Origin of the sequence: Pseudanabaena cinerea FACHB-1277 (assembly GCF_014696345.1) — a bacterium.
In the GTDB taxonomy this organism is placed as follows: Bacteria; Cyanobacteriota; Cyanobacteriia; order Pseudanabaenales; family Pseudanabaenaceae; genus Pseudanabaena; species Pseudanabaena cinerea.
On sequence record NZ_JACJPY010000017.1, the window covers coordinates 1 to 57,671 of the forward strand.

Sequence of the window (57,671 nt, forward strand, 5' to 3'; positions counted from 1 at the left end):
GGGTGATTTGTTGTAATACCAGCAAATGTAGCTATGTCAATGGCATAGCCCTTCATTTGTAATTACAGGCGGTAATTAGCATTGTTAATGCGTTCGCGTACCATTGACTCGTCAGGGCGCTTCAAGGTGAAGCTATCCGCATTAGCGGTGATCAGTTCCTTTTGAGCTTCGGTAAGCCCAGGGATCGCTAAAACATCATCTAGAGACTGATAGGGGGCATTGTCAATGATGATTCGCCCCAGGGTGGGGTACATACCACGCACCCTGCGGAAGGTATTGATATTAGAATTATTCAGGTCGATCTTGCTAAGGTCTTGGGTATAAAAATTAGTGGGTGGCAACTCTTCGGCAAATGCAGCGCTAGTGCCGAAAGAACCTAAAAAGCTAGTTGCCCAAATTGACGCGATCGCCACTAATAAAACAGAAAAGCGTATCAGTGCTTTCATGCCTAAAATCTCTCAATTTAAAAAATAATTTATTCACTTTCGAGATTACCAGAAAATTGCAAACCCCTAGCCCTTTGGCTCTATAAATCCCTTTTCTAAATTCATCGAATTGAAGTTATATAAATTTTTGTTGCTAATTGTTAAGGATTTGTTACATATTTTGTGAGGTATAAATACCGATCCAATGCTGATGGGAGTCGATTCAATGCTTGATGCTGTCATGATCCCAGAGTTAAAAACCCTAATATTATCTAAGATTTAGCGATCGCTGTCACCATTGGAGGCATCAATACATTTTTAAGTAACTATAAATAACCCATGCTTTGCAGGAGAGCGTAGGTACAATGACTGTCTAGAAATAGGGCGGGTAATTACAACGGTTAATTTTCAAATATGTTAAGTCTCGAAAACTTTCCTTGGCTCACGTTTATCATCGCCTTCCCCATAGTTATGGCCCTTGCGGTTGCCTTTGTCCCCGACAAGGGTGATGGCAAAACCATCCGTTGGTTTGCGCTGGTGGTGGGACTGATCGACTTTGCAGCGATCGTCTATGCCTTTTGTACAAAGTATGACTACAGCAACCCCAGTTTGCAACTAGTCGAAAGATACGAGTGGGTTCCCCAATTGGGGCTGAACTGGTCTGTGGGTGTAGATGGACTCTCGATGCCCTTGGTTTTGCTGACAGGATTTATCACCACGCTTGCTGTCTTGGCATCTTGGCCCGTCACCCTCAAGCCCCGTTTATTTTATTTCCTGCTGCTGTCGATGTATGGCGCACAGATCGCCGTCTTCGCGGTGCAGGATATGCTGCTGTTTTTCTTGACATGGGAGTTAGAGCTAATTCCTGTATATCTACTCCTATCGATTTGGGGCGGCTACAAGCGTCTCTATGCAGCCACTAAATTTATTCTTTACACAGCGATCGGCTCTTTGTTTATCCTGGTGGCAGGGCTAGCGATGGCTTTTTATGGCGATACCATCTCCTTTGATATGCAAACCCTCGCCAACAAAAACTACCCTCTCACCTTCCAATTACTCGCCTACGGTGCATTCCTGATTTCCTACGGGGTCAAGCTGCCAATCTTCCCCCTGCACACATGGCTACCCGATGCTCACGGTGAGGCAACCGCCCCTGTGCATATGCTCCTTGCAGGTATCTTGTTAAAAATGGGGGGCTATGCCCTGATGCGGATGAATGCGGGGATGCTCCCAGAGGCACACGCCTACTTTGCACCGATCCTCGTGATCTTAGGTATCGTCAATATCATCTATGCGGCGCTAACTTCCTTTGCCCAACGCAGTCTCAAACGTAAGATTGCTTATTCTTCCATCTCCCATATGGGCTTTGTGCTGATTGGGCTGGCTTCGTTTACAGACCTTGGCACAAGCGGCGCTATGCTGCAAATGATCTCCCACGGTTTGATCGGCGCAAGTCTATTCTTCCTCGTAGGTGCAACCTACGATCGCACCCATACTCTAATCCTCGATGAGATGGGCGGCGTAGGTCAAAAAATGCCCAAGATCTTTGCAATGTTTACTACCTGCTCCCTCGCATCTCTGGCATTACCAGGCATGAGTGGCTTTGTGGCGGAAGTGATGATCTTTGTCGGTTTTGCCACCAGTGATGCCTATAGCGGCACATTTAAGTTAATTGCGCTGTTATTGATGGCGGTCGGCGTAATTTTAACACCGATCTATTTGCTGTCGATGTTGCGGGAAATCTTCTATGGTGAAGAGAATAAGGAACTTACTTCCCATCAAGAGCTAATTGATGCGGAACCCCGTGAGGTCTTTATTATTGCTTGCCTTTTGATTCCCATCATCGGCATTGGGTTTTATCCTAAGGTCGTTACACAAATCTATGACAGCACCACCACCAAGTTGGCTGCCACATTGCGAGCGGCAGTGCCAGCACTAGCTGAAAAACGGCAGGACAATCGCTTAGCCAGTATGCAGCTTAAATCTGCTCCTAAGCTCTAACAAAAAAGCGGCGCATCGCGCCGCTTTTTTGTTTAGATATCAGCCACCACCAACGATAGTGACTATTTCGAGGCGATCGCCAGCTTTGATAACAGTTTCTTGCCAAAGTTGACGATGCAAAATCTCTCCGTTATGTTCCACCGCCACAAGGCGCGGATTCATATTTAAAAATTCTAATAATTCCACCATATTGCGATCGGGGTGGCATTGGCGCTCTTCACCATTTATTTGCAAGGCGATCATAGGCTGGCGATCGCTGTCATTGTTAGCTGTAAGCATCATGTTTTGCGGGGAAGATTGCGAACAAAGGTTGGGATTTCCTTCAATCCCAAAAGCAAGTATTGACACTTTGCATCAATACTCGCTTTTTTGTTAAGGTTAAGCATCATAAACGATATCTATAACTTCCAACTCCTGTTTTGTACCGACAAAAGGATTGTCTTCGGTTAAAAACAGCATACAGTGACATTCCTTGCGTTCCCGCATTGGTACACAAGGACAGTTCCAATAGGTATCTTTGACCTCTGCTTCTTTGTCTTCGTAATAACGGCAGGGACAGAGAGGAGAGCCTAACTCTTCCTTGTGCTTTGCCAAGCCCTCAATCACGGCATTAGTGACACTAGGATCGACACAGAAAAATGTTCCTGTGTTCTTGGCATATTTCTCTGAAAATTTTCGCATCGCTTCAAAGCTCTTTGAAGAAGCTTTATTTTTACCGCGATCTGATTCTGGGGTTGGGGACATGATCTTAAAATATCTTGCAAACTACTAATACTACCTATATCACGAAACCGTTACAAGCCTTGACAAGGGCTTCAGATCCGTCAGATGAGAAATAACATAGTCATTTTCTAATCTGGTCGATCGCATCATCAACCGCGAAAAAGCTATATTATTACTACTTGTGTTGGTGATATGGGAAATAATGTGATATCGAGGGCTAATTTCTTTGTTGGATTAACAGTTGCATTAGTGGCTATTGCGACTGGGGCGATCGCGGCTGAAACGATGATCGCTAATAATGCTAGTGCCAACAAGTTAGGAACCTCTAGAAGTCTGCCTTCTTTGCAAACAAGGGCGCGTCCACCATTACAACCTGAAACCCTGCACTTGGGAATGTTGGAAACGCAGTTTTTTGCCTATGCTCAAGACAATAACTGGGCGGCGATCACCACGGTGCGCCGCGAGCATTATGCCATGCACAGATTACAACCAGGGGGCGAAGGGCTGTATGCCCTGCCTGATCGCCAATTGATCTATGTCAGGGGATTTGTGGCGGATATTTATTTTGAACGCGATCGCCTTGTGGGGATTCGATTATTTCCCGATAATCGCGATCGCCCGATTACCGCAAAGAATGTTTTGGTTTTGGTCAGGGCTTGGTTTCCCGATGATGTTGTCAGCGTGATCTATCAGGTTGCGCCCACTGACCCGCGCCAAATCGTCATCGAGACTTTAATTGGCAATATTCCCCCCGTATTTAAGCAAGACCTTGGCAAGGTGGCACTGCCCTTTTGTCGGGCGATCGTTTTCCCTGCCCCTGTTTCGATAAATACCCTTTCGACCTGTAATATAGATTCTTAAGTAAGCCCATGAATGCGCTCCATTGGGACGTATCCATGGGCTACATTCATCGCATCTCCATCATTTCCATGCAAAAAAGAGTTTTATCGGGCGTACAACCAACTGGCAATCTGCATATCGGCAACTATTTGGGAGCGATTCGTAACTGGGTAGAGACGCAAGCGGATTATGAAAGTTTCTTTTGTGTTGTCGACCTCCATGCCATTACTGTCCCCCATGACCCTAAAACCTTAGCGGTGAATACCCGTGATATCGCGGCACTGTATATCGCCTGTGGCATTGACCCGCAAATATCGACCATTTTTGTGCAGTCCCATGTGTCAGCCCATGCTGAGCTAACATGGCTACTTAATTGCATTACGCCGCTAAACTGGCTAGAAAGAATGATCCAGTTTAAGGAGAAGGCAATCAAACAGGGGGAAAATGTGGGCGTGGGTTTGCTGGACTATCCTGTGCTGATGGCGGCGGATATTTTGCTATATCAAGCGGATCTTGTGCCTGTGGGTGAGGATCAAAAGCAACATTTGGAATTAACAAGGGATATTGCGGGCAGATTTAATGATCAATTTGCGGCGGTGTTGAAAGTACCTGAGCCATTGATTCGCAAGGAGGGGGCGCGGGTGATGAGCCTCACCGATGGCACGAAAAAAATGTCTAAGTCCGATCCCACGGAAATGAGTCGCATTCATCTGTTGGATAGTGCCGATGAAATTACTAAAAAAATTAAAAAATGTAAAACTGACGCGATCCGAGAGTTAGCCTTTGATCAAAGCGATCGCCCCGAAGCTCATAATTTATTGGGGCTATACGCAATTTTTGCTAATAAAACTAAGGCAGAGGTGGAGGCTGAGACGGCGACATGGCGGGGTTGGGGCGACTTTAAAACGGTGCTGACTGAGGCGGCGATCGCGCATTTAGAGCCGATTCAAACTAAATATCGCGAAGTGGTGCAGGAATCTGGCTATCTGGATCAAGTTTTGCGGGACGGTCGAGAAAAGGCATCTGAGACAGCTTTTAAAACTCTCGATGCGGTCAAAGAGGCAATGGGCTATTTGACCAAAATTTAAGAAGTTGCTTTAAAAGTTGTCTAGATCCCCCCAGCCCCCCTTATTGAAGGGGGGAGAATTTTCTTCATCCCCCTTCACAAGGGGGATTGAGGGGGATCATTAGCGCTTTTATTTTAGCCTTGCCACATCCACAGAGGCATTCCGCTAGTTTCCATCTCAAATTGAAAACGGGCGATCGCATTGTCGCTGCCCCCTGGTAAAAATTTAGCGGCAAAGGACTTGGGTGGCTTGATGGTAAATACTTTCGTATTTTTAGGATCGAGTCCTGCTAGTTCTGCTGCCCATTTTCGTGCATCTTCTTCCGTACCAAGGCGATCGACTAGCCCCAAGGCCAATGCCTGCTCGCCTGTAAATACGCGCCCATCGGCAAAGGAGCGCACCGTGGCGGGACTAAGCTTGCGCCCTTCTGCGACTGTATTCACAAATTGATCATAGCTAGTATCGATCAGGGATTGCAAAATCACGCGCTCTTCAGGGGTAATTTCGCGATCGAAGGCAAGAATATCTTTATAAGCCCCCGACTTAATCACCTTAAAGGAAACCCCAATTTTATCCAGCAGTTTCTCAATATTGTTGCCTCGCAAAATTACGCCGATGCTGCCTGTAATTGTGCCTGGGTTAGAGACGATGTAATCTGCGCCCACACCGATATACACGCCACCACTGGCGGAAATATTGCCAAAACTAGCAACCACTTTTACCTTTTCGCGCAGGCGTTTGAGGGCATCGTAGATTTCTTGGGAATCGCCCACGGTTCCACCAGGGCTATCGATTCGCAATAACAAGGCAGGAAATTTCTGTTCTTCTACGAATTCTAATGCCTCCAAAACTCTGGTTCTGGTGCTAGAGCCGATCGCGCCCGTGATTTCAATGCGGGCAATTTTTTTACGAAATTTACGTTTAAGAAAGCCTAGCATTAGGTTATTAATTATTTATGTTGAGTTTGTTAACGAATCTTTACTATAGCGCTTTGAGCTTAACCCCAAAGCCAAAAAAAATTACAAGTGGGGCTTTGGGACAATTGCAATTTTTTTTGCCTCTGATCCCGATCGCGATCGGCGAATAAAAAGCGGTATCCTGAATAAAGCTAAACATTTCGCAATATATCTAAATCCTCAATGCACGAGATGGACTTACGAAACAGCCTTCAGACAGGGGGCGATCGCCGCAGACTCAAGACCATAATGGCACTTGCCATAGTCTATGGCTTTACCTTTGGGATGCATCTAGTCCCTTGGGGGCAATGGCTGCTACTGGGGCTTTTTAGCATTCAAGCCCTACGCCTCATCTTTGCGCCACCTCTACCCCCCCTTGGCATTTCGCAATCATTACCTGCCTCGTCTGCCAAGCCTCTAGAATCAGAGACCTTGCCATTTTTTTCGCTCATAGCATCCGCTAAAAACGAAGAAGCGGTTATTGCTAATCTCGTCCAAAATCTCTGTCAACTAGACTATCCTAGCGATCGCTTTGAGGTCTGGATCGTTGATGACAATAGCAGCGATCGCACTGCCGATGTGTTGGAATTACTCAAGACAAAATTTCCGCAGTTAAAAACCCTGCGGCGGGGTGCTGGTGCTCAGGGGGGCAAATCGGGGGCGCTAAACCAAGTGCTGCCCAGGACTCAGGGTGACATTATTGGCGTGTTTGATGCCGATGCCCAAGTAACCCATGATGTGCTGCGATCGCTAGTACCTGTATTTCAGCAGCCTAAAATTGGGGCGGTACAACTACGCAAGGCGATCGCCAATGCCAATGAAAATGCTTGGACAGCAGGGCAGTCGGCGGAGATGGCACTAGATTTATGCTTGCAGGATTTACGGATCAGGGTGGGCGGCACGGGCGAACTGCGGGGCAACGGGCAGTTTGTGAAGCGTCAAGCCCTCGATAGTTGCGGCGGCTGGAATGAACAAACCATTACCGATGATCTAGACTTAACAATTCGCTTGCATCTCCATCAATGGGATATCGCCTGTTTGTACAACCCTGCGGTACAGGAAGAGGGAGTCGTCACTCTCAAGCAACTATGGCATCAGCGCAATCGCTGGGCTGAGGGTGGCTTTCAGCGCTACCTTGATTACACAATCCCTCTGCTGAGCAATCGCATGGGCTTCTTAAAGAGCTTTGATGCCTTTCTATTTGTGATTAATCAATATCTGCTTACCATTGCCTTTATTCCTGATACCCTAGCCGCGATCGCCTTCCATCACGCGCCCCTATTGCCACCGATCGCCATTTTCTCCCTCTCCCTCACTTCCGTGACGATGGCATTTGGCTTGCGGCGTTCCTATCAAATGCCTTGGCGATCGGCGATTTGGCGAACCATACCTGGCATGATCTATATGCTGCATTGGATTCCTGTGATTGCTTGCGTCACCTTGCGGATGTGCGTAGTGCCGAAACGCCTCAAGTGGGTTAAGACCCAACATCAAGGCGCAGGTAAGACCAGTATTTTAGAAGATTTAGAAGATATTGAATTGCAGGAAATTGGCGGGTGAAGAGAATTGCGAAGTGATTCCCTTTCATCAGACTTATAACTTCATGTTACGCAGAACGCAGATGATGAATCTCTGGCTGCTAGCCAAGCAGGGCAACCACGGGGGGATTACCTCTGCCTGAATAATTCATGTTTTGTAGGGGCTGTGGATGGTGCGTGCCAGTCCGAAACCTTAGCTATCTCAGGTATTCCATCTGCGTAAGGCGAGTAATTAAACTAAAAAAGATAAAAAACTATGTATGACTGGATTGTAATTGGTGGTGGTATTACAGGAATATCCCTAAGCTATGAATTACAAAAAGCGGGACTATCCACATTATTAATCGAACAGCATTCTCAATTGCAGGGGGCTAGCAGTTTGGGTTATGGCGGCATTCCCTATTGGTCTGGCACAACCGCACTGACGCGGCAGCTTGGCGAAGAAGGAATTGCAAGACAGCGAGAATTGTCTGATGAGTTGGGTATGGATACAGAGTTTCGCGATATTGACCTGTTGCTGACCCTTGAACCCGATGCCGATCCAGATTTGGTCATGGCGAACTATGCAAATTGCGCGGTCGCCCCTCAATTGCTCAATCCCCAAGAAGCGGTCGAATGTGAACCATTGTTAAATATTGATGGCATTGGCGGCGCACTAAAGTTTAAGCATAGTCATATCAATCTAAATTGCTTTGTGGCAGCCCATAGTCAAAATTTCCAAAGATTGGGGGGCAAGATTGCCTATGCTAAAGTGCAGCAATTTTTAAAGGACGGCGATCGCATTAAAGGGGTTGAGACATCGGTGGGAACATACAAGAGCGATCACGTAGTTGTTTGTGCTGGGGGAATGTCCCGCGCCCTGCTCAAAGATTCAGGAATTAAAGTCAAAGTCTACTTTACCCATGCCGAAGCCATTGATACGGAACCCGTGGATCTGCAATTGCGAGCGATGGTCATGCCTGCCAATAGCACCCGTAACCAATTAGAGGAAGCCACCAATGATGTTGATAGTGATGAAGTTTGGGAGCAGGCAGGGATCGAACTGGTTAAGCCTGCTGTGGATGCAGGAGCGATTCAATATTGCGATCGACGCATTCGTTTTGGACAACTTAGCCGCGTTTTAACCGATTTTGATGCAGTCATTGATCCGCACCAGAGTGAGGCGGCAATTCGCAGCGCGGTGGCAAAAGTATTGCCACAAATTGCGGATCTAAAAGGTAAATGGCGCAACTGTTTAGTTGCCTTTAGCCGTGATAGGTTGCCCCTAGTTGGTGGGATGCAGGATTATCCAAATCTACACCTGTTTACAGGTTTTACTAGCCCCACAGTGTTTGTGCCTGCTCTATCTAAACGTTTTGCTGCCAATGCAACTGGCGATCGCGACCCGATTTTGCCTTTACTATCTCCCAACCGTTTCAAATTCCCTGACTAGTAGTCTGCCAAAAGAAATTTGCGGGATTATTGAATTGCAACTTCGGTAGTAGGTTGAAGTATAGGAAGTCAGTCTTCTCGAAGTAGTTCCCAATCGGATGGCAAAATCCCTTTTGACCAATGGTTTAACGCCCTGAGAGATATTCGCACACAAGCAAGAATGGCTGCTAATTCAATTAGGCTCTAAAAGATGACTAACGATCAATGGATGCACAAAGTTGCATACCCCAACCCAGATGCCCTCCATAGTATTGCCATGGATTTCGCAACAACCATCTTGATCGTCATTATGGGCATACTCACTCTGGGAGTAGCAAACTGTTTGGCGCTCACACCCAGAATCAGGGATGCGATTGTAAGCATCCGATTCATCGGTATAGACTGTGGTATTTGGCAAGGTCGTTGACTCTACCTGTGGTTGAATCGTGGATTGTTGTGTATTGTCACAGACTTTCGGGCGAATCTGACCACTGTTACGCCCAACCGTGCCGACAATCGGTGGACGATCATTTGCCATTGTGTGTCTGTCTTGACGTTGATTGCTGCGCTGTCTTGGTGGGTCTGTCATCGGGTCATGTTTTGTCCCCTTTTCGCCTGCGTGAGGCTTTGAAGCTAGAGATACAAAAAATAACCCGATAAGAAAGGAATCTTGGATTTCAATCCCTGAAAGGGTTTTAGAGGCTTTGAAGCCAATGTCGGAGAATCGGGTAAAGCATCCCAGTCTTCGTTTCAATCCCTGAAAGGGTTTTAGAGGCTTTGAAGCCTATCCGTCTAATATCCGTCTAATATCCGTCTATCAGGTTTCAATCCCTGAAAGGGTTTTAGAGGCTTTGAAGCATTACCCAAATTTCTTAAAGCGTGCATGGTCTATTGTCGATGTTTCAATCCCTGAAAGGGTTTTAGAGGCTTTGAAGCCTTGCGTATCCGATACGTTCAATTATCGGCGGGGGGGATTGAAGTTTCAATCCCTGAAAGGGTTTTAGAGGCTTTGAAGCTCCTCTTTTTGCACCAATTAAGTACAGAGATATACTGTTTCAATCCCTGAAAGGGTTTTAGAGGCTTTGAAGCTTGCCTTACCGATGGCTTATCGTGGGCGCACACGCAGTTTCAATCCCTGAAAGGGTTTTAGAGGCTTTGAAGCCTGACATTCTAGATACCATATGGGGGCTGTACGCTCCGTTTCAATCCCTGAAAGGGTTTTAGAGGCTTTGAAGCTCCCAATTCCAGAAGGGAGATAATTAATATTCATTAAAAGTTTCAATCCCTGAAAGGGTTTTAGAGGCTTTGAAGCGCGACATTGACGCGACAGGAGAACATGAAAAGCGCGTTTCAATCCCTGAAAGGGTTTTAGAGGCTTTGAAGCCTCTGTAGCTACATTTTGGCTGTCACACACCTTTTGTAGTTTCAATCCCTGAAAGGGTTTTAGAGGCTTTGAAGCTTTTTACTGCAATCAAGATCAAGCGGCGGCGCGATTGGGGGTTTCAATCCCTGAAAGGGTTTTAGAGGCTTTGAAGCAGTAGCCCCTACGATAGTTGCAAAAAAATGGGATGGAGCGTGTTTCAATCCCTGAAAGGGTTTTAGAGGCTTTGAAGCCAAAATAGAGCGTGATGCATCGTTGGAGAAACTTGGTTTCAATCCCTGAAAGGGTTTTAGAGGCTTTGAAGCCTTGAGGCAAGCATTAAAAGCACCACCCAAGGGTCGACCGTTTCAATCCCTGAAAGGGTTTTAGAGGCTTTGAGGCTGCAAGCAGTAGGGTTTGATAGCGTTGGCGCTCCCGTTTCAATCCCTGAAAGGGTTTTAGAGGCTTTGAAGCCATCCAAGCTAGAGAGCCAATAGCAGCTATTGGGTTTCAATCCCTGAAAGGGTTTTAGAGGCTTTGAAGCGGGAAGTGTACATCTATCACCATGCTTTGATGTAGTTTCAATCCCTGAAAGGGTTTTAGAGGCTTTGAAGCTTTATCACGCCGCAATGGTGATTTAGGAGAGAGTCGTTTCAATCCCTGAAAGGGTTTTAGAGGCTTTGAAGCAAGGATTCCTGTAGGGTGTCCCCTATCAATGCTGATGTTTCAATCCCTGAAAGGGTTTTAGAGGCTTTGAAGCCACAAGAGCCAGTGGCAAGGATTACAGAATTCCAAGTTTCAATCCCTGAAAGGGTTTTAGAGGCTTTGAAGCTTAATGTAGCGCCGCCCACTGCCTTTCGCGGTGCGGTTTCAATCCCTGAAAGGGTTTTAGAGGCTTTGAAGCATCGGCGGCGATCATGCAATCTCAGGATTGAGTCAGTTTCAATCCCTGAAAGGGTTTTAGAGGCTTTGAAGCGTCTCACTGGCTACGGTCAAAGCGGCGCTATTCGTGTTTCAATCCCTGAAAGGGTTTTAGAGGCTTTGAAGCTTCTCTGCTTTAGCAGTCGATTGTATTCTGCCAAGTGTTTCAATCCCTGAAAGGGTTTTAGAGGCTTTGAAGCTTTATCCGTAAATATTTAATATTTAAAAACCTATTGTTTCAATCCCTGAAAGGGTTTTAGAGGCTTTGAAGCCAGACAGGTAGCTTACGATAATGGATACATCTCGTGTTTCAATCCCTGAAAGGGTTTTAGAGGCTTTGAAGCGGCGCGATCTTAGTTTTTTGCAGCAGGTAGCCGCGCGTTTCAATCCCTGAAAGGGTTTTAGAGGCTTTGAAGCGCACAAATTAGTTCTTGTTCAGTCATTTAGTGATCCGTTTCAATCCCTGAAAGGGTTTTAGAGGCTTTGAAGCGATTTTTAGGGAGCCGTCAGCGCGTGGTACATCGTGGTTTCAATCCCTGAAAGGGTTTTAGAGGCTTTGAAGCTCCATGATGACGCAACCTTACCCGCTTCGGCACTGGCGTTTCAATCCCTGAAAGGGTTTTAGAGGCTTTGAAGCGCAATTTCGGCAATTAGCACAAGTAATGCAGCCCTGTTTCAATCCCTGAAAGGGTTTTAGAGGCTTTGAAGCAACTATTGATTAAGCGCTTAAATAGTAAATGTAAGGGTTTCAATCCCTGAAAGGGTTTTAGAGGCTTTGAAGCATTGTAAGGGAATTCTCTCTCACGATACTCTTAATGGAAGTTTCAATCCCTGAAAGGGTTTTAGAGGCTTTGAAGCTAATGGTGTATTCGTACGCGGTTTTGATAGCCTTGGTTTCAATCCCTGAAAGGGTTTTAGAGGCTTTGAAGCGTTAGTGATTCTATATGCTAGATAGCCTGTTTGCAGTTTCAATCCCTGAAAGGGTTTTAGAGGCTTTGAAGCTTTCGCCGCTTGTCGATTTGCAATTTGTGCAGTTTGTTTCTAGTTTCAATCCCTGAAAGGGTTTTAGAGGCTTTGAAGCATAAATGTTTGTAGTTAAATTTGACGATCGCACTGAAAGTTTCAATCCCTGAAAGGGTTTTAGAGGCTTTGAAGCATCAACGAGTCTAGTGGTGGAGGAGCCTCCATGAGGTTTCAATCCCTGAAAGGGTTTTAGAGGCTTTGAAGCTTGGATCGTACTATCGTGTTGCCCGCCAATCAACACGTTTCAATCCCTGAAAGGGTTTTAGAGGCTTTGAAGCATCAATGGGCAGTGGTGGGTATTAGAGATCGTGGAGTTTCAATCCCTGAAAGGGTTTTAGAGGCTTTGAAGCTGGTGCTGAGCTTGGTTAAGATCAATCAATTTTTCAGTTTCAATCCCTGAAAGGGTTTTAGAGGCTTTGAAGCCCATCGTATCGCCCGAATATTCAACAAAGCCAATCTTCCGAGTTTCAATCCCTGAAAGGGTTTTAGAGGCTTTGAAGCATACGCCGACCTCCGCGCCCAGCTAGAGGCATTGATGTTTCAATCCCTGAAAGGGTTTTAGAGGCTTTGAAGCTTCGCCGAGAGGTGGGAAGGGTGTAAAAATCCATTTCGTTTCAATCCCTGAAAGGGTTTTAGAGGCTTTGAAGCAAGGATGCGATCGCGGAGAAGGGGATCGCTATCCCTGTTTCAATCCCTGAAAGGGTTTTAGAGGCTTTGAAGCGGTAAGCGCATTATCTCCCTGTACCCTGATGAGGCGTTTCAATCCCTGAAAGGGTTTTAGAGGCTTTGAAGCCGATAACAGAGGCAAATGCGCCCAATTGATTGCTTGTTTCAATCCCTGAAAGGGTTTTAGAGGCTTTGAAGCAGAATCATTGGCGATGGATACCATTTGGCAGTGCTGTTTCAATCCCTGAAAGGGTTTTAGAGGCTTTGAAGCGAATACCTTGTATATCAACGTGGCGGCTTAAAAAGTGTTTCAATCCCTGAAAGGGTTTTAGAGGCTTTGAAGCCAGCACAACTGCCAACGGGTGCTAGACAAGTCACACTAGTTGGTTTCAATCCCTGAAAGGGTTTTAGAGGCTTTGAAGCGATAATCGCGTCAAAGGTGGTCGGTATTACCGTAGTTTCAATCCCTGAAAGGGTTTTAGAGGCTTTGAAGCAGCTCCCCCAGAGAAGTAGTAATGCGAGAATTGCTTGTTTCAATCCCTGAAAGGGTTTTAGAGGCTTTGAAGCAATGAACTCCGCCCCGCAAGCGCAAATCGTAGTGCGTTTCAATCCCTGAAAGGGTTTTAGAGGCTTTGAAGCGCGAAAAGATGGATTCGGCGGCGATCGCTGATGTCCTCCGTTTCAATCCCTGAAAGGGTTTTAGAGGCTTTGAAGCGCGTTGGTGTAGTTCGGATCAATACCAAGTCTGCTCGTTTCAATCCCTGAAAGGGTTTTAGAGGCTTTGAAGCTCTTGTATTGGCGAGAAGGGAGTCATTATTCAATTCGTTTCAATCCCTGAAAGGGTTTTAGAGGCTTTGAAGCAGAAGTCGAGTTTCTGCAATCCGAAATCAGATATGGTTTCAATCCCTGAAAGGGTTTTAGAGGCTTTGAAGCTTGACAAAAATCTAGCTGAGTCCATTGAGGAGTTTGTTTCAATCCCTGAAAGGGTTTTAGAGGCTTTGAAGCTCCTGATGTCTAAGACGATCGCCACATTATTCACTGGCTATGTTTCAATCCCTGAAAGGGTTTTAGAGGCTTTGAAGCAGCAGCATCGGCAAAGATCAAGCCAGAATCAAAAAGTTTCAATCCCTGAAAGGGTTTTAGAGGCTTTGAAGCCCAAGAAAGTGGGTTGCCAGCAACATAAAACTGAGTTTCAATCCCTGAAAGGGTTTTAGAGGCTTTGAAGCGGTTGCGGCAACCGCAACATCAGGGGCGATCGCAATGTTTCAATCCCTGAAAGGGTTTTAGAGGCTTTGAAGCGGGCGATCGCTTGTGCCAAAACTTGATGATCGACTTGTTTCAATCCCTGAAAGGGTTTTAGAGGCTTTGAAGCCTGCAAACTCATGGATTGAGCATTGCTAGTTTGGGCGGTTTCAATCCCTGAAAGGGTTTTAGAGGCTTTGAAGCATCATGGGAGGCAAACCCAAACGCCAGCGACCCGCAAAGTTTCAATCCCTGAAAGGGTTTTAGAGGCTTTGAAGCTGAAGTGACCCCCCAACCCGAAGTCACCCCTAAGATTGGTTTCAATCCCTGAAAGGGTTTTAGAGGCTTTGAAGCTTGTACAAAACCCCGATCAAAATCTATTTGACGATGTTTCAATCCCTGAAAGGGTTTTAGAGGCTTTGAAGCATCGAAGCAATCAATGAAAAGGTTAGCAAGTCACCATCGCTGTTTCAATCCCTGAAAGGGTTTTAGAGGCTTTGAAGCAAGGCAATATCACAAGGAAATGGCTTATGTAATGGCTAAAGTTTCAATCCCTGAAAGGGTTTTAGAGGCTTTGAAGCGCTTAGCTGTGACTTCGGGTTAGCGGGACACACTAGTTTCAATCCCTGAAAGGGTTTTAGAGGCTTTGAAGCTTAACCCAATCGGGATCTTCTTCTGGTGGCTCCTGTTTCAATCCCTGAAAGGGTTTTAGAGGCTTTGAAGCCAGTATGGGTGCTGGTGCGCCCTTGCGATCGCTCTGTTTCAATCCCTGAAAGGGTTTTAGAGGCTTTGAAGCCCTGAAAATAATAAACCAACTGGGGTTCCAAAGGCTAGTTTCAATCCCTGAAAGGGTTTTAGAGGCTTTGAAGCTGAGCAGCTAACCCTGAAAGTAGCGGCGATCGCAGGGTGGTTTCAATCCCTGAAAGGGTTTTAGAGGCTTTGAAGCTTGAATGCCCTAGAAGGCTTACCCGCAACTATTGGTTTCAATCCCTGAAAGGGTTTTAGAGGCTTTGAAGCTGTTCAGACCGATATAGACCCCAATCATATTGCGCTGTTTCAATCCCTGAAAGGGTTTTAGAGGCTTTGAAGCGCGCATTTGCTGAGAGAGAAATCGATCTCAATAAGTTTCAATCCCTGAAAGGGTTTTAGAGGCTTTGAAGCGTTTTCAGCCAATGATGGGAGTGTCGTGATCAATTGGTTTCAATCCCTGAAAGGGTTTTAGAGGCTTTGAAGCAGGGTGTAAAAATCCATTTCGACAGTGCCGATATGTTTCAATCCCTGAAAGGGTTTTAGAGGCTTTGAAGCATCGCGATCGCGCAGTTAACCGACTGCATCAAAATGTTTCAATCCCTGAAAGGGTTTTAGAGGCTTTGAAGCCTGAATTTCACCAGTATGGACGAAAGGGAGGTGTTGTTTCAATCCCTGAAAGGGTTTTAGAGGCTTTGAAGCAGTCAGCCATTCACAGCAGTTGCTCGTTTTGATGCTGTTTCAATCCCTGAAAGGGTTTTAGAGGCTTTGAAGCAATCGTTGGGCTTGCAACTCAACATATTGCACAAGTTTCAATCCCTGAAAGGGTTTTAGAGGCTTTGAAGCTACTCTTCAGGATGGTGTATCAATGGCTAACATCGGTTTCAATCCCTGAAAGGGTTTTAGAGGCTTTGAAGCGCTCCCAGCATCTAGAATCGGCGGATTGCCCTTGCAGTTTCAATCCCTGAAAGGGTTTTAGAGGCTTTGAAGCTATTCAGGAGATTAACAAGGCGATCGCGGTCTATGCGTTTCAATCCCTGAAAGGGTTTTAGAGGCTTTGAAGCATTTATCTTTTGACCCTGCTGCTGTTGCCAAGAAACAGTTTCAATCCCTGAAAGGGTTTTAGAGGCTTTGAAGCTTCGCGCAGATGAGGCGATTGCTTTAGAAAAGCACATAGTTTCAATCCCTGAAAGGGTTTTAGAGGCTTTGAAGCCAGTAACCCAAGGGACTGTGATCTACGTTCAGTGTGAGGTTTCAATCCCTGAAAGGGTTTTAGAGGCTTTGAAGCTAATTACTGTCACTGTCCTTGTACCTGGACAAACTAGGTTTCAATCCCTGAAAGGGTTTTAGAGGCTTTGAAGCATAGCGACCACACGGGGGGCTGACTCAGTACCGATATTAAGTTTCAATCCCTGAAAGGGTTTTAGAGGCTTTGAAGCAATCTGGCAACAATCGGACCAATTCAAGAGATAGGGTTTCAATCCCTGAAAGGGTTTTAGAGGCTTTGAAGCTCGGAGAGCGGCGTGAGGGGCTTTTCCAAAGTGCTGTTTCAATCCCTGAAAGGGTTTTAGAGGCTTTGAAGCCGGTCAACAGATGAACTCGTTTACATTCACTGCTCAGTTTCAATCCCTGAAAGGGTTTTAGAGGCTTTGAAGCGCGGTAAGCAATTTCTTTGAGGCACGGATGAAGATGTTTCAATCCCTGAAAGGGTTTTAGAGGCTTTGAAGCTGGATCTATGCCAAGAATTTGATTATAAGTCGCCTTGTTTCAATCCCTGAAAGGGGTTTAGAGGCTTTGAAGCTGCAAGCGATGCAATCTCTATGTAATTCATAGTCGGTTTCAATCCCTGAAAGGGTTTTAGAGGCTTTGAAGCTTGTAATTTTTGGCAACTTCACTTGTAACTATAAGTTTCAATCCCTGAAAGGGTTTTAGAGGCTTTGAAGCTGCGCGTAAGCGCGAAGCATATTTAAAAAGAACGTTTCAATCCCTGAAAGGGTTTTAGAGGCTTTGAAGCATTGCCGAAATTCCCACAGAAAAAGTTGAAAGCAACGGTTTCAATCCCTGAAAGGGTTTTAGAGGCTTTGAAGCAGGTCTAGGTTTGCGCTTATCGTATGGAGTATGCCCGTTTCAATCCCTGAAAGGGTTTTAGAGGCTTTGAAGCTTTGAGCATTTCCGTACCAGTTGCCTCGCGATAAACCAGTTTCAATCCCTGAAAGGGTTTTAGAGGCTTTGAAGCCAAGGTGTGGGGCAAGAATCGCACAGCTTTTTTAGTTTCAATCCCTGAAAGGGTTTTAGAGGCTTTGAAGCGCACGGGGGGTCTGCTTGCAAATGTGAACTTGATAGTTTCAATCCCTGAAAGGGTTTTAGAGGCTTTGAAGCATAAAAAATTTGAGCGGTCTTGAGTGAGCAGTTTTTCGCCAGTTTCAATCCCTGAAAGGGTTTTAGAGGCTTTGAAGCTCGTAAAAACTAGGGCTATGGAAATGTGGGGCGTTTCAATCCCTGAAAGGGTTTTAGAGGCTTTGAAGCTTGAAAGTCGCCGCGCTTGGCATCTCCCCAAGATCGTTTCAATCCCTGAAAGGGTTTTAGAGGCTTTGAAGCAGTTGCAGGGCGGTATTTTTACTGCCAATACTAGGGTTTCAATCCCTGAAAGGGTTTTAGAGGCTTTGAAGCGCGACTGTTGCTGGCTTTTTGGCAGTGCTTAGCCCGTTTCAATCCCTGAAAGGGTTTTAGAGGCTTTGAAGCTATATGCAAAGTTTGTCGGATCGGTTAGTCCATCTTGTTTCAATCCCTGAAAGGGTTTTAGAGGCTTTGAAGCGGGAAGGGGGGCGTAATTGACGCTAATACAGGCAAGTTTCAATCCCTGAAAGGGTTTTAGAGGCTTTGAAGCAATCAGCCGCTTGCTGTGCTGGAGACGGTGGTTTGTTTCAATCCCTGAAAGGGTTTTAGAGGCTTTGAAGCCCAATCCGCCTGTATGGGTTTGTGGCTTGCCAAAGTTTCAATCCCTGAAAGGGTTTTAGAGGCTTTGAAGCCCCGAAGTTGTTGAGGTTGAAGTTGTTGAGGTTGAGTTTCAATCCCTGAAAGGGTTTTAGAGGCTTTGAAGCGCACCTGTTTGTTGCGCGGCTACCTGCTGCAAAAGTTTCAATCCCTGAAAGGGTTTTAGAGGCTTTGAAGCGCTATGGGTTACGCCTCGGTGCGGATGATGCTCTTCAGTTTCAATCCCTGAAAGGGTTTTAGAGGCTTTGAAGCCAATATTGCAGTCAGAAAAGTACTTACAAATTTGAGTTTCAATCCCTGAAAGGGTTTTAGAGGCTTTGAAGCTTTGAGACGATCCGAGGATCATCGGCAATCAGAGCGTTTCAATCCCTGAAAGGGTTTTAGAGGCTTTGAAGCAATGAAAAAAATTAGTAAAGGTGTTTTTCTATCGATGGTTTCAATCCCTGAAAGGGTTTTAGAGGCTTTGAAGCGCGTGTTCTCAGTGGTAGGCGTGGCTCAAGGCGTGTTTCAATCCCTGAAAGGGTTTTAGAGGCTTTGAAGCAAGGCTAGATTAGCCTCTATAAGTGAAAAGCTTGTGTTTCAATCCCTGAAAGGGTTTTAGAGGCTTTGAAGCCTAAGAGTATTCACCTTAAAAAGTGTATATCTCGTTTCAATCCCTGAAAGGGTTTTAGAGGCTTTGAAGCTCATTACAACACCTCTCCTGATTCTATTGCTTACGTTTCAATCCCTGAAAGGGTTTTAGAGGCTTTGAAGCTAGTTGTTATCGTACAAGTGTATTTTAAAAGCTTGTGTTTCAATCCCTGAAAGGGTTTTAGAGGCTTTGAAGCTTACTACCATGCGCGACAAAACACAGCTAATTAGCACGGTTTCAATCCCTGAAAGGGTTTTAGAGGCTTTGAAGCTCAACATACAAAACACTGCGATGACCTTAAATAATCGCGTGTTTCAATCCCTGAAAGGGTTTTAGAGGCTTTGAAGCCGTAGCTAGATAAAATGATTATTCCTAGCAGCATAGTATTAAAGTTTCAATCCCTGAAAGGGTTTTAGAGGCTTTGAAGCCTAGTCATGCCAAGTCAAGCCAAAAAGAAAGTTTAAAGACGTTTCAATCCCTGAAAGGGTTTTAGAGGCTTTGAAGCTTCCAGTTCTGAAATGTGAGAATAAAACATCATGTTTCAATCCCTGAAAGGGTTTTAGAGGCTTTGAAGCTTAAAACTTTCAATTGTTCAGCGTTAAAATGCTGGTTTCAATCCCTGAAAGGGTTTTAGAGGCTTTGAAGCACGACAGCCAAGCTTCTTTTTATCCCACAGGTATGTTTCAATCCCTGAAAGGGTTTTAGAGGCTTTGAAGCTCGCCGCCACTGCCAGAAATCCAAGGGCGATCGCCATGTTGTTTCAATCCCTGAAAGGGTTTTAGAGGCTTTGAAGCTCCCGAATTTCGGGATTTGATGGATGGCTGTCATTTGTTTCAATCCCTGAAAGGGTTTTAGAGGCTTTGAAGCCAACACACCTATAGCAGCGTTTAGAGAAAGTGCTAAGGGTTTCAATCCCTGAAAGGGTTTTAGAGGCTTTGAAGCTATGTAAGTGGTAATTTTTGCCCTCTAACAGTCTTTCGTTTCAATCCCTGAAAGGGTTTTAGAGGCTTTGAAGCTTATAAAAGGTACTTTTGATTAATTTGCTAGCCCTGTTTCAATCCCTGAAAGGGTTTTAGAGGCTTTGAAGCAATATTGGCGGCAAGTGCCATGTCATGGACATCTTAGTTTCAATCCCTGAAAGGGTTTTAGAGGCTTTGAAGCTTATTAACAATTACATAGTTTTGAGTCTCAGTTCTGTTTCAATCCCTGAAAGGGTTTTAGAGGCTTTGAAGCTAATGATTAAATCTTTATTTTCTAATCCCCTAAAAGTTTCAATCCCTGAAAGGGTTTTAGAGGCTTTGAAGCTGTTGGGCGGCTCCTCTTGTCGCTCATCTTCAGAGTTGGAATGTTTCAATCCCTGAAAGGGTTTTAGAGGCTTTGAAGCGAAATACAGCGCTACGGATAGCGTTTTGATGCCCTGTTTCAATCCCTGAAAGGGTTTTAGAGGCTTTGAAGCCGCCATTAGGTCTAATTTGCGCTGTTGCAGGTCGTTTCAATCCCTGAAAGGGTTTTAGAGGCTTTGAAGCGCTTACAAATCTTTGCCTAGTCTGGTTTTGCGTGTTTCAATCCCTGAAAGGGTTTTAGAGGCTTTGAAGCAAAGTATCCCTAAACCTTACCGATCTAACTTGGAGTTTCAATCCCTGAAAGGGTTTTAGAGGCTTTGAAGCGTAATGATGGAAAAACAAATGACTGAACAAACAGCGTTTCAATCCCTGAAAGGGTTTTAGAGGCTTTGAAGCAATAAAATGAAACTTGTACATCGCTACATAGAAGGTTTCAATCCCTGAAAGGGTTTTAGAGGCTTTGAAGCTTCAAAATTTGGTGCGTATCTTGCAGGGGCAAAGTTTCAATCCCTGAAAGGGTTTTAGAGGCTTTGAAGCGAAAGGTTCTAAAGAAGAGTTAGAAGCTTTTAGAAAAGATGTTTCAATCCCTGAAAGGGTTTTAGAGGCTTTGAAGCAAAATGTAGCATCTTGGCTAGCTTATAGTTTACAGCAAGTTTCAATCCCTGAAAGGGTTTTAGAGGCTTTGAAGCTTCTGGAATATTTTGGGCGCGATCGCTCTCAAAGCGGTTTCAATCCCTGAAAGGGTTTTAGAGGCTTTGAAGCCCGATCGCCTATGCCAAGCAAGCCAAGTATCACGCGCTGATGTTTCAATCCCTGAAAGGGTTTTAGAGGCTTTGAAGCTCAAGCACTTGAATGAGAGTGTTATTCGTGAGCGTGTTGGTTTCAATCCCTGAAAGGGTTTTAGAGGCTTTGAAGCTTTCGTTTTTAACATATATCGCGTGTGTATGTATTCCTGTTTCAATCCCTGAAAGGGTTTTAGAGGCTTTGAAGCAGCACCTTGAAAATTTCATACTTGCAAGTCGATAAGTTTCAATCCCTGAAAGGGTTTTAGAGGCTTTGAAGCTGCACTCATTTGATAGCGTAAATGGCTCATGGCAAGTTTCAATCCCTGAAAGGGTTTTAGAGGCTTTGAAGCATTGAGCATTTAGTCAATAAAGGCTATATCCGAAGTTTCAATCCCTGAAAGGGTTTTAGAGGCTTTGAAGCCTAACCTCATAAATTACGTTTTTGCCAAACGCTGTTTCAATCCCTGAAAGGGTTTTAGAGGCTTTGAAGCGGTAATCAGAGAAAGCTGTAATAGTCGCTTTAATGGTTTCAATCCCTGAAAGGGTTTTAGAGGCTTTGAAGCATATAGAAAGTTAAGCAAAGGAACACAAAGCCATGTTTCAATCCCTGAAAGGGTTTTAGAGGCTTTGAAGCAGTTCGCCCCTCAAAAAATCGTATTCTAAAAAACTTGTTTCAATCCCTGAAAGGGTTTTAGAGGCTTTGAAGCATTGCGAGGGGCTTTTTTTGTATCAGGAGAAACTCGTTTCAATCCCTGAAAGGGTTTTAGAGGCTTTGAAGCATCTCTTGCCTAGATGTGCCTCCAAGGTAATCTAAGGCTGAGTTTCAATCCCTGAAAGGGTTTTAGAGGCTTTGAAGCCGAATCGGGGGCAGATCGCGACACGATTATTAAGGCAGTGTTTCAATCCCTGAAAGGGTTTTAGAGGCTTTGAAGCAACAGAAAAAACATGGGAGACTATCGAAAGTCTCCCTGTTTCAATCCCTGAAAGGGTTTTAGAGGCTTTGAAGCGCAATCTTACCGCGAGTCTATGAGTCTGTCAATGAGTTTCAATCCCTGAAAGGGTTTTAGAGGCTTTGAAGCCAACATAACCAATAGCAGCACGGATTATTGGACGGGTTTCAATCCCTGAAAGGGTTTTAGAGGCTTTGAAGCTGGAGGTGGCAGTATGAGGCAAAGTGATTGGATTGTTTCAATCCCTGAAAGGGTTTTAGAGGCTTTGAAGCCTGCGGATGGTGCTTGGCTGACCTATTCCACTTATCAGTTTCAATCCCTGAAAGGGTTTTAGAGGCTTTGAAGCTAATATTCTGGTGACAACGACAATGCGATCTCTCTGTTCGGTTTCAATCCCTGAAAGGGTTTTAGAGGCTTTGAAGCTTTGCATGGAGGCGATCGGTAGGTTTTCTTGATTGGTTTCAATCCCTGAAAGGGTTTTAGAGGCTTTGAAGCGATCTTTGGGTCGTTTCTAAACTCTGAATGAAGTTTAGTTTCAATCCCTGAAAGGGTTTTAGAGGCTTTGAAGCTTGGCAACGATCTCGCTAATAAATTTGGTGATACCTATTGTTTCAATCCCTGAAAGGGTTTTAGAGGCTTTGAAGCAGCGCTTTGGGCGAAAAATACGCGGAAGCAGTATCAGTTTCAATCCCTGAAAGGGTTTTAGAGGCTTTGAAGCGGCGGCGATCATGTAGCTCAAGCAAGTCTGCAAAGTTTCAATCCCTGAAAGGGTTTTAGAGGCTTTGAAGCCTTTGAAATCCATCGGGCGGTGTGGGGTTGGTTGTCCAAAGTTTCAATCCCTGAAAGGGTTTTAGAGGCTTTGAAGCTACCCAAGCGCCCGACCTATGCTTATAAGAACCCCGTTTCAATCCCTGAAAGGGTTTTAGAGGCTTTGAAGCTTGGTCGTCCGTATCCCGTAGCGATGGATACGAAGTTTCAATCCCTGAAAGGGTTTTAGAGGCTTTGAAGCCGATTCAAGCAGTGGCAACGTAATCGCGATCGCCTGTTTCAATCCCTGAAAGGGTTTTAGAGGCTTTGAAGCTATCAGGGACTTGATTGGGCGATCGCTTGTGCCAAGTTTCAATCCCTGAAAGGGTTTTAGAGGCTTTGAAGCCTATGCAATCCTCTCCTCTCCAGATGGCTTGTTGAGTTTCAATCCCTGAAAGGGTTTTAGAGGCTTTGAAGCAGACAAAGCGCGGCGCTGCCCGTGCTTTGCGGTCGGTTTCAATCCCTGAAAGGGTTTTAGAGGCTTTGAAGCAGTATAGGTATATGGTCTTGTTGACAGACTCGTAGTTTCAATCCCTGAAAGGGTTTTAGAGGCTTTGAAGCGGCGGTTGCTCCGTTCGTTTTTAATTTAACCTTATGTTTCAATCCCTGAAAGGGTTTTAGAGGCTTTGAAGCGCAAGCCCTGTCTGTAAGCAGTTTTCAACCGCAGTTTCAATCCCTGAAAGGGTTTTAGAGGCTTTGAAGCCAAACAATTCCCATCGGCAAGAAATAAAATCTTTTTTGTTTCAATCCCTGAAAGGGTTTTAGAGGCTTTGAAGCGCAATCTCGCGATCGTAGATTTGAAACTTCCGATCGTTTCAATCCCTGAAAGGGTTTTAGAGGCTTTGAAGCGATGTACGCCCATTACAGCGCCCAGCCCCTGCAAGTTTCAATCCCTGAAAGGGTTTTAGAGGCTTTGAAGCATCATGAACAATTTAATGATCTTAGATCAAATACTGAAGTGTTTCAATCCCTGAAAGGGTTTTAGAGGCTTTGAAGCACGGGCGATCGCTAATGAGATTAAAAAACTCAAAGGGCGAAGTTTCAATCCCTGAAAGGGTTTTAGAGGCTTTGAAGCCTCAGGGGTAAGTATAGGGTTAAGCCCCCTTATCGCGTCTCGTTTCAATCCCTGAAAGGGTTTTAGAGGCTTTGAAGCCTGAAGAAGCAGGGCTACGTTCCCAGAATTTGTAAGGAGAAGGTTTCAATCCCTGAAAGGGTTTTAGAGGCTTTGAAGCATTGGATCTGCCAATTTGCAAGCATCTAACCCTTGTTTCAATCCCTGAAAGGGTTTTAGAGGCTTTGAAGCAGTGGTTTAGCATCTATGATTCGGTCAAAAGGCAAAGTTTCAATCCCTGAAAGGGTTTTAGAGGCTTTGAAGCCTTCACTATTGGCGCTTTTAAGGCAAAAGAAGCGCTTAGGTTTCAATCCCTGAAAGGGTTTTAGAGGCTTTGAAGCAAAATCCCAATTACTTGCAAAAAGGTGATCGAATCACACGTTTCAATCCCTGAAAGGGTTTTAGAGGCTTTGAAGCTACTCATTTCGCCGCCGTTGCTTCTTGCGGCATTGTTTCAATCCCTGAAAGGGTTTTAGAGGCTTTGAAGCCCTCTTCTCTACCGCGTGACATCGGCGTGACATCGGCGTGTTTCAATCCCTGAAAGGGTTTTAGAGGCTTTGAAGCATCCCGTAGCGATGGATACGAATACGATTTTAGAAGTTTCAATCCCTGAAAGGGTTTTAGAGGCTTTGAAGCTAGCTACAATTGCATGGACAAAAGCCGCCGCCGATCTCAGTGTTTCAATCCCTGAAAGGGTTTTAGAGGCTTTGAAGCAAGAGGTAAAAGATGAAATTCAATTTGGTAAATCAGTTTCAATCCCTGAAAGGGTTTTAGAGGCTTTGAAGCAGCAAAAAAGTAAAGCTAGGGCTTTGTATTATAAGTTTCAATCCCTGAAAGGGTTTTAGAGGCTTTGAAGCCAGCCATATTTTGAAAGATTGTCTATGGCATATAGGTTTCAATCCCTGAAAGGGTTTTAGAGGCTTTGAAGCTTGGGCGGGGACAATTACTTCAGCCTCACGGGTTTTGTTTCAATCCCTGAAAGGGTTTTAGAGGCTTTGAAGCCTTTATACCAGACAATACAGTTGCCAGTATAATAGCCCATGTTTCAATCCCTGAAAGGGTTTTAGAGGCTTTGAAGCGCTGTACTGTCAGCATTTTCAAACAGCACAGTTAGGTTTCAATCCCTGAAAGGGTTTTAGAGGCTTTGAAGCCCAGTAAGGATGATGGTTTATCCCCAATCTACTCCAGTTTCAATCCCTGAAAGGGTTTTAGAGGCTTTGAAGCGTTTGACGCTTGAGATTGATTACTCAATGCGATTTGTTTCAATCCCTGAAAGGGTTTTAGAGGCTTTGAAGAATATTCACCTTCGCGAGAAGCATTCTTGAACCTTGGTTTCAATCCCTGAAAGGGTTTTAGAGGCTTTGAAGCCTAATAAATTCTGGTGCGATTGACTTTGATGCTTACGTTTCAATCCCTGAAAGGGTTTTAGAGGCTTTGAAGCCTAACGACCTCAAAGAGTTGGCAGAAAAAGAGGGTATTGTGGTTTCAATCCCTGAAAGGGTTTTAGAGGCTTTGAAGGGCAAAGATTTGTAAGCACTAATGCTTGTGGTATCGGTTTCAATCCCTGAAAGGGTTTTAGAGGCTTTGAAGCCAAATTAACTTATCAGTTCTGATTTAGAATGTCGTTTCAATCCCTGAAAGGGTTTTAGAGGCTTTGAAGCTCGTAGCGCAGTCACACAACCTATCTTTGAATATGTTTCAATCCCTGAAAGGGTTTTAGAGGCTTTGAAGCAGAGTTCATTGTGATTGAAGTAAGCGAATCCACTACGTTTCAATCCCTGAAAGGGTTTTAGAGGCTTTGAAGCCAACCCGTAACAATTGTTAATGGCTGTCGCATTAGTATTGTTTCAATCCCTGAAAGGGTTTTAGAGGCTTTGAAGCATAGGGGCAATTAGTGCCATCGGGGCGCTTAAATAGGTTTCAATCCCTGAAAGGGTTTTAGAGGCTTTGAAGCCTTAGCCGCTAGACCTGCGGCGATAGCATCATTATCTGTTTCAATCCCTGAAAGGGTTTTAGAGGCTTTGAAGCCTGGGTACACATTGCAGCAAGTTCAAGATTATCGTTTCAATCCCTGAAAGGGTTTTAGAGGCTTTGAAGCCGCGGTTTCGTCATTAGCGTTACTTCCGATGACGATATGTTTCAATCCCTGAAAGGGTTTTAGAGGCTTTGAAGCGAATTTTATTATGCTTGCGATAATGGATACATCTCGTGTTTCAATCCCTGAAAGGGTTTTAGAGGCTTTGAAGCATCACCTACCAATGGAGACATGAGGTAAATGGAGGTTTCAATCCCTGAAAGGGTTTTAGAGGCTTTGAAGCCGCCCCCAATAATTTCACCACCACCGCCAGCTAGTGTTTCAATCCCTGAAAGGGTTTTAGAGGCTTTGAAGCCCCCAATTCCCCGCGTAATAAGAAGCTTTCCGAGTTTTTGGTTTCAATCCCTGAAAGGGTTTTAGAGGCTTTGAAGCTTACGGCAGTATTCCCGTTTTTATCCCCATCACAGTACACGGTTTCAATCCCTGAAAGGGTTTTAGAGGCTTTGAAGCCCCGCCCCTAATTTCGCACCTACACCATCGCCTGTTACTAGTTTCAATCCCTGAAAGGGTTTTAGAGGCTTTGAAGCATTAATTCGGCAGTGGTTGTTAGCCGTGATTTCAAGTTTCAATCCCTGAAAGGGTTTTAGAGGCTTTGAAGCCACCCGTATTTTTCTAGCCCCCCGACAAGATAAAGTTTCAATCCCTGAAAGGGTTTTAGAGGCTTTGAAGCGGCAAGCCCAAAGCCAAGCGCCCTGCAAAGCGATGGTTTCAATCCCTGAAAGGGTTTTAGAGGCTTTGAAGCCCATGCGATTGATTAGGATAGATCGCGATGGGTAGGTTTCAATCCCTGAAAGGGTTTTAGAGGCTTTGAAGCAACACCGCCAGCCGCCGCCGAATATTTCAATGCGTTTCAATCCCTGAAAGGGTTTTAGAGGCTTTGAAGCCCAAGCACGTTTTAGGAAGTTTGGATAGTTGATGTTTCAATCCCTGAAAGGGTTTTAGAGGCTTTGAAGCAATGCCTTTAATTAAAGAAGTAATGGCTAGAGTGCCAAAAGTTTCAATCCCTGAAAGGGTTTTAGAGGCTTTGAAGCATTGAGTTCCTTTTTGAGAGCGTTTAGCTGATTGCAGTTTCAATCCCTGAAAGGGTTTTAGAGGCTTTGAAGGCTTAGGGAGGCAACCAATGCTAGGAACATCAGGGTATGTTTCAATCCCTGAAAGGGTTTTAGAGGCTTTGAAGCTAGATAGTTGGCTAAAGTCAATCTGGATAAATCGTGTTTCAATCCCTGAAAGGGTTTTAGAGGCTTTGAAGCAAGCGTCCACAATTACCTCCTGTGGAACTTGGCGTGGTTTCAATCCCTGAAAGGGTTTTAGAGGCTTTGAAGCTCATTGAGGGAACGCCTCTATAAGCTTCACTGGCAGTTTCAATCCCTGAAAGGGTTTTAGAGGCTTTGAAGCTTGTAATCAGCACCGTAGAATATGAATTTTACGTTCTCATGTTTCAATCCCTGAAAGGGTTTTAGAGGCTTTGAAGCAAAGAAAGCTATCGACAGTATCAAATCAGTCTAAGGGTTTCAATCCCTGAAAGGGTTTTAGAGGCTTTGAAGCTCTAATTATTACACATTACCGCCATCCTTTGAGCAACGGCGCTGTTTCAATCCCTGAAAGGGTTTTAGAGGCTTTGAAGCTCGCCGCCTGATAATTGGCAAAAGCTTGTTCCCCTTCAGTTTCAATCCCTGAAAGGGTTTTAGAGGCTTTGAAGCATCCTAAGCCAATTGCTAAGGCTGAAATTGTTGAGGCGTTTCAATCCCTGAAAGGGTTTTAGAGGCTTTGAAGCCTAACCTTTTCTCAGGTTTGGGTTGCCTACTTCCCCGTTTCAATCCCTGAAAGGGTTTTAGAGGCTTTGAAGCTGTGTTGTTGAAAGTCAATATGAAGCGCGATAGTTTCGTTTCAATCCCTGAAAGGGTTTTAGAGGCTTTGAAGCTGTGATGGCGATAGAAATCCCCCCTAACCTAGATGATAGCCGTTTCAATCCCTGAAAGGGTTTTAGAGGCTTTGAAGCCTTGGCAGATTGCCCTGCGGCGATTGCTTCATTATCAGTTTCAATCCCTGAAAGGGTTTTAGAGGCTTTGAAGCACTTTTAAGGCATCTAATTTACCTGTTACCGACAAGTTTCAATCCCTGAAAGGGTTTTAGAGGCTTTGAAGCCAGCGATCGCCGCAGCCATCCAAAGGCAACGAGCGATCGCCCTGCATGTTTCAATCCCTGAAAGGGTTTTAGAGGCTTTGAAGCGCTGAAGTTCGCAGGGCGATCGAGCTAATCGAAAAACTTTGTTTCAATCCCTGAAAGGGTTTTAGAGGCTTTGAAGCATGAAAACGATCGCCGATTTTAACCTCACGGAATCGCAGTTTCAATCCCTGAAAGGGTTTTAGAGGCTTTGAAGCGCCCACCAATCACCACCAGCACCCACGAAGCCCTCAGTTTCAATCCCTGAAAGGGTTTTAGAGGCTTTGAAGCTTAGCGTTGTTAATCCAAAATTCTGCTGTTTTTGATGTTTCAATCCCTGAAAGGGTTTTAGAGGCTTTGAAGCCATTAAATCAGGCGATCTTAAATACGGTCTAGAAGCCTGTTTCAATCCCTGAAAGGGTTTTAGAGGCTTTGAAGCTATATAACGAGCATTCTTTTAGATCGTTCAATATGGTTTCAATCCCTGAAAGGGTTTTAGAGGCTTTGAAGCCCATGGAAGTATCTTTTCGTATGAGAGAGAGCAAAAGTTTCAATCCCTGAAAGGGTTTTAGAGGCTTTGAAGCTCCATGTTTGAGCCTTTGAGCCTTCCCATTGAGGCGTTTCAATCCCTGAAAGGGTTTTAGAGGCTTTGAAGCTTAACGGAGAATTGCCCCCACACGGGACACTAGGCGGGTTTCAATCCCTGAAAGGGTTTTAGAGGCTTTGAAGCGCCAAAAACAGCAACCCCACGCAGTCGCGCCAAATCGTTTCAATCCCTGAAAGGGTTTTAGAGGCTTTGAAGCTTTGGAAAGTGGCAGAAGCAAAAACGCAGGATGAAAAAGTTTCAATCCCTGAAAGGGTTTTAGAGGCTTTGAAGCCCAAAACCAAGCGCCCTGCAAAAACTTGGCAGTGGCAAGGATGAAAAAGTTTCAATCCCTGAAAGGGTTTTAGAGGCTTTGAAGCCAAACTGCGAGTGCCGACTGCGAGAGAATTTGCTCAGTTTCAATCCCTGAAAGGGTTTTAGAGGCTTTGAAGCTCTGGTTGCGTTGGTTCAATTCTCCATACCGCCCAGTTTCAATCCCTGAAAGGGTTTTAGAGGCTTTGAAGCGGCGATCGCCTTTTCAAGCAAGCGGGAAACCACAGTTTCAATCCCTGAAAGGGTTTTAGAGGCTTTGAAGCTATTGTCAACCCCGAATTTAGGGAACGCAGCATCGTTTCAATCCCTGAAAGGGTTTTAGAGGCTTTGAAGCGCAGATCTCGCAAGGCGAGAAGGATCAAGGCTTCTATTCTGTTTCAATCCCTGAAAGGGTTTTAGAGGCTTTGAAGCTGCTTCGACCCAATAACGGAATGGGTGTTTGTCAACCCGTTGTTTCAATCCCTGAAAGGGTTTTAGAGGCTTTGAAGCATGGACAAACTAGCAGAGTTTTGGGCTTTGAATCTTGAAGGCATTGTTTCAATCCCTGAAAGGGTTTTAGAGGCTTTGAAGCCCGTTACCTCAACCCATCCAACCCATTTAAGCCATGTTTCAATCCCTGAAAGGGTTTTAGAGGCTTTGAAGCCAATCCCCATTTCGGAGATCATCTCGCTAAAGTGCGTTTCAATCCCTGAAAGGGTTTTAGAGGCTTTGAAGCAGAAAGCGCTAGCCGCCGCCAATGAGAAATTGATTGAGGCTGTTTCAATCCCTGAAAGGGTTTTAGAGGCTTTGAAGCACGCAGATTTGGAGCGATTATATTCACTCTGAACTGTCGAGTTTCAATCCCTGAAAGGGTTTTAGAGGCTTTGAAGCATCGGCGACTTTATAGGCGATCTGATTTTCGCCAGCGTTTCAATCCCTGAAAGGGTTTTAGAGGCTTTGAAGCAGTATTGGCTGGTATCCTCGGTAATTTCGCCGCAGGTTTCAATCCCTGAAAGGGTTTTAGAGGCTTTGAAGCTGGATCGTACTATCGTGCTGCCCACCAACTAGCACGTTTCAATCCCTGAAAGGGTTTTAGAGGCTTTGAAGCATCGGCAATATCCAACGGGCGATCGGCAATGAGATTAAAAGTTTCAATCCCTGAAAGGGTTTTAGAGGCTTTGAAGCATCAAATCATCTTGCCCACAGGCATTAGAGATCTAGTTTCAATCCCTGAAAGGGTTTTAGAGGCTTTGAAGCCTCGCTACCGAATACGGGTACGAATGGCGGATGGAGGAGGACGAAGTTTCAATCCCTGAAAGGGTTTTAGAGGCTTTGAAGCAAAACAGGGCTTCATTTTTGGCACTGCATTAAGCAAGTTTCAATCCCTGAAAGGGTTTTAGAGGCTTTGAAGCGAATCGCCATATTTAGGCGGTCAATCTGGGACAGGGTGCGGTTTCAATCCCTGAAAGGGTTTTAGAGGCTTTGAAGCCTCCGATTAATCACCTCTAGATCATTACCGCCCAAGTTTCAATCCCTGAAAGGGTTTTAGAGGCTTTGAAGCTATTTTTGGCAACGATCGCGCTAATAAATTTGCTTGTTTCAATCCCTGAAAGGGTTTTAGAGGCTTTGAAGCTGGATAAAATCGAACGGGCTGCCCTCAAAGCCATGGTTTCAATCCCTGAAAGGGTTTTAGAGGCTTTGAAGCTGTGGGGTTTAATTTCTAATGTCCCCCTTTTTCGTGTTTCAATCCCTGAAAGGGTTTTAGAGGCTTTGAAGCTGATTGCAAGCCTGATCGTTTCTGCACTGGGGCAAGTTTCAATCCCTGAAAGGGTTTTAGAGGCTTTGAAGCCGCCGCAGGGCAAACAGCTAAACAGCTTTTCAACTGTTTCAATCCCTGAAAGGGTTTTAGAGGCTTTGAAGCGAGAGTCAATCTCAGGCGATCGCGGGGCAAGATCCTGGTTTCAATCCCTGAAAGGGTTTTAGAGGCTTTGAAGCCGATCGCCTAAATCTTGCCTTGCCAGTCGAATAAAGGTTTCAATCCCTGAAAGGGTTTTAGAGGCTTTGAAGCCGCAGGGTTTGAGCCTTGTGAATCAGTGGAATTTGTTTCAATCCCTGAAAGGGTTTTAGAGGCTTTGAAGCAGCAGCTTTTAGCGCCGCCCCACGACTTTTTTTGGCGTTTCAATCCCTGAAAGGGTTTTAGAGGCTTTGAAGCTACAAGCTATAGAGGAGCGTAAGGCGCAATCAACTGTTTCAATCCCTGAAAGGGTTTTAGAGGCTTTGAAGCATTGAATATGCCAAATACTGAATCGTAAAGCATGGTTTCAATCCCTGAAAGGGTTTTAGAGGCTTTGAAGCCCCAAATTTCAATCTGCTGGGTGGTGTAGTTCCAGTTTCAATCCCTGAAAGGGTTTTAGAGGCTTTGAAGCGATAATATTGCGGCGCTGCTCATCAATTATTTTTCGTTTCAATCCCTGAAAGGGTTTTAGAGGCTTTGAAGCTCGCACTCTTTAATTACATTGAAATGGAATATTGGGTTTCAATCCCTGAAAGGGTTTTAGAGGCTTTGAAGCATTATGGAATATCGGTATGGATTGTTGGAGCAGTCCGTTTCAATCCCTGAAAGGGTTTTAGAGGCTTTGAAGCTAAGCCTATCCCCAAAAAGCAACCCGCGCCCAAAGGGGATGTTTCAATCCCTGAAAGGGTTTTAGAGGCTTTGAAGCAGAAGCGCAGGAAAAAAAAATTGAAATTTCTTTGCCTGGTTTCAATCCCTGAAAGGGTTTTAGAGGCTTTGAAGCCGATAAACCGTCCAGATTGCTTCAAGTGATATTCAAAGTTTCAATCCCTGAAAGGGTTTTAGAGGCTTTGAAGCCATGTGCTGAAGCGCAAAAGGATCGCCCACACCTTAAGTTTCAATCCCTGAAAGGGTTTTAGAGGCTTTGAAGCTTCTATACCACTTTTCGGGCGGCTAACATCCGAGGATCTGGGTTTCAATCCCTGAAAGGGTTTTAGAGGCTTTGAAGCAATTGCTGCTACTTCCCACGCCTGCAAGTGGCACTGTTTCAATCCCTGAAAGGGTTTTAGAGGCTTTGAAGCTTATCTTTCGGAGAGCGATCGACTTGTTTACTATGTTTCAATCCCTGAAAGGGTTTTAGAGGCTTTGAAGCTATAGACAGGGGGCGAGTCCTCCTGAGCAACAATAAGTTTCAATCCCTGAAAGGGTTTTAGAGGCTTTGAAGCGCTTTAATTCTGCAATCTCGCGATCGTAGATTTGAGTTTCAATCCCTGAAAGGGTTTTAGAGGCTTTGAAGCTATCCCTAATGCTGTCCCCTGCTTGCTTTGCCTCAGTATCGTTTCAATCCCTGAAAGGGTTTTAGAGGCTTTGAAGCCAAGGTGATTGTCGATATTATTCATTATCAATTCCAAGTTTCAATCCCTGAAAGGGTTTTAGAGGCTTTGAAGCTATATAGAAAGTTAAGCAAAGGAACACAAAGCCATGTTTCAATCCCTGAAAGGGTTTTAGAGGCTTTGAAGCTAGCCCCTGATATTACAGAAGCGATCAACGTGGTGTGGTGTTTCAATCCCTGAAAGGGTTTTAGAGGCTTTGAAGCGCGCAAGGGGCGACCTAAAGGCAACAGCGATCGCGCCCGTTTCAATCCCTGAAAGGGTTTTAGAGGCTTTGAAGCGCCGCAGGAGCAGCAGGGTTCGTTCGGTTCAAAAACGTTTCAATCCCTGAAAGGGTTTTAGAGGCTTTGAAGCGGTATGAGATCAAAGATCTCATCTGTCAATTTGCGGTTTCAATCCCTGAAAGGGTTTTAGAGGCTTTGAAGCCCCGAATTCACGCAAGAAGAACTTGATATGTTTGTTTCAATCCCTGAAAGGGTTTTAGAGGCTTTGAAGCGCTGCAAATACCTTATAAACAGCCATACCCAAGATCTGTTTCAATCCCTGAAAGGGTTTTAGAGGCTTTGAAGCGAAAATCTGGGCTTCAAGGGCGGGTAAATCGGTTGCGTTTCAATCCCTGAAAGGGTTTTAGAGGCTTTGAAGCTTTTCTCCCTCGCTCCATGAATTTAAATATACGAGTTTCAATCCCTGAAAGGGTTTTAGAGGCTTTGAAGCTAGATAGCCGCGCTAAGCGATCGCGCTGTAGGCTAAGTAGCGTTTCAATCCCTGAAAGGGTTTTAGAGGCTTTGAAGCCGGGAGCAACCGCCATGACCGCTACAACACTTCCCACCACGTTTCAATCCCTGAAAGGGTTTTAGAGGCTTTGAAGCGCAATTCAGTTGCATGAATCGTGCTGATAGCAGTAGTTTCAATCCCTGAAAGGGTTTTAGAGGCTTTGAAGCAGAAATTAAGGCTAAGAGAGAATCGGAAGAATTGGTTTCAATCCCTGAAAGGGTTTTAGAGGCTTTGAAGCTTTGCGCTTGACTTTCTCAGACTGGATCAAGCGCGTTTCAATCCCTGAAAGGGTTTTAGAGGCTTTGAAGCACAATTCCCATCGGCAAGAAATAAAGTCTGTTTTCGTTTCAATCCCTGAAAGGGTTTTAGAGGCTTTGAAGCTTCCTGCGCTCATTTGATAGCGTAAATGGCTCATGGCAAGTTTCAATCCCTGAAAGGGTTTTAGAGGCTTTGAAGCCTTGAAGATGCGATCGAGAACGCTTTCCCTGAAAGCTATGGATTGTTTCAATCCCTGAAAGGGTTTTAGAGGCTTTGAAGCACCATGAATTTTACTAAAGGAAATTGCGGCTATGTTTCAATCCCTGAAAGGGTTTTAGAGGCTTTGAAGCGCGCACCCCCCGCCATAAAATATTGATGCGAGATGTTTCAATCCCTGAAAGGGTTTTAGAGGCTTTGAAGCGGCAGCGATCGCCGAGGCTGTTGCAGTTTCATTCCAGTTTCAATCCCTGAAAGGGTTTTAGAGGCTTTGAAGCCCACACCTCAATATCAGTCCATCCAGCGATCGCTATCCAGTTTCAATCCCTGAAAGGGTTTTAGAGGCTTTGAAGCTAGCCCCCGCCTCTACCTTGATCTCTTTTTTAAAGTTTCAATCCCTGAAAGGGTTTTAGAGGCTTTGAAGCAGGCAAAGCAGAGCATTGTCAAGTTCGCTGGAATAGTTTCAATCCCTGAAAGGGTTTTAGAGGCTTTGAAGCCTTTTAAGGCTAGGTCTCAAAGCATCGCAGGGTAAAGTTTCAATCCCTGAAAGGGTTTTAGAGGCTTTGAAGCGATTGCTATTTGGCAGTAATGCAGGGCGATCGCTCGTTTCAATCCCTGAAAGGGTTTTAGAGGCTTTGAAGCTAGCGAGGATTTAAAGCAATGGCAGTCATGAACATAGGAAGTTTCAATCCCTGAAAGGGTTTTAGAGGCTTTGAAGCAGATACATTCGCGTTCGTTGAGTTCACTTTCGACATTTAAGTTTCAATCCCTGAAAGGGTTTTAGAGGCTTTGAAGCCTGGAATGCAAAGCGCGGTACTGTCACGATTTCTGGTTTCAATCCCTGAAAGGGTTTTAGAGGCTTTGAAGCTTCATAGCAGATCCCCTGCGGCGATCGCTGATGCTGACTGCGTTTCAATCCCTGAAAGGGTTTTAGAGGCTTTGAAGCGTGGTCAGTTTTTTGATGAGAGTGGCAATCCTACGTTTCAATCCCTGAAAGGGTTTTAGAGGCTTTGAAGCGCCAAAAAGCTAGTCGCGGCGCTGGTGAATTTTATGTTTCAATCCCTGAAAGGGTTTTAGAGGCTTTGAAGCCGCCTCAAATGGCAATTCAGCCTGAATTTCTTGGTTTCAATCCCTGAAAGGGTTTTAGAGGCTTTGAAGCTTGATCGGGTATCGCTAAAATTCTTTCAATATCAGTTTCAATCCCTGAAAGGGTTTTAGAGGCTTTGAAGCTTGTGTCTGGGTACTGGAGGCAAAAATAGTGTTTCGTTTCAATCCCTGAAAGGGTTTTAGAGGCTTTGAAGCGTTCCAGATTTTGTCGATCCGCCTAGCTTTTATGAGTTTCAATCCCTGAAAGGGTTTTAGAGGCTTTGAAGCTAGATTATTCAGCATTGGCAGCAAGCACATATGTTGTTTCAATCCCTGAAAGGGTTTTAGAGGCTTTGAAGCATCGCCTTGAGGATCTGTTCATCGTGCAATCCACTGTTTCAATCCCTGAAAGGGTTTTAGAGGCTTTGAAGCCCGCGATCAACACTGTCGATCCGCAGTCGTCCCTCGATGATGTTTCAATCCCTGAAAGGGTTTTAGAGGCTTTGAAGCGCCTTGAAACGGTTGATACCCTAAAGTTGAAGTATGTTTCAATCCCTGAAAGGGTTTTAGAGGCTTTGAAGCGATTTTGTGTCTGGGTACTGGAGGCAATAGTGTTTCGTTTCAATCCCTGAAAGGGTTTTAGAGGCTTTGAAGCTATGGTACAGCTTGTTTTATAACAACCTTTATCAATGGTTTCAATCCCTGAAAGGGTTTTAGAGGCTTTGAAGCTCTTGGCAAAACGCCCGATCGCATCTCTAGGATGCGTTTCAATCCCTGAAAGGGTTTTAGAGGCTTTGAAGCTCCGAATTCATTCTGATCAACCAGTCGTTAAACTCAGGTTTCAATCCCTGAAAGGGTTTTAGAGGCTTTGAAGCGAGCCGAACTGGACAGCCAATGATGCACAACGTTGGGTTTCAATCCCTGAAAGGGTTTTAGAGGCTTTGAAGCAAAACTTTCCAGTTTCAGGAAACGGTAATTGATGCGTTTCAATCCCTGAAAGGGTTTTAGAGGCTTTGAAGCGATTGCACTGAGATTCAGTTGCAATTGAATAATCCGTTTCAATCCCTGAAAGGGTTTTAGAGGCTTTGAAGCCCTCAAGTTGGCGAAGCAAATTGATAATGGATGGATTATTAGTTTCAATCCCTGAAAGGGTTTTAGAGGCTTTGAAGCATGGAAGCCCTTTGCAAACTGGCGATAGGTGGTACGTTTCAATCCCTGAAAGGGTTTTAGAGGCTTTGAAGCGTCCCTAAATAGTACTGTTTTTAGGACTAATTGCGCTGTTTCAATCCCTGAAAGGGTTTTAGAGGCTTTGAAGCTGACGACACAACCTACATAATTGGCTTATGACATTGTTTCAATCCCTGAAAGGGTTTTAGAGGCTTTGAAGCTTAAAACTGGAGGGATAGATGGCGGGGGCGGAATGGTTTCAATCCCTGAAAGGGTTTTAGAGGCTTTGAAGCCGCCCGCGCTTGAAAAGTATATCATATTTGGTTTTCAAGGTACAAATGCGCGAACGATCGCAATTGTAGCAGACTTGGCGCAACTTAAGCAAAATCATACTTAAGGACAACCATCGAAAACCTAGACATAGCAACGCACACAGGAATTGCGCGAACCGAACCACCCAATCGATCGCCGCCAAAAGCATACCAGCAAACACTTGTAAACCCCAAAACCGCATATAGCCCTCAAAAACACCCAAACACCCGCGCAAACCATGAACTGAAAATCAGACGATCCTCAAGCAAAGAATATCGTATTATCCCTCACCTGCTCACCACCGATACGTTCTATTTTAGGCTGACAGCAAGCACACAGCGAATAAAAACGAATACTATCCTCATCAGGCTTGATCAACCTACTCAAACGCGATCGCAACTTGGCATATTGAGCATCAGTAAGCTCGCACTCAAACACACTAAACTGCATCCATTGACCATAGGACTTAAGGATCTTATGGATCTTAGTACGGCGCTTATCTTCGGGGATATCGTAGGAAATGACTAGGAACATGAGGATTTTAGCGATTAGCTGTTAGCGATTAGCTGTTAGCTTTTTAATTTTATTAAGTTTAAGGATAGAATTCATTAAAAATTATTAGGCTTTCGTTCCATTAGCTCTTAAATCAGCCAAAAGCTAAAAGCTAAAAGCCAAAACCTACTTTAAAACCAACGGCGGATACTTATCCGTCTCATCCATCAAATACTTAGCCAACAGCCTAGCCTGAAGCTCAAAAGCCTCCTGATAAGTACATTGACGACCCATAACAGGATGCTTAAACTTGGATTGCTTCTTCTGCTCATACAGCGTCAAAAACACCTTTCTTGCCTCATTAGACAGAGAAATCGCCTTGCTCAAAGGCTCAGCAGTAAAATCATTAGGCGCGATCGCTTTGCGATTCATTGCCGACAACACAACAGCATCCACGATCAAGGGGCGAAACTCCTCCATTAAGTCAAGGGCAAGACTAGGGCGACCATAGCGCTCCGTATGTAAATAGCCAAGATAAGGATCAAAACCGACAATATTTAGCGCCCCCTGAACATCGTGACGCAACAGGGAATAGCCAAAACTCAACATCGCATTCACAGGATCAGTGGGTGGGCGGCGGTTGCGAGTCGTAAAACTAAAACCATCGGCACGAATTAACTTCGGAAAAGCTTGCCAATAGACAGCACTACCATGCCCCTCCACACCCCGCAAACTCGCGATCGCCTGAATTGCCGCCAGCGAAGCGATCGCCCGTTCGAGATCATCAATCGCCTTCTGCAAATCATTATCAGGATAATCCCGCATATGCCGCATCAACGACGCGCGATAATTTTTTAACTTACCGCGCACAAAGGCTTGCACCACATGGATCGCCTTCGGCGTTTCCCCTGCTGCATCCCACTGCGATCGCCGCACAAAAATATTTTTCGTAAGCTCAGGCTCCAAACGACCGAGAAAGCGCCCCGTTCCAGTCATAAACGACATCGGGATCTTGCGATCAAGCAATTCCATTACTGCCGCAGGAGAAACTGTGGCACGACCAAGGATGACCACACCTTCAACCTTAATCAGAGGCACATCAATCAACTGTTTTTTATCAGCTTTGACCGTCAAACGCTCATCAGTCTTGCCAATAAATGAATCATCGTGAGTTATGTAGAGAGTTCCCATAGTTTTTATTGAGCGATTAGCTTTTAGCTTTTAGCTTTTAGCTTTTAGCGATTAGCTTTTAGCTTTTAGCTTTTAGCTTTTAGCTTTTAGCGATTAGCTTTTAGCTTTTAGTGGTTATTTTTTTGAATAAATTAGACGTTTTAACTACATTGAGAAGTCGAGAGTAGCTTTTGAACCTAAAGACGGGAAAGCTAACAGCTAACAGCTAACAGCTAACAGCCCTCTTTATACTTCCCAACCTTTTCCTTCGCCATCGGTACACATTGCTTAAACAGACTGCAACCTTTACACCGATTGCCATAGATTGCAGGAGGCATTTTGCCCGTTGCCATCATTTGCGAGATTTCGGTAATCATCGCGATCGCCTCATTTCGTAACTCAGCCGTAATCTCAATCTCTTGCCTCTGGTGGGTTTGAGCATAATAAACATAGCCCTTCGTAATTGTTTTGCCTGTCATCTCCTCCAAACAAAGCGCCTGCGCCACCACCTGCATCGCATCGTTATCCCATTCACCTTTTTCGCCACGTTTATATTCCACAGGATAAAGACTGCCATCCACCTCTTCGATCAAGTCCGACTTGCCGATCAAGCCATACTGTTCCGACTTCAGCCAGATTGCCCTGATTTGCCAAGTCTCCTCCCTCTGATTTTCGCCAACCGTATGCACCCGTTGATGCAGATCAGTTCCTTCAATCGTGTAATGATTCTCGACAAACTCACCCGCACAAAACATCCGCCAGCAACGATGCGGACAATATGCATATTGATTAAGCGCGGCGATGGGGATTGGTTCTTTCATAGGGCTTTTGGCGGTTAGCGGTTAGCGATTAGCTTTTGGCTTTTAGGGGTTAGTTTTGGGATCTTAATTTTTGTAGAAAAGAGTTGAGCATTCTTTTTGTTTCGATTAGTTCTGGGTTTATGGCTTGGTATGTTTCTTGATTGATGAAGCCAAGATCTACAGATAGCAATAGCTGATATTCCAGTTCACTAGCTGATCCCATGGCTATTTGCAAAAATCTTGCAAAGTCAGCATCAGAACCTCTACCGCAACCTTCTGCAATATTTGTCGGAATCGATGAAGAAGATCGGCGCATTTGGCTAACCAGACCATAAAGTTCTTCTTTGGGAAAACTTGCCGTAATCTTGTAAATTTTGAGGGTGATTTGATGAGAGCGTTGCCATACTTTTAATTCTTTGAAGTCTTTCATAGTTTTTTAGCTTTTAGCTTTTAGCTGTTGGCTTTTAGCTTTTAGCTGTTGGCTTTTAGCTGTTGGCTTTTAGCTGTTGGCTTTTAGCTGTTAGTAATTACAAGTATATTTTTAGATAGAGAAATAACTCCAAGAAGCTAATAGCTAACCACTAATCGCTAACAGCCTCCTCCAAAAAAAGCTAATAGCTAACCACTAATCGCTAACAGCCTCCTCCAAAAAAAGCTAATAGCTAACCGCTAATCGCTAACAGCCTCCTCCAAAAAAAGCTAACCGCTAATCGCTAACAGCTAACAGCCTCATAGCCATCCCCATCCCCATCGTTGTCTTCCTCCCAATCCCTGCAAACATCGCAAAATCAGCGATCGCATTAATTTGTTTAATCACTTCTGGCGAAGCATCACCAAGAATCCGATAACCAATCTCACCGACACAACCGATAAAACTATGGGTGTCATAGTTCTTGACAACTTCGGTCTTAATGTCAAAACGGCTAGGAAAAATAGATTCGATAATTTCGGGGTTAATTGGGATTTCGCTGTACTTATTCCAGCGATCGCATAGGCTTTTAAATACATTGTCGCGAGTTGGCAATGGCGAATCAAATTTGCCCTGACGAAAGGCGGTGGGGGTGGCGAGGTGAAAGGTAATGTTGCGTTCGGTTTCGGAGGCGCGATCGTAAATTTGTTGATAGGTGGCGAAGTTTGCCCAAGGTTGGCTTGATTGGGGTGTGCCGAGAATGCTAGTTATATAAAGATCGGCGGAACCGAGATGAAAGGGGCGATCAGGGTTGAGATTGAGCCAAAGTCCTGTGAGTTTGCCAAAGAGAACTTCATCTAAGAGGGAGATCCGCCACCAGCAGGGGGTTGAGGGGGGGATTTCTTGATTGTGCCAAGAGAGGCTTTTAGTTTTTAGCGGTTGGCTGTTAGCTTTCCTTAGCTTGGGTTTGTTCTTGTCAGAGCTAACAGCTAATCGCCAATCGCTAACAGCCAATTGAATTGGACTCAACCCGAAACCTTTGTTGGCTTTCTCACCATGCAGGCGATCGCCTAGTTCTTTATCGACAGAGCTAACTAAGGTCAGAAAAAGGGCGTGTATATGCCGTCCTGTTAGGTATTCAGGATAAATCGGCGTTTTCGGCATAAAATTAACAACTAAACTGTGAGGCATGATTTTTGAGGCTAACAAATATGGACGAGACAACTATTGAGACATTGAGACAATGAACGAAATAAAAGATAACACTGAGCAATTACTGAGAACATCAACAATTGATAACCCAGTAGAAACTCGCGAGCTTTTACAGAAGTTAGAAGCGAGTCTCCCGATCGCAGTGCGACTGAATGAACATGGGTTTAATAGTTTGCGAGAACAGGGTAAAAACATAAACAATGATATTGTTCTTCAGGTTGATAGCGTTCTGTATATAGGAGATATGGGTGGAATTCTCTGTGCAATTGAATGTGAAATGGGTTCTGATTCTGGCAAAGAGGTACTGATGACTTCAATAACCCATCTTAAGATCGATCCGTCACATCCTCTGGCTGAGCAGATTAAACAATATCAGAAGAAGCGGTTGGTATCTATGGCGATCGCTGATAGTGGAAAAAGGCGTAATAAGTTCAAGCCACAAAAGAAGAAGAGAGGTTTTGCTGGCTAGTCCAAAAGCCCCGATCACTCTAAAATTCGATCTGACCAGATCTGTGCTTGGGCAGCAACTTCCATGCGTTGTGCTGGATCTGCCCAGATTTTTGTCCAGCGCAATTGCCACAGTGCAAGCTGAATTTGCAATTCCACCAGTTCGCCAGCCATGTCGATGTCGGCATCGTTAGCTGTCCATTCGATGAATCTTTTACTTTCATCAATTAGGCTGACAGCCACATTTGAGGCAGTTGCTCTTTGAGACAAGTTTTTAATCTTAGCTAGATTTGAAGCTATGTTTCCCAATCGAATCGGCAATTCATCTCTTAAATAGCGTTGTTTGGTGGCTTCCCAATTTCTCATCTTGTTCTATACCTTAAAGCGATATTTCATACGAGCAGGGATTTTGAAGCCGTCAAACTCATAAAAATGACCGTTCAGACTGACATTGCGAATCAGGCTAACGGGAGGCATATTTACAGTGTCATAGCTCAAGACTTGGTGCGTAAACATCACGTCAAGGGGATTGAGGGGATAAGGAAACATAAAATCTCCATTTCCCTGTTTAACTTTATCTAGCTCCTTGACCGTCAACTCCGCCTTACTCATCCATTTACCCAAACGAATCCATTTAGAAGGTTTAGGCAAGGGATTTTGAGACAAGATGAAGAACTCAAAAGCACTTTCGGGCGCGATCTCCTTAGCTCTGCCAAAGCTGGGAATATTTTTTTGAGTTTTCTCCATCTCAACGTGATAGTTGTTATTGGCATATTTCCATGTATGCAATACAGAAGTATGTTGCAGCGATCGCGCAGGAGTGACATAGATCCCCACTTCATTGAGTTTGCTTAAATGCTCCTCATACATGGGAACCTGTTCGCGGCAAAAGTAACGATATTCATGTTCCTCGGATACTTGCGTACCATAGCGATCGCTATCGACTAGTCCCAAGGCATAGCAAAGAGCATAGTTATGAACGATCGCTTCGGTTTCATACAAGCGTCCGATCTCACGGGTGGCAAAGTAGAGCGAATCGTGCAATTCTAATCGAGCGCGATAGATGTGTGTCATGGTTACTTTGCCTTCGCAGGTTTCTTTTCCTTTTCGTCAGCCTTTTTGGGCTTAGCGATATGCACTGCGGCATAGGCTTTTGCCTCATCATCAGCTTTTTTCAAAATTGCCTTGATCCCCTCTTCACTGGTAGTCAGAACCTTGACCTCATTCAATAAAGCATCAAAGTTTGCACCAATAAAATCGTGATGTACAGTAAATTCATCAGCTAATAATTCGGCGATCGCTTCTTTAGCATTTTCCAAAACTAAATCCTCACTCAAGGGGTCAATTGATTGCAGAATGTCAGTGGGAATGCGATCGTAAATTGCCTGTGTCCATTGCAGATTGCTGGTAATTTCACCATCGGCAAACACGACACCAATCAACTCGTTACGCACGCGACCCGTCCTTGTAGTTTGCGCCCCGTAATGACGGGTTCGTAAAATGTTATTGAAAACATAGAGAAAGCCTGCTTCGGTCGGATCTTTCAGGGTGACAATGCTAGGGAAAAACACCTGTGGACGAATGTGATCCTGTTGGTTAATCCGACTGGTGATTTTGCCAACTTCAGAGCCAACTTCTCCTTTTGAAGCCATTGTGCCGTTTTCATAGGGAGCATTCAGCGTAAAGGTTTCGTGAGACTCATCAAAGGGGGTAATTGAGAAAGCGGTATCAACGACAACTTTGGATTTCTCCGAACCAGAATCCCCGATCGCAAATCCATAAATAATACAATCAGGATTGTTCATCGCAAATTTGACATTATATTCGCATTCTTCGGCGGTCATGAATCCATAGTTGCGTAACAACTCACGACCAACTAAACGCTCAGGTGTGGACTGCTTACGCTTAAACATAGCAAGGCGACTGATGGGAGTCCTGTTTTCATTTTTAAGCCCTGCACTGACTCTCGCCTTATTCAATTCGCCATCGGTTTGAAAAAGTGGATAGGATTCCGTCACGCGCACAGTCAAGAAGTGAACATATTTTCCCATTGGCTTATAAGGAATTTCAGAATGAAAGAATTTGGATTCGATGGATTTTAGAAGGGTCATGGTTTTGGTGATTGGTAATTGGTGATTGGTAATTTGGGATTGTAGATTGTAGGATGTGTTAGGCGTAGCCGTAACGCATCAAATCTCTAAATAAAAACTACTCTCCGATCAAAGCTTGCACAAGAATTCTCGTCAGACTATCAAGATCATTGGGAATGTAATAGTCTTCTAATCCTTGCTCGATATGCTTAGATTGACGATTTAGCCTTGCAAATTCCCAAGCTTTGCCAGTGGTAACAGCTCCGATCAAATGGGTTTGAGGTGAGTCATCTTGCCATTGATCGAGAGCAATCAATTGAGAGATTAACTGAGTCATTCCAAAATCAAGATCCGCTTTTTTTGCTTCCACAATCAGCAATTGATGAGGAGCTTCTAAAAAGTAATCAAGATTACCTTGTAGAAATTTAGAGACTTTGATCGAATATTCGATTCTCACCTTTACTTTTGTGTAATGGATAAGGTCGTGAATAATAGGCGAGACCAACCATTCACGCCGCGCTGTTTCATTAGACAAGGTGACATAGGGTAAAATCTCCTCAATGCGACTTTTCGTTTGCTCAATGCGCTCTAATTCGCCAGTAAATTTTGGCAAATTCAACCACTTACGCTCAAAAGTGTAGTCGAACTCTTTAACTAAGTCTTGTGCATCAATTTTTAGTTCAAAATACTTACTAAAAGTATAAGTTTCGTCAGGGTTTAACAGTTTAATCGTCATCATTTTCCTCCTGTTCAGCGTCAATTGTTAGTTCACCTTTGGCTTTACGCTCCTGATTTTCTTGATCCTGTGCAAGTCGATAAAGAAACTCGCAGGTATCACGAATCAAATTGATTTGCCGACCAGCTAAACGAGCGCGATCACCTTTAAAAGTCTCAGTAAATACATCTTTAACAAAATAATTGGCAAACTCCAGAATCTTCTGGCGCTCTTCTTCGCGATCTTTGAGAATCCAGCGACCTTCCGCAGTGGAAGCATGAACGCGATCAATTAGTTTACAAACTTCAGCAGCGACCACATGAACTAGTGCTTCACCTTGAAAGCTAGGATCGGCTTTGAGGATTGTGCTAGAAGCGACATCTATTGGTTTCAGGACGGCGTTTGCTTTGGGGTTATAAGACTTGTTTGCCCGATAGAACTGGCGATAGAGTTCTGTTAGCTTTTGAGGATGATTCAAGGGTGATTGCTCCTGTATTTCTAGTTTAATGGAATTTGTCGAATTTGGTTGATGTTTTGCGTAAGCATCGAAACGAGGATAGAAGTTATAAGTATAGAGTTGGATTTTAGCGATGCTAGGAGCATCAACTTTGGCATTGCGAACCCATTTATTGAGATAGGCAAATACATATAGCGGACTGGTTTCAAAGTCTTTTGCTAGTTCTGTTAATCGCCCCCAATTCGCATCGTAACCTCCTTTACTTTGTTTAGCATTAACATCAAGATGGATCGCATAGGCAGCTGTGAGCTTATTCAGGGGCGCAGGATGCTCTCCACCAGTTGGATCTCGCCAACCATCGAGAATGTAATCTAGACGGAAGCGATCGCCGCCAGTGAGAACTCGAAACGCAGGGGGAGCGCTATCGAGAAACACGGTTTCTTCAAACTCTGTACCATCGATAAATGGCGGTACTGGGGATTCAGAAACAACGGTTTTGACATCAAGAATCATTGGGAAAGCTAAAGCTAACCAACTTGGCATCACCCATGACTCAGTATCAGTAGCATCTCGACTTGGTGGCATTGCCATGAAATAGAAGGTCATCGGCTGATCTTCGGGATATTTCATTTTGAAGGTGTGATCTTTTCTGTCGCCTATGTCATCAAGCAAAAAAGCATCAGCACTTTGATAATTTACTGAACTAAAATCAGCCTGTAAATCCTTAGATACAAAATGATTGCGAAGACTAGTATCAAAACGGGTTTGGGCAATATTCATATAAGCCTTTTGCAAAAACTTATTAGTTTCAGGGGTGAAGTAATAAGTTGGATAGAAATAGAGATAGCGATATTTCCCATCTTCAAAAGACTTTCCAACTGCTTGCGTTTGATTCATCAAGATCTGTCGCAACATAATCTCGATTCCCGCGATGCTAGAAATATTGCGCTTAGCATTTGAGCCGCCTAGCATTTGTTTATTGGTATAGACTTGGGGCGTAAATAGTACTGATGATTCCATTTGTTCTGTCACCGTGTAAGGTGAATGGGAAATTGAGCAGATTGCTTGTTTACCTCGTCCAGATTTTTTGGCTGCGTTGTAAAAATCTAGCTCTTTTAGGAAGATATCAACTTGGTCAACATTGGCTTCAACCTCTTGACTAGGAAGCATCACCACGCGATCGCACCAATCTTTTAAATCTTGCCAAGGGTCAGCTAATTGATATTGTTCCCGAATTGGCTTAGTTAGCTCGATGAAATAATTAACCAACCGATAGCCAATATCACGCACATCTAACGAGCCTAAACCTGCTTCAGATTCTAAATACTTAGCGGCTATAAAGTACCACTCATAGGCAATCCCGCCTGTATTTTTGAGCTCTTGAAGTTCAACAACTTGCGATCGCCAATCCTCTAAACCCAGAAATTCAAGGCAAGCGAGAGTAAGATTTAATTCACGCGGCTTTGGTATATTTTTGTCAGCCTTTCGCAAATTATTAATCTTGATTAAATAATCTTCCCAAAGTTGTTTGACGACTAAAGCGCCAAGTTCTGCAAGATGATCGATGCGAGGATCTTCTTTAAAATCAAATTTCATATCCTCCGATAGAAATCCTTTGCGCTGGAATGTGGCTAGATTACTAGCTTTGTCGGGTGCTTTACTAGATTTAATCTTGTTAATCACCACATCAACGGAAAAACGTAAAAACTCTTCAAAATCAAAAAATAGATTGTAATAGTCAGCAAATTTCATGCCCACATTGCCACGACTAAAACCAACTTGCCGATCGCGCAATTGGTCAGCACAGAGTTTTTTGATTTTCGCCACCACGCGATCGCTTAATCCTTCTGTCTGAACTGGCGGTGCATCTCGCAAAGTGAGATAGATTACACCCGTTGGCAAATATAAAAGCGGCTCATAGTATTGATTTTCTGCGGTATTGAGAGCAATATGAGCATCCATTAAGGCGTTATTAGCCACATTTGTAAGTACACCACGATTCTCAGAAATACTGTGATAGGTAAATCGTAATTGACCGTCACTAAGCTGGTGCATTAGCTCCTTGAACTTAGTTTTGATGGCATCCTGTGGATGTTTCACAATCGAAGCGAGAGAATCCGCTAAACAGGTGAGATCGGTGAGGCAGCGTAATGTGCGATCGTCTAGACTGAGATTTCTTAATCCAAAATCCGAGAAATTCCAGTTTGTATCCCATCGACATTGAGCATTGTAAGCAATACAGAGTAAATCATCAATATATTCTTTCCATTGCTCAGAACCATTACTAATAAACTGGTCAAGCCCTAAAGCAACTACGAATATCAAAATGATTTCACGATGTTCATCTAAGGAGAGTTTGCGAATGTCTTGCTCTCTCTTAGCTGATTTATATTTCTCTGGCATTTCAGGAAATAACTCATAGTTGAATTTCTCAAAGTCATGGAGAATAAATCCTGCGATGACCAGTCTGCGCTCAAATTCTCTAACTTTCCGTCTAACGGTTGTATTAAGTTTCTCTAATCTCTGTTCAATCAAATTTGCAGGGAATAAACCATTTAATAAATGTGTACCAAGTGATTGATCAGCAGCATTATCACGCCTTACCTTTTCTTTTCCTAATGCCTCATTTTGGCGATCGAGTTCATCAAAAAACTTACCGCCTTTGGCAGTCACACCAACCACGACAGGCAAAAGCTTAGGCAATACATATTCTGCAAAATCCGCCATCACTGGATCATTAGGATTTTGAGCCGAGATCGCCTCACGCATGAGTTTTAAAGTCAGCAGTTCTTGCTTTATTTCAATAGTGCGATCGCTTTTCTCATCAAGACCCTCATCATCAAATTCATCTAAATCAACTTCTGGATAATCTTCTTCATCTTGAAAGTTATTAGATGCTGGAATGATCTGATTGTTAAATAGCGATAGTTGAGAATCCTGAGTATTAATATTTTTAGACTTAACCATTATTTTTATCCTCTAATGTTTCAAGATAGCTAGAAATTTGCTCAATATATATGGGATAGTCGGCTAGAGTTTCACCAACGGAATCAAACAAAACTGAGTAATCAATCTTGTCGTATAAGTGAACAAGAACATTTCGCATTTTTGCCGATTCTTTCAAAATGTTAGACAACTCACTATCAATTACTCCATAAATACCCATCAATACAAAAGTATCGCTATATTTTTGTATTTCTAAGCCAAAAGCTTCCGTAAGAATATGTTGATTGATGTCAATAGCAGCTTGATAAACTAGTTGCAGATATAGGCGAGATAAATCTCTCTGAATTTTATTATTTAAATATTCTACATAGGTAGTTAGCTGCAAGTTTTCTAATTCATGAAGATGCTCATTTATAAAATCAATCTTCGCTATAATTCTTTCAATTTCAATTGCCATACTTGATCCTCCAAGCTTTAGCAGCTAGTTTTAAATCTTGAATCTGTTGGTTCTGATGATTTTTAAAATTTTCTACACTCATCAATGATTGGTCTTTAAATTTTTCAAATTCACCAACTTCTTTTTCGTAAATTAGTAAGCCATCTCTAGCAATCACATGGGCGATCGACTTTGAGCATTCATTTAGTCTCAAAACTTCGACCAACTCAGTAGGTAAGTCAAAAATATTGGTAAGGTGACTATAAATATTTAATAGTCCACGCTTTTTAGAATCAGCGATCGCATGACGCATTTCTTCATCATAGAGCGCCGCAAAATCGTAATCACTATCTTCTCGATAGTCACCACGCGCTCTAGAACCAAATAGCACAAGCATTTTTAAATATGGCACTCGTTCTCTAATTTGTGCTGCTGAATCTTGCAAAACAGTAATATTTTTCATACACCTAATACCTGTAATTTACGCTCAAGATTTTGACGTTGTTCTTGACGCATTTTTCCTGTCTGCTCATGACTCATCAAGCTTCTCTTAAGAAACTCGTCATATTCACCTGATCGCTTTTCATACAAAAGCTTGCCATCACAAGCAATCTCATGAGCCAATATTGGTGAACATCGATCTAGATCGACAATATCAACTGTTTCATTAGGAAGGTCAAATACATTCTCAAAAATAGAATATAGGCTAAACCAAGATTTTCCTTTTTTCTTCCAATCTTGATAAATCTGTTGATCGCAGATCAAAGCAAAGTCATAATCGCTGTCTTCGTGATTTTGTCCTGTCGCTCTAGAGCCGAACAAAATTAGAAGCTTCAAGAAAGGAATCTCTTGAACTAAATTTGGTACGAGTTGTTTTAATTCAGATAGCGATCCACTAGTACTCATATATTTCTCTTTTTATTTGATTAGTGTAGAGGGAAGCCAAAGAATTGCTGGCTAAATTAAGTTTGGACTTTCTATAGACTCGCACGCCGCCGCAATAGCTTTGGGGGTTGAGACGACTTACGTCAGTACTTAATAGCGCAAGCTACATAATTAAGCTCCCCTCTAAGTAGTGGGGGATTTTAGTCCCCCGCAGATTTAACTATACGACTGCTAAACTAACCAACTTATAATAAGCAGGTTTATTTCCAGCAGCTTGAATAGTATCAATCCTATATCCTTTACCTCGAAGTGCATGAATTGCTGCTCCGAAACGATGAGTAACCTCTGCCAACTCTTTTGCTGAGTGAGGTTGCAAATCCGAAAGGATTTTTAGTATTCTCTTCTCCATTTGATTTTCTCCTTTGATTTCTGATTACTGTTTGATCGACCACTATTATTACTAGCACAAGTAAAATTGATTGCATAGGTATCGCAGAAAAAACAAATAAGTTTAGACTTATTTGACTGTTAAATACGTCATGGACTACAATAGTGATTAAGCTTACCTCCTGAAACCCTTTTAGGGATTGAAACAAATAAGTCTGTACTTAATAGCGTAAGCTCATTTATCTTTACATCGAAAACCCTTTCAGGGCTTGTATCTAAGCGATCCATATCTCACCTCCTTTTTTGTTTTTAAAGGTATAAGCCAATGTATCTAGTAACATAGCTGATTGCCCAAAGGCGATCGCATAGCTTGGCACAGGATCAAGGAGAGTTTGCTGGTCACAAATCCCATAGATCTGAAAATGCATCGGCAATAGCAACTTCGCTTTTATTTCGGCAACTGGACGATTGAGGACATAAGCAACGATCGCTTGTTTTTTCAACCGTTCATTAACTTTGTCAATCCATCGGTTATCTGGTTGCCAGACCCCAATCCCTGAAAGGACTTGAACCTTCCAACTATCAGCAACCTCTTTAAGGTCGCCGTTATATGCAAATTTCCAGTTAGAGCGCTCCTCCCTGTAACTCAACAACTTCATAAAGCCCATACAATACTCAAAGCGACTTTTGGGGATTGGCTGACCTGTGCGCTCTGATGTTTCCTTGAGCAGACGCATAAACGCCGCCTCAGTCATTGGCTCAATCTCTAAATTACTGAGAATGCCTGACAAGTCGTAAGTTTTAAAGCGATCGCCTTCATATGGCTCTGTCATGTCATAAAGTCCACATTGCAACGGACTCGACCCACGAAAACTACTAGCATCTTCAGCGATCGGATTACCCTTGTCTTTATTAAATTTCTCCTGCCATTCCACTTGGCAAGCTTTTACCTTACCCGCAATCTTACCCAAACTCACACCAAAAACCTGTTCACAATCGGCGCGAAATTGGTCACGACTAGCTGCATATTGTTGAGAGATCGTCTTATGCCCCAGCTTGCGATACAAATCAAAAGACTGCAAAGCACCCCAACGACTGTAATAATTTTTAAAATCGTTGATTCTGCGATAAGTGGTGTAAATGTTTTCACTCAAAAAAGCGCGATCATAAGTTCCATTTTTAGTAAATGGCGAATCTGCTTTCTCAAATAAACGCTCAATCAAATAATTAGGTGCAAGGGTATAAGCAACAAACCGATCAAACTTTATTTCTTGTCCATAAGCATTCACATACCCTCGATGTCGTCCCAATCTTCCCAAACGCTGAATAAAACTACCTGAATCCGCCGATTCAAAAATCAAAAAATTAATCTTAAAGTCCACACCCACATCAATCGTGCTTGTTCCCAACACCAAATCACAGGCAAGCGATCGCTCTTTCACAGTTTTGCTAGATAAGCCCGTATTTTCGCCAACCGTTAACCCATGCTTTGCAAAAGCTTCCGCAAACAAAGGCGTTAACCTTTTCACCGAAGCGATCGAATTGAGAATAATCGCGCCTTTTGTCCCACGATGTTCTAAAAAATGGTTCAAAATTAGACCTAGATTATCTTTGAGCCAAGTCTCAGATGCTTTACTCACCGATTCTAACGGTACAAAATGTAAAGTAATTTCTCGCGTTACTAGTCGCCATTTATCCTGCTCAAGTTGTTGCGATCGCACTTCAGTATCAGGGAATTGATACTTACCCGAAGCTTTAGGATCGATTAATTTGTATCGCAATTTTGCTTTGTCTAATCTCTCCAGTAACTGCTGATCAGGAGTTGCCGACAGAAATAGAAACTTCTTACGGCGATTGGTAAGATGAATTAACAGCATTGTATTGAGAACACTCGCAATCTGGGGAGCGCTGAATACATGAAACTCATCAAATATGAACAGGTTAAAATCCTTGTCAATTCTGCCCCAAAGCTTATCTGGACTATCTTTCGGCATTAAATAAGCGCCACGATGTAAGTAATGGAAGATATCAGGATTAGTAATTAAGATTTCGCGTTGACTACCATGAGTAGCGATCGCTGCGGACTTTTTAATACCTTCATTCTCTGCATATAACTCTAGTTCCGCACTATTTAATCTCGCTATTCGAGGCTCATTTCGAGGTTGAAAATTTTCTACATACTGACGAATTTGATTTTCTTGATCTCGCGCCAATTCATTAGTTGGATAGAGTGCGATCGCCTCTGTATTGCCTTGCAAGACTCCCAAATAAGCCGCTAAGCTTTTACCATCGCCAGTCATGGCAGTATTAAACACCACATCAATATCAGGATCTTGCAAAGCTCTAAATGTTTCTAACTGATGCCAAGCCAATCGCCAACCGTCAGGAACTTCGATCCCTTTTGGGGTTTCCACCGTCTCAGAATAAACAGGCTTGAGAACTATTTTGTATTCCGTCATAACCTTACATCCTCATAAATATCGGAAAGAGCGATCGCTAAATTATCTACAGTCACAAATCCTCCTCTCATTCATTCAATATTCATGCTGCCTGTCGATTTTGACTTTGAATCAATGGAATATCTCTAAAATATCCCCTTGACATTTCAGCACCGTAGGCAATGCAAGCCAAAATATCCGATCTTTCAATACCCGAATATTCTTCGAGAATCTCTTCAAAAGTTGCGCCACTAGCAAGTAAATCGAGAATCGTAGAAACCCAAATACGATGCCCACGAATACAAGGATTGCCAAAGCAAATCGCGGGATCGATAGAAATTCGTGACAGTAAATTATTGTTTGACATAGCTTTTTCTCACAGCTTACAAATTTAAAATCGATAGTTTTATATAATAATTTTATGATAAATAGCTATCATAACCTCACATCCTCATAAATATCAGAAAGCGCGATCGCCAAATCAATCGACTGCAAATGCAAACTGTCACCCACACCCAAACACTGCACCAACCAACCATCACGATCGCGGCGATAAAGCTCTACCTTCATCTCAGACTGCGAAACTAAAACATATTCCTGCAAAGACTCCAATCTTTGATAATTAAAACGTTTCTCCCGCCGATCTAGCATAGCTGTTAAAGGTGATAGAACTTCGATTAATAGACAAGGCTTCTGTTTAACATAAGCATCATTGTCCACGCGATCGCCTGTCACCATCACATCAGGATAGTAAGTGGCATTACTTGCCGAGGAAATTGTGAGCTTCATATCCAAAGCAAACAACCGCAAATTCCGACCACGCAAACGCTGATGAATAGTTGCAACCAGATTGCAAACAATTAAATTATGATTCGCATCCGTTCCCGCGATCGCGAAGACCTGATTATTCACAAAATCATGCTTAATTGAACTGATGCACTCACGATCAAGATATTCCGCATAGGTCAGTTCAGGCTGCTTGACAAACGGCACTTGCAACATAAAGTTAGACTCCGCAAATCAAATTTCAACATAAAATTAAATACTGTCCGTAAACTGTTGAATAAATAAATACTTGCATATAAAATATAATCTTACAACCCCATTGCAGATTAAAGTACACGGACACTTTAAGACAAGAAAAAATACTTAGCGATCGCCTATGATGAAATTAGCCAAAACTATTCCCCTGATAGGTCAACAAACATGAGACTTTTAGAAGTTTTAGCCCATACCCCCATCGACTTCTCCAACACCGAAGAACAAAGGTTAATCATCAACGGCGTGACATGGGAGCAGTACAGCACCCTTGTCAATATTTATACCGATGAATACCCCTCTCTCCACATGACCTATCTCAATGGAGTTCTAGAAATCATGACCACATCCAACGAACATGAACGCCTAAAAAAAATCTTTGCCCGACTGCTTGAGATGTATTTCGTGGAGCGACAGATCGATCTCAATGGTTATGGTCAAACCACCTTTAGACAAGAACTAGCCCAGAGAGGACTAGAACCCGATGAATGCTATTGTTTTGGCGCACTCAAAGAAGTCCCCGACATCGCGATCGAAATCGTCATCAGCAGTGGCGGCATCGACAAATTAGAAGTATATCGAGGCTTAGGCATCCCTGAAGTCTGGTTTTGGTATGTCAAACAGCAACAATGGAAACTCTATCACCTCAGAGAAACTGACAACGAACCACAACACGAACTCATTCCCCACAGCAAATTTCTCCCAGAACTAGACTTCGATTTACTCAATCAATTTGCGAAGGAGACTAGTCAGACAAACGCGGTGATTGCATATCGGAAGGCTATTAGCTGTTAGCTGTTAGCTGTTAGCGATTAGCTGTTAGCGATTAGCTGTTAGCGATTAGCTGTTAGCTGATGATTGCAATCAATGAATGCAGATGATAAAAATATCCATACCTCAAAAATCCCCAACCTAAAAAAGCTAAAAGCTAAAAGCTAACTGCTAACTGCTAAAAGCTAAAAGCTCCCCCTCCCCCAATATGTCCCGTAAAGGCGAATCCATAACACTATCCATATCCGATCGCGACAAATCTCAACTCGAAGCGATCGCGCTAGAACTTGGCATGATGTGGGGCGATCGCCCAAATATCTCCAAACTAGTCGAAGCGATCGCCCGTAAGCAAATCCAAATCTCCAAAAATAATGACTGGGCAAGCGATCGCATTGAAACACTTTCGCGTGCTTACAGGCTTTTTGTTGACTCTGGTGACTTGGAAAAAGCACAAATCATCGCACATCTATTACTAGAACGGAGTGAACTTAACACCCCACTCCGTCGCGACATCGAGCGATTTCTCGATAAGCCCCCCCAAATTTGGCGACATACCATCGATCGCTACATCAAGCAACAACAGCCCTTTAGTTTGCAATACCTTGATGCTGCCGATCATCCCTATGAATTTGCCATTTATTATGCCAAAGTTACGCCCCATGACAAACGGTTATACCTTGATTGTTGGTGCAAAGATATTGCCAGAGCCGATACAGTGAGCGCTTTACAGCATAACCGATGTCTTAGACTTGATCGTATTCCCCATGAAGCCGCAATTACTCCCATTCAGGGCAAATGGCGATCGCAACTGGATTACATTCATGTCACTTTTAATCTATCGGGAAATCTTGCCCACGCTTACCAAGAACGAGAGGAAGACATTGATAATACATGGCTGGATAAAAATCCGCCCACCCGTCAAATTATTCGCAAAATTAGCAGCACCTTTTGGTTCTATCGCGAGATTCTGCCCTATGCCGAAGATTGCGAAATTATTGAGCCAATGGATGTGCGCGAAAAATTCAAAGAGAAGGTGCGATCTCTTTATCTTAAATATACAAAGGAGTGACAGGGCTGCTAATTCAATTAGGCTCTATTGGGTTTCCTTTAGATTCTTTCGCGATCGCTGTCCACATTTATACCAAGTTCTTCTAGAATCGTAAACATATAGCTGTCGCCAGAGATAAACATAAAGATGACTAACGATCAACCGAATGATAAATCTGATCAAAAGCCAGTAATGTCAACGGATACGCGCCGACAGTTAAGGCATCAACGGGTGCAAAAAGTTGTCAAGTATTTAGGGCTTTTGACTGGTGGTTTGGGTGTCTTTGGTTCTGTGGGTTTATGGTGGTTGGGGCATCCTTCGGCAACAATGATTCTGACGGGATTCATTACGGCGGTGGGGACGGTTTTGGCGATCGCCTATAAGTTCATCTCCAATGTCACAAATAAGGTTTGGGACAAGATCGAGGAGGAGTTAGAAGGGCTAGAAGAGCCTTTGGCAAATTGGATTGTGGCTTGGCTGAAGAATGGCGCGATCGCTTTGTACTGGAATATTAATCCTAAGTTTCAGCGCGATTATTATCAGAGTTTGATTGATAGTTTTCGAGAATTTCGGCTTGATGGCTTTCGGGTGGGGTTGCCTGTTCTGGATTTAGAGAATGTGTTTGTACCTTTGCGGGTAATTTCGGCGAGTCCTGAAAAGATATCAGGGGCAATGATTCACACCCATAGTCATAGTGGTAGTCAGGAAATATGGGATTTTTTAAGTAAAAGTAAGAAGTTTCAGAGCTATCGCCGTTTAGCGGTGGTGGGCGCTCCTGGATCGGGCAAAACAACGCTGTTGAAGTATTTGGCGCTGATTTATGCCAAGAAGAAGAATCAAGAGCATAATGCGCCCAAGTTTATTCCTGTGCTGTTGTATTTGCGGGATATTAGCGATCGCCTTGTGACCAGTCAGCCGCCGAATCTGTGCGAATTGATCGAGAGTCACATTAAGTCATTACCTAGCCATACCGATCTTACGCCGCCGCCAAATTGGATTCAAAATCAATTAGAGATTGGTAATTGCTTGGTGATGTTGGATGGATTGGATGAAGTGGCGGATGCAGAACAACGTCAAAAGGTGAGCCAATGGGTGAACAGTCAAATGGAAATCTATCGCCAAACGCCTTTCATTTTGACTTCGCGTCCTGATGGTTACAATAGTGCGCCTGTAGATTTGGTGGGAACGGTGCTGAAGGTGCTGCCCTTTACCCACGCTCAGATGAAGGATTTCATTCATAGTTGGTATCCGCAAACGGAAATTATGAGTCGGGCGGGGCGGGATACGCCTGCGGTGAGGGCTGAGGCGAAAAAGAATGCTGATGATTTGATCGATCGCATTATCGATAATCGGGCGATCGCGGATATGGCGACAAATCCGCTTTTGGTGACGATGATTGCAACGGTGCATTATAACGGCAGTGCGCTACCCAAAGGGCGGGTGGATCTTTATCAAAAGATCTGTGATGTGCTGTTGGGGGCGCGTCAGGCTGCGAAGCAGAATATTACTACGGCGTTAACGGGTGTGCAGAATAAGGCGGTTTTGCAGGTGTTGGCTTTGGAGCTAATGAAAGCGAAAACCCGCGAGTTTAGTCTTGATCAAGGTGAGAAGTTGATCGCTGATGAATTGGTTAAGGTGGCGGGAGGTTCGCTAACGGCTAGGGCGTTTTTGCTGCAAATCAAGGAGATTTGTGGATTGTTAATGGAACGAGAGTTAGGGGTTTATGAGTTCGCGCATTTGAGTTTTCAGGAATATTTGGCGGCTTCGCAAATTAAGGAATCACAGGATGATACTTTGCTGACTGCCAATTTAGATGATCCTTGGTGGGCGGAGACGATCAGGCTCTATGCGGCGCAGGGTGATGCGACAAAGTTGATTGAGGCAGCGATCGCTAAGCCCACTGTCAAATCCTTGAGTCTTGCCTTTGATTGTTTGCAGGAGGCAGCGAAGGTGGAATCGGGGACGCGCCAAAGGTTAACGGATTTGTTGGAGGCGGGTTTGGAGTCGGATGATCCGCAAATTGCGAAGTTGGCGGCGGAGGTGAGTTTGTTACGCAGGTTGAATAATTTGTGTAAGGTGAATGAGAATCTGGAAATTGATTTGAAATACATTACTTGTGCAGAATTTCAATTGTTCCTAGATGAAAAATATGTTCCCAATCCAAGCAATCGCTTTGATCCTAAAGATGCGCGAAATCCAGTTATCACTAACAAACTAGAGACTGTACTTGAATTTTGTAATTGGTTGAATTTAAAAGCTCCATCGCTTAGTGGTAGTGGGGAATGTCTGGATCTTGATAGCTATTATCGATTGCCAGTTGGAGCAGAACTCTTAGCTCATAATGTACATACTTCTTCACAGGTATGTTTCTGGACAATTGCGGAGAATAAATCTACTCACAACAAAATTCGCATTGTGAGAGCTTCACTAGATGCTGACTATATTCAATTGACTAAATATCTAGCGGCGCAGGAATGGATAAAGGCTGACAACGAGACAGTGAGAGTGATCCTCAAATTGACAAATCAAGACGAAATCAATGTTGAGACTATGCAGATGTTGTCTAATGCTGATATCAATACGATAAATCGCTTGTGGTTGTATTACTCCCACGGACTCTTTAGCTTAGGAATACAGTTCAATATTTGGGAAAGACTAGGCGGAAATCCCATAGCATCGTACTTACCATCTGCTCTGTGGTATTCCAATAATTCTGTAAGTCCCCAAGCCCTATTTGCGACATTTGCACGTAAATGGGATCAACTAGAAAAATTACCTTTTGAAAGCTCTCTATCTCAATCTCAATTTGATGTGATTACAGTCAATGAGCAAGGACAGGAAACTCAACGAAAACAGGCTTCGTCTCGATATTTTCACGAAAGTCTCGATCAAGATATGGAGTATTTGGCGATTCATATGGTGTTAATTCCTGCGGGTAGCTTTGTGATGGGAGCGCCTGCAAATGAAAAAGAAAGCAGAGACACTGAACGTCCACAGCATGAGGTGAAGGTTCCAGAATTCTTTATGGGTAAATATCCGATTACCCAATCCCAATGGCGAGTTGTGGCGGCTATGCCTAAAATCATGATAGATCTGAAACTCGATCCTTCTGGTTTCAAAAGCGATGCTCTCTCTGTGGAGAATGTGTCATGGTATGAGGCAATGGAATTTTGTGCAAGATTATCCAATCACACAGGACGCGCATATCGCTTACCTAGCGAAGCAGAATGGGAATATGCCTGTCGCGCAGGAACAACAACGCCATTCCATTTTGGCGAAGCTATCACTCCCGAAATTGTTAACCACAACGGTTATCGCCGTATCAGCCCACCACCAAATCCTGCTTTTTTAATGCTCAAACCTGTGGGCAGTTTTCCCCCTAATGCCTTTGGTTTGTACGATATGCATGGCAATGTCTGGGAATGGTGCGCTGATGATTGGCATGACAGTTATAAAGGAGCGCCCACGGATGGCAGCGCATGGGTTGATGGTAATCGAAAATTATATAGAGATCGCACTTTGAACAAATCTAACAATCCTTCTAAAACGCTTCAGAAGATGACAGATCTTATACTAATTTTTATGGGAGCCAATGAACCGTTAAAGCTGCTACGCGGTGGTTCGTGGCGAAGCTTTGCTTGTTATTCTGCATATCGTATTAACGACCTTAACAATTTGGATTGCTACCCTCATGGTTTTAGAGTTGCTTGCTCTTTGCTGTGAGGAATCCCTTCTCAGTTCTTTTGCCTCAGCCCATTTGCCAAAGGCGATCAAAATTTTTTTTAGTTTGGTAAGGTGCGTTATGTTCCGCTAACACACCCTACTAAACTAAATGCGATAACAAAATAACTTGCTGATTTTTCTTTGATTTGAGATTATACGCTCCACACCCTTCGAGTTTAAAACTTGAGGGACAATTTTTTGAGGTGATTGAAATTTAATCTTCAAAAAACTATCGAGTATAATAGAAATTAGTTGGAGCGATACAAATAAAAGTTATGACCCCAGAAGAACTCAGACAG

Annotated in this window: 32 protein-coding genes and 1 CRISPR repeat array (1 of these 33 running past the window's edge); of the genes, 10 read left to right on the top strand and 22 right to left on the bottom strand. The window is 43.7% G+C overall.

The window, feature by feature from the left end:
• Positions 1 to 62 precede the first annotated feature (62 nt).
• Positions 63 to 446, bottom strand: coding sequence for a photosystem II complex extrinsic protein PsbU (psbU, locus tag H6F44_RS07625; RefSeq protein WP_190350362.1), 384 nt, complete (start codon positions 444 to 446; stop codon positions 63 to 65).
• Positions 447 to 839: 393 nt separating this feature from the next.
• Between psbU and H6F44_RS07630 the strand changes: the two genes are divergently transcribed.
• Positions 840 to 2,426, top strand: a complete 1,587-nt coding sequence (locus H6F44_RS07630) for an NAD(P)H-quinone oxidoreductase subunit 4 (RefSeq protein ID WP_190350363.1) — start codon at positions 840 to 842, stop codon at positions 2,424 to 2,426.
• Positions 2,427 to 2,465: 39 nt separating this feature from the next.
• On the opposite strand, the gene thiS is transcribed toward H6F44_RS07630, so the two are convergent.
• Both thiS and H6F44_RS07640 read right to left on the bottom strand, forming a co-directional pair.
• Positions 2,466 to 2,705 (bottom strand): sulfur carrier protein ThiS, encoded by a 240-nt coding sequence (gene thiS / locus H6F44_RS07635; RefSeq protein ID WP_242016486.1) that lies wholly within the window; start codon positions 2,703 to 2,705, stop codon positions 2,466 to 2,468.
• 99 nt (positions 2,706 to 2,804) lie between these two features.
• Complete coding sequence (locus H6F44_RS07640) at positions 2,805 to 3,170, bottom strand: ferredoxin-thioredoxin reductase catalytic domain-containing protein (protein WP_190350364.1); 366 nt, start codon at positions 3,168 to 3,170, stop codon at positions 2,805 to 2,807.
• Positions 3,171 to 3,398: 228 nt separating this feature from the next.
• Between H6F44_RS07640 and H6F44_RS07645 the strand changes: the two genes are divergently transcribed.
• Both H6F44_RS07645 and trpS read left to right on the top strand, forming a co-directional pair.
• Entirely contained in the window at positions 3,399 to 4,010 is a 612-nt protein-coding gene (locus H6F44_RS07645) for a hypothetical protein (RefSeq protein WP_190350365.1), read from the top strand.
• Between the two features lie 68 nt (positions 4,011 to 4,078).
• Positions 4,079 to 5,077 (top strand): tryptophan--tRNA ligase, encoded by a 999-nt coding sequence (gene trpS / locus H6F44_RS07650; protein ID WP_190350393.1) that lies wholly within the window; start codon positions 4,079 to 4,081, stop codon positions 5,075 to 5,077.
• Between the two features lie 113 nt (positions 5,078 to 5,190).
• Here the strand turns inward: trpS and sppA are convergent, their stop codons facing one another.
• Entirely contained in the window at positions 5,191 to 5,994 is an 804-nt protein-coding gene (sppA, locus tag H6F44_RS07655) for a signal peptide peptidase SppA (RefSeq protein ID WP_190350366.1), read from the bottom strand.
• 201 nt (positions 5,995 to 6,195) lie between these two features.
• Between sppA and H6F44_RS07660 the strand changes: the two genes are divergently transcribed.
• A complete protein-coding gene (locus H6F44_RS07660) occupies positions 6,196 to 7,572 on the top strand; it encodes a glycosyltransferase (RefSeq protein WP_190350367.1) in 1,377 nt (458 codons plus the stop codon).
• A 234-nt stretch (positions 7,573 to 7,806) separates the two neighbouring features.
• Entirely contained in the window at positions 7,807 to 8,982 is a 1,176-nt protein-coding gene (locus tag H6F44_RS07665) for an NAD(P)/FAD-dependent oxidoreductase (protein ID WP_190350368.1), read from the top strand.
• A 171-nt stretch (positions 8,983 to 9,153) separates the two neighbouring features.
• Here H6F44_RS07665 and H6F44_RS07670 read toward each other — a convergent pair whose 3' ends face one another.
• From H6F44_RS07670 to cas6, 6 genes are all read right to left on the bottom strand, one after another.
• Positions 9,154 to 9,549, bottom strand: a complete 396-nt coding sequence (locus tag H6F44_RS07670) for a transposase (RefSeq protein ID WP_190350369.1) — start codon at positions 9,547 to 9,549, stop codon at positions 9,154 to 9,156.
• A gap of 85 nt (positions 9,550 to 9,634) precedes the next feature.
• Positions 9,635 to 35,889: direct repeats of the CRISPR family, unit length 37 nt; unit sequence GTTTCAATCCCTGAAAGGGTTTTAGAGGCTTTGAAGC.
• Positions 35,890 to 36,169: 280 nt separating this feature from the next.
• Positions 36,170 to 36,442, bottom strand: coding sequence for a CRISPR-associated endonuclease Cas2 (gene cas2, locus H6F44_RS07675; protein WP_190350370.1), 273 nt, complete (start codon positions 36,440 to 36,442; stop codon positions 36,170 to 36,172).
• A 144-nt stretch (positions 36,443 to 36,586) separates the two neighbouring features.
• On the bottom strand, positions 36,587 to 37,591 hold the full coding sequence (gene cas1d, locus H6F44_RS07680) for a type I-D CRISPR-associated endonuclease Cas1d (RefSeq protein WP_190350371.1): 1,005 nt from the start codon (positions 37,589 to 37,591) through the stop codon (positions 36,587 to 36,589).
• Positions 37,592 to 37,803: 212 nt separating this feature from the next.
• The gene (gene cas4, locus H6F44_RS07685; protein ID WP_190350372.1) at positions 37,804 to 38,391 is read right to left on the bottom strand and encodes a CRISPR-associated protein Cas4; all 588 of its coding nucleotides are present in this window, start codon (positions 38,389 to 38,391) and stop codon (positions 37,804 to 37,806) included.
• 49 nt (positions 38,392 to 38,440) lie between these two features.
• Entirely contained in the window at positions 38,441 to 38,800 is a 360-nt protein-coding gene (locus H6F44_RS07690; protein WP_190350373.1) for a four helix bundle protein, read from the bottom strand.
• Between the two features lie 276 nt (positions 38,801 to 39,076).
• On the bottom strand, positions 39,077 to 39,970 hold the full coding sequence (gene cas6, locus H6F44_RS07695; RefSeq protein ID WP_190350374.1) for a CRISPR-associated endoribonuclease Cas6: 894 nt from the start codon (positions 39,968 to 39,970) through the stop codon (positions 39,077 to 39,079).
• A gap of 52 nt (positions 39,971 to 40,022) precedes the next feature.
• On the opposite strand from cas6, the gene H6F44_RS07700 reads away from it, so the two are divergent.
• The gene (locus H6F44_RS07700; RefSeq protein ID WP_190350375.1) at positions 40,023 to 40,460 is read left to right on the top strand and encodes a hypothetical protein; all 438 of its coding nucleotides are present in this window, start codon (positions 40,023 to 40,025) and stop codon (positions 40,458 to 40,460) included.
• Between the two features lie 14 nt (positions 40,461 to 40,474).
• On the opposite strand, the gene H6F44_RS07705 is transcribed toward H6F44_RS07700, so the two are convergent.
• The 12 genes from H6F44_RS07705 to H6F44_RS07760 all read right to left on the bottom strand — a co-directional run bounded on the left by H6F44_RS07705 (position 40,475) and on the right by H6F44_RS07760 (position 51,794).
• Positions 40,475 to 40,804: a hypothetical protein gene (locus H6F44_RS07705; protein ID WP_190350376.1), complete on the bottom strand. Its 330-nt coding sequence runs from the start codon at positions 40,802 to 40,804 to the stop codon at positions 40,475 to 40,477.
• Positions 40,805 to 40,810: 6 nt separating this feature from the next.
• On the bottom strand, positions 40,811 to 41,512 hold the full coding sequence (gene cas5d, locus H6F44_RS07710; RefSeq protein ID WP_190350377.1) for a type I-D CRISPR-associated protein Cas5/Csc1: 702 nt from the start codon (positions 41,510 to 41,512) through the stop codon (positions 40,811 to 40,813).
• A gap of 2 nt (positions 41,513 to 41,514) precedes the next feature.
• On the bottom strand, positions 41,515 to 42,549 hold the full coding sequence (gene cas7d / locus H6F44_RS07715; RefSeq protein WP_190350378.1) for a type I-D CRISPR-associated protein Cas7/Csc2: 1,035 nt from the start codon (positions 42,547 to 42,549) through the stop codon (positions 41,515 to 41,517).
• Between the two features lie 97 nt (positions 42,550 to 42,646).
• Positions 42,647 to 43,264, bottom strand: a complete 618-nt coding sequence (locus H6F44_RS07720) for a hypothetical protein (RefSeq protein ID WP_199302046.1) — start codon at positions 43,262 to 43,264, stop codon at positions 42,647 to 42,649.
• Positions 43,254 to 46,667, bottom strand: coding sequence for a type I-D CRISPR-associated protein Cas10d/Csc3 (gene cas10d / locus H6F44_RS07725; protein WP_190350379.1), 3,414 nt, complete (start codon positions 46,665 to 46,667; stop codon positions 43,254 to 43,256). The genes H6F44_RS07720 and cas10d overlap by 11 nt, the downstream gene beginning before the upstream one ends.
• Complete coding sequence (hepT, locus tag H6F44_RS07730) at positions 46,660 to 47,103, bottom strand: type VII toxin-antitoxin system HepT family RNase toxin (protein WP_190350380.1); 444 nt, start codon at positions 47,101 to 47,103, stop codon at positions 46,660 to 46,662. The genes cas10d and hepT overlap by 8 nt, the downstream gene beginning before the upstream one ends.
• Entirely contained in the window at positions 47,093 to 47,545 is a 453-nt protein-coding gene (gene mntA / locus H6F44_RS07735) for a type VII toxin-antitoxin system MntA family adenylyltransferase antitoxin (protein ID WP_190350381.1), read from the bottom strand. Before mntA (H6F44_RS07735) ends, hepT begins: the two co-directional genes overlap by 11 nt.
• Complete coding sequence (gene mntA, locus H6F44_RS07740) at positions 47,542 to 47,988, bottom strand: type VII toxin-antitoxin system MntA family adenylyltransferase antitoxin (protein ID WP_190350382.1); 447 nt, start codon at positions 47,986 to 47,988, stop codon at positions 47,542 to 47,544. The genes mntA (H6F44_RS07735) and mntA (H6F44_RS07740) overlap by 4 nt, the downstream gene beginning before the upstream one ends.
• A gap of 199 nt (positions 47,989 to 48,187) precedes the next feature.
• Entirely contained in the window at positions 48,188 to 48,376 is a 189-nt protein-coding gene (locus H6F44_RS07745) for a helix-turn-helix domain-containing protein (RefSeq protein WP_190350383.1), read from the bottom strand.
• A 253-nt stretch (positions 48,377 to 48,629) separates the two neighbouring features.
• The gene (gene cas3, locus H6F44_RS07750) at positions 48,630 to 50,813 is read right to left on the bottom strand and encodes a type I-D CRISPR-associated helicase Cas3' (protein WP_190350384.1); all 2,184 of its coding nucleotides are present in this window, start codon (positions 50,811 to 50,813) and stop codon (positions 48,630 to 48,632) included.
• 82 nt (positions 50,814 to 50,895) lie between these two features.
• Positions 50,896 to 51,159 carry a DUF433 domain-containing protein gene (locus tag H6F44_RS07755; RefSeq protein ID WP_190350385.1) on the bottom strand — a complete coding sequence of 88 codons (264 nt, stop codon included), beginning with the start codon at positions 51,157 to 51,159 and terminating at the stop codon, positions 50,896 to 50,898.
• 68 nt (positions 51,160 to 51,227) lie between these two features.
• A complete protein-coding gene (locus H6F44_RS07760; RefSeq protein ID WP_190350386.1) occupies positions 51,228 to 51,794 on the bottom strand; it encodes a Uma2 family endonuclease in 567 nt (188 codons plus the stop codon).
• Positions 51,795 to 51,998: 204 nt separating this feature from the next.
• Between H6F44_RS07760 and H6F44_RS07765 the strand changes: the two genes are divergently transcribed.
• From H6F44_RS07765 to H6F44_RS07780, 4 genes are all read left to right on the top strand, one after another.
• Positions 51,999 to 52,625, top strand: coding sequence for a Uma2 family endonuclease (locus H6F44_RS07765; protein ID WP_190350387.1), 627 nt, complete (start codon positions 51,999 to 52,001; stop codon positions 52,623 to 52,625).
• Positions 52,626 to 52,809: 184 nt separating this feature from the next.
• A complete protein-coding gene (locus tag H6F44_RS07770) occupies positions 52,810 to 53,670 on the top strand; it encodes a WYL domain-containing protein (protein ID WP_190350388.1) in 861 nt (286 codons plus the stop codon).
• A gap of 126 nt (positions 53,671 to 53,796) precedes the next feature.
• Positions 53,797 to 57,372 (top strand): SUMF1/EgtB/PvdO family nonheme iron enzyme, encoded by a 3,576-nt coding sequence (locus H6F44_RS07775; RefSeq protein ID WP_190350389.1) that lies wholly within the window; start codon positions 53,797 to 53,799, stop codon positions 57,370 to 57,372.
• A gap of 275 nt (positions 57,373 to 57,647) precedes the next feature.
• Positions 57,648 to 57,671: the start of a hypothetical protein gene (locus H6F44_RS07780; RefSeq protein WP_190350390.1), read on the top strand. It continues 267 nt past the right edge of the window; 24 of the gene's 291 nt are visible here — the first part of the coding sequence; it begins with the start codon at positions 57,648 to 57,650; its stop codon lies beyond the right edge, outside the window.

What these genes read in the sequence shown, in the direction of transcription:
- cas6 (WP_190350374.1), bottom strand. Translation starts at nt 39,970, where the DNA reads ATGCCTCACAGTTTAGTTGTTAATTTTATGCCGAAAACGCCGATTTAT.
- thiS (WP_242016486.1), bottom strand. Translation starts at nt 2,705, where the DNA reads ATGCTTACAGCTAACAATGACAGCGATCGCCAGCCTATGATCGCCTTG.
- cas2 (WP_190350370.1), bottom strand. Translation starts at nt 36,442, where the DNA reads ATGTTCCTAGTCATTTCCTACGATATCCCCGAAGATAAGCGCCGTACT.
- H6F44_RS07630 (WP_190350363.1), top strand. Translation starts at nt 840, where the DNA reads ATGTTAAGTCTCGAAAACTTTCCTTGGCTCACGTTTATCATCGCCTTC.
- cas10d (WP_190350379.1), bottom strand. Translation starts at nt 46,667, where the DNA reads ATGGTTAAGTCTAAAAATATTAATACTCAGGATTCTCAACTATCGCTA.
- trpS (WP_190350393.1), top strand. Translation starts at nt 4,079, where the DNA reads ATGCAAAAAAGAGTTTTATCGGGCGTACAACCAACTGGCAATCTGCAT.
- H6F44_RS07755 (WP_190350385.1), bottom strand. Translation starts at nt 51,159, where the DNA reads ATGTCAAACAATAATTTACTGTCACGAATTTCTATCGATCCCGCGATT.
- H6F44_RS07760 (WP_190350386.1), bottom strand. Translation starts at nt 51,794, where the DNA reads ATGTTGCAAGTGCCGTTTGTCAAGCAGCCTGAACTGACCTATGCGGAA.
- H6F44_RS07765 (WP_190350387.1), top strand. Translation starts at nt 51,999, where the DNA reads ATGAGACTTTTAGAAGTTTTAGCCCATACCCCCATCGACTTCTCCAAC.
- H6F44_RS07690 (WP_190350373.1), bottom strand. Translation starts at nt 38,800, where the DNA reads ATGAAAGACTTCAAAGAATTAAAAGTATGGCAACGCTCTCATCAAATC.
- psbU (WP_190350362.1), bottom strand. Translation starts at nt 446, where the DNA reads ATGAAAGCACTGATACGCTTTTCTGTTTTATTAGTGGCGATCGCGTCA.
- cas3 (WP_190350384.1), bottom strand. Translation starts at nt 50,813, where the DNA reads ATGACGGAATACAAAATAGTTCTCAAGCCTGTTTATTCTGAGACGGTG.
- H6F44_RS07700 (WP_190350375.1), top strand. Translation starts at nt 40,023, where the DNA reads ATGAACGAAATAAAAGATAACACTGAGCAATTACTGAGAACATCAACA.
- H6F44_RS07640 (WP_190350364.1), bottom strand. Translation starts at nt 3,170, where the DNA reads ATGTCCCCAACCCCAGAATCAGATCGCGGTAAAAATAAAGCTTCTTCA.
- cas5d (WP_190350377.1), bottom strand. Translation starts at nt 41,512, where the DNA reads ATGACACACATCTATCGCGCTCGATTAGAATTGCACGATTCGCTCTAC.
- H6F44_RS07745 (WP_190350383.1), bottom strand. Translation starts at nt 48,376, where the DNA reads ATGGAGAAGAGAATACTAAAAATCCTTTCGGATTTGCAACCTCACTCA.
- hepT (WP_190350380.1), bottom strand. Translation starts at nt 47,103, where the DNA reads ATGGCAATTGAAATTGAAAGAATTATAGCGAAGATTGATTTTATAAAT.
- mntA (WP_190350382.1), bottom strand. Translation starts at nt 47,988, where the DNA reads ATGAGTACTAGTGGATCGCTATCTGAATTAAAACAACTCGTACCAAAT.
- H6F44_RS07720 (WP_199302046.1), bottom strand. Translation starts at nt 43,264, where the DNA reads ATGACGATTAAACTGTTAAACCCTGACGAAACTTATACTTTTAGTAAG.
- cas7d (WP_190350378.1), bottom strand. Translation starts at nt 42,549, where the DNA reads ATGACCCTTCTAAAATCCATCGAATCCAAATTCTTTCATTCTGAAATT.
- H6F44_RS07770 (WP_190350388.1), top strand. Translation starts at nt 52,810, where the DNA reads ATGTCCCGTAAAGGCGAATCCATAACACTATCCATATCCGATCGCGAC.
- H6F44_RS07665 (WP_190350368.1), top strand. Translation starts at nt 7,807, where the DNA reads ATGTATGACTGGATTGTAATTGGTGGTGGTATTACAGGAATATCCCTA.
- mntA (WP_190350381.1), bottom strand. Translation starts at nt 47,545, where the DNA reads ATGAAAAATATTACTGTTTTGCAAGATTCAGCAGCACAAATTAGAGAA.
- cas4 (WP_190350372.1), bottom strand. Translation starts at nt 38,391, where the DNA reads ATGAAAGAACCAATCCCCATCGCCGCGCTTAATCAATATGCATATTGT.
- H6F44_RS07705 (WP_190350376.1), bottom strand. Translation starts at nt 40,804, where the DNA reads ATGAGAAATTGGGAAGCCACCAAACAACGCTATTTAAGAGATGAATTG.
- cas1d (WP_190350371.1), bottom strand. Translation starts at nt 37,591, where the DNA reads ATGGGAACTCTCTACATAACTCACGATGATTCATTTATTGGCAAGACT.
- H6F44_RS07775 (WP_190350389.1), top strand. Translation starts at nt 53,797, where the DNA reads ATGACTAACGATCAACCGAATGATAAATCTGATCAAAAGCCAGTAATG.
- H6F44_RS07660 (WP_190350367.1), top strand. Translation starts at nt 6,196, where the DNA reads ATGCACGAGATGGACTTACGAAACAGCCTTCAGACAGGGGGCGATCGC.
- sppA (WP_190350366.1), bottom strand. Translation starts at nt 5,994, where the DNA reads ATGCTAGGCTTTCTTAAACGTAAATTTCGTAAAAAAATTGCCCGCATT.
- H6F44_RS07670 (WP_190350369.1), bottom strand. Translation starts at nt 9,549, where the DNA reads ATGACAGACCCACCAAGACAGCGCAGCAATCAACGTCAAGACAGACAC.